The organism is Aestuariivirga sp. (assembly GCF_046093005.1).
Lineage (GTDB): Bacteria > Pseudomonadota > Alphaproteobacteria > Rhizobiales > Aestuariivirgaceae > Aestuariivirga.
Map to the genome: position 1 here is coordinate 1 of NZ_JBJTER010000028.1, position 53478 is coordinate 53478.

At 65.6% G+C, this 53478-nt stretch carries 62 protein-coding genes, 2 tRNA genes and 1 pseudogene (1 of these 65 only partly in view); 36 read left to right on the top strand and 29 right to left on the bottom strand.

What is annotated here, in order from left to right:
* The 3 genes from ACKOED_RS01750 to ACKOED_RS01760 form a co-directional block, all read right to left on the bottom strand.
* On the bottom strand, window positions 1-755 hold a 755-nt coding region (locus ACKOED_RS01750), incomplete at its 3' end, for an SDR family NAD(P)-dependent oxidoreductase (RefSeq protein ID WP_408914851.1).
* Between the two features lie 18 nt (window positions 756-773).
* Window positions 774-849 (bottom strand) — tRNA-Ala (locus ACKOED_RS01755).
* An 83-nt stretch (window positions 850-932) separates the two neighbouring features.
* Window positions 933-1346, bottom strand: coding sequence for a TIGR02300 family protein (locus ACKOED_RS01760; RefSeq protein ID WP_408914852.1), 414 nt, complete (start codon window positions 1344-1346; stop codon window positions 933-935).
* 125 nt (window positions 1347-1471) lie between these two features.
* On the opposite strand from ACKOED_RS01760, the gene aroA reads away from it, so the two are divergent.
* The 13 genes from aroA to ACKOED_RS01825 all read left to right on the top strand — a co-directional run bounded on the left by aroA (window position 1472) and on the right by ACKOED_RS01825 (window position 14142).
* Window positions 1472-2812, top strand: coding sequence for a 3-phosphoshikimate 1-carboxyvinyltransferase (aroA, locus tag ACKOED_RS01765; RefSeq protein ID WP_408914854.1), 1341 nt, complete (start codon window positions 1472-1474; stop codon window positions 2810-2812).
* On the top strand, window positions 2809-3426 hold the full coding sequence (gene cmk / locus ACKOED_RS01770; protein WP_408914855.1) for a (d)CMP kinase: 618 nt from the start codon (window positions 2809-2811) through the stop codon (window positions 3424-3426). Before aroA ends, cmk begins: the two co-directional genes overlap by 4 nt.
* Before the next feature lie 285 nt (window positions 3427-3711).
* A complete protein-coding gene (gene rpsA, locus ACKOED_RS01775; protein WP_408914856.1) occupies window positions 3712-5424 on the top strand; it encodes a 30S ribosomal protein S1 in 1713 nt (570 codons plus the stop codon).
* A 78-nt stretch (window positions 5425-5502) separates the two neighbouring features.
* A complete protein-coding gene (sppA, locus tag ACKOED_RS01780; RefSeq protein WP_408914857.1) occupies window positions 5503-6435 on the top strand; it encodes a signal peptide peptidase SppA in 933 nt (310 codons plus the stop codon).
* Between the two features lie 40 nt (window positions 6436-6475).
* Window positions 6476-6733: an integration host factor subunit beta gene (locus ACKOED_RS01785; RefSeq protein WP_408914976.1), complete on the top strand. Its 258-nt coding sequence runs from the start codon at window positions 6476-6478 to the stop codon at window positions 6731-6733.
* A gap of 35 nt (window positions 6734-6768) precedes the next feature.
* Complete coding sequence (locus ACKOED_RS01790) at window positions 6769-7113, top strand: DUF1049 domain-containing protein (protein ID WP_408914858.1); 345 nt, start codon at window positions 6769-6771, stop codon at window positions 7111-7113.
* Window positions 7110-8033 (top strand): ornithine cyclodeaminase family protein, encoded by a 924-nt coding sequence (locus ACKOED_RS01795; RefSeq protein ID WP_408914859.1) that lies wholly within the window; start codon window positions 7110-7112, stop codon window positions 8031-8033. Before ACKOED_RS01790 ends, ACKOED_RS01795 begins: the two co-directional genes overlap by 4 nt.
* An 18-nt stretch (window positions 8034-8051) precedes the next feature.
* Entirely contained in the window at window positions 8052-8753 is a 702-nt protein-coding gene (pyrF, locus tag ACKOED_RS01800) for an orotidine-5'-phosphate decarboxylase (protein ID WP_408914860.1), read from the top strand.
* Window positions 8746-9390 (top strand): phosphoribosylanthranilate isomerase, encoded by a 645-nt coding sequence (locus ACKOED_RS01805; protein ID WP_408914861.1) that lies wholly within the window; start codon window positions 8746-8748, stop codon window positions 9388-9390. Before pyrF ends, ACKOED_RS01805 begins: the two co-directional genes overlap by 8 nt.
* A gap of 38 nt (window positions 9391-9428) precedes the next feature.
* Window positions 9429-10649, top strand: coding sequence for a tryptophan synthase subunit beta (trpB, locus tag ACKOED_RS01810; RefSeq protein ID WP_408914862.1), 1221 nt, complete (start codon window positions 9429-9431; stop codon window positions 10647-10649).
* Window positions 10646-11464, top strand: coding sequence for a tryptophan synthase subunit alpha (trpA, locus tag ACKOED_RS01815; RefSeq protein WP_408914863.1), 819 nt, complete (start codon window positions 10646-10648; stop codon window positions 11462-11464). The genes trpB and trpA overlap by 4 nt, the downstream gene beginning before the upstream one ends.
* A gap of 449 nt (window positions 11465-11913) precedes the next feature.
* The gene (gene accD / locus ACKOED_RS01820) at window positions 11914-12810 is read left to right on the top strand and encodes an acetyl-CoA carboxylase, carboxyltransferase subunit beta (protein WP_408914864.1); all 897 of its coding nucleotides are present in this window, start codon (window positions 11914-11916) and stop codon (window positions 12808-12810) included.
* 3 nt (window positions 12811-12813) lie between these two features.
* Window positions 12814-14142: a bifunctional folylpolyglutamate synthase/dihydrofolate synthase gene (locus tag ACKOED_RS01825; protein ID WP_408914865.1), complete on the top strand. Its 1329-nt coding sequence runs from the start codon at window positions 12814-12816 to the stop codon at window positions 14140-14142.
* A gap of 1 nt (window position 14143) precedes the next feature.
* Here the strand turns inward: ACKOED_RS01825 and ACKOED_RS01830 are convergent, their stop codons facing one another.
* The 12 genes from ACKOED_RS01830 to ACKOED_RS01885 all read right to left on the bottom strand — a co-directional run bounded on the left by ACKOED_RS01830 (window position 14144) and on the right by ACKOED_RS01885 (window position 23885).
* The gene (locus tag ACKOED_RS01830) at window positions 14144-15241 is read right to left on the bottom strand and encodes a M24 family metallopeptidase (RefSeq protein WP_408914866.1); all 1098 of its coding nucleotides are present in this window, start codon (window positions 15239-15241) and stop codon (window positions 14144-14146) included.
* A 73-nt stretch (window positions 15242-15314) separates the two neighbouring features.
* Window positions 15315-15563, bottom strand: coding sequence for a hypothetical protein (locus ACKOED_RS01835; RefSeq protein WP_408914867.1), 249 nt, complete (start codon window positions 15561-15563; stop codon window positions 15315-15317).
* Between the two features lie 159 nt (window positions 15564-15722).
* Window positions 15723-17765: an ASKHA domain-containing protein gene (locus tag ACKOED_RS01840; protein ID WP_408914868.1), complete on the bottom strand. Its 2043-nt coding sequence runs from the start codon at window positions 17763-17765 to the stop codon at window positions 15723-15725.
* A 3-nt stretch (window positions 17766-17768) separates the two neighbouring features.
* Complete coding sequence (locus tag ACKOED_RS01845; protein WP_408914869.1) at window positions 17769-18728, bottom strand: methyltetrahydrofolate cobalamin methyltransferase; 960 nt, start codon at window positions 18726-18728, stop codon at window positions 17769-17771.
* On the bottom strand, window positions 18725-19024 hold the full coding sequence (locus ACKOED_RS01850) for a virulence factor (RefSeq protein WP_408914870.1): 300 nt from the start codon (window positions 19022-19024) through the stop codon (window positions 18725-18727). Before ACKOED_RS01850 ends, ACKOED_RS01845 begins: the two co-directional genes overlap by 4 nt.
* Before the next feature lie 83 nt (window positions 19025-19107).
* Window positions 19108-20331, bottom strand: a complete 1224-nt coding sequence (locus ACKOED_RS01855; protein WP_408914871.1) for a CaiB/BaiF CoA transferase family protein — start codon at window positions 20329-20331, stop codon at window positions 19108-19110.
* Window positions 20332-20364: 33 nt separating this feature from the next.
* A complete protein-coding gene (locus ACKOED_RS01860) occupies window positions 20365-20811 on the bottom strand; it encodes a hypothetical protein (RefSeq protein WP_408914872.1) in 447 nt (148 codons plus the stop codon).
* 52 nt (window positions 20812-20863) lie between these two features.
* Window positions 20864-21310, bottom strand: coding sequence for a low molecular weight phosphatase family protein (locus ACKOED_RS01865; protein WP_408914873.1), 447 nt, complete (start codon window positions 21308-21310; stop codon window positions 20864-20866).
* 10 nt (window positions 21311-21320) lie between these two features.
* Window positions 21321-21800, bottom strand: a complete 480-nt coding sequence (locus ACKOED_RS01870; protein WP_408914874.1) for a UPF0262 family protein — start codon at window positions 21798-21800, stop codon at window positions 21321-21323.
* Between the two features lie 33 nt (window positions 21801-21833).
* On the bottom strand, window positions 21834-22265 hold the full coding sequence (locus ACKOED_RS01875) for a DUF2948 family protein (RefSeq protein WP_408914875.1): 432 nt from the start codon (window positions 22263-22265) through the stop codon (window positions 21834-21836).
* A 6-nt stretch (window positions 22266-22271) separates the two neighbouring features.
* Window positions 22272-23561, bottom strand: coding sequence for a UDP-N-acetylglucosamine 1-carboxyvinyltransferase (gene murA / locus ACKOED_RS01880; protein WP_408914876.1), 1290 nt, complete (start codon window positions 23559-23561; stop codon window positions 22272-22274).
* A gap of 96 nt (window positions 23562-23657) precedes the next feature.
* Window positions 23658-23885, bottom strand: a complete 228-nt coding sequence (locus ACKOED_RS01885; protein WP_408914877.1) for a hypothetical protein — start codon at window positions 23883-23885, stop codon at window positions 23658-23660.
* 26 nt (window positions 23886-23911) lie between these two features.
* Here ACKOED_RS01885 and ACKOED_RS01890 point away from each other — a divergent pair.
* Window positions 23912-23986: transfer RNA gene (locus ACKOED_RS01890), tRNA-Thr, on the top strand.
* Between the two features lie 88 nt (window positions 23987-24074).
* Here ACKOED_RS01890 and ACKOED_RS01895 read toward each other — a convergent pair.
* The 3 genes from ACKOED_RS01895 to ACKOED_RS01905 all read right to left on the bottom strand — a co-directional run bounded on the left by ACKOED_RS01895 (window position 24075) and on the right by ACKOED_RS01905 (window position 26046).
* Window positions 24075-24278, bottom strand: a complete 204-nt coding sequence (locus tag ACKOED_RS01895) for a hypothetical protein (protein ID WP_408914878.1) — start codon at window positions 24276-24278, stop codon at window positions 24075-24077.
* Window positions 24279-24472: 194 nt separating this feature from the next.
* Window positions 24473-24907, bottom strand: coding sequence for a cupin domain-containing protein (locus tag ACKOED_RS01900; RefSeq protein WP_408914879.1), 435 nt, complete (start codon window positions 24905-24907; stop codon window positions 24473-24475).
* A complete protein-coding gene (locus tag ACKOED_RS01905) occupies window positions 24904-26046 on the bottom strand; it encodes a RuBisCO large subunit C-terminal-like domain-containing protein (protein WP_408914880.1) in 1143 nt (380 codons plus the stop codon). The genes ACKOED_RS01900 and ACKOED_RS01905 overlap by 4 nt, the downstream gene beginning before the upstream one ends.
* A gap of 183 nt (window positions 26047-26229) precedes the next feature.
* On the opposite strand from ACKOED_RS01905, the gene ACKOED_RS01910 reads away from it, so the two are divergent.
* Genes ACKOED_RS01910 through hemN form a run of 3 tightly spaced genes read left to right on the top strand, consistent with a single transcriptional unit; the run spans window position 26230 to window position 29630 of the window.
* Window positions 26230-27612, top strand: coding sequence for an aminotransferase (locus ACKOED_RS01910; RefSeq protein ID WP_408914881.1), 1383 nt, complete (start codon window positions 26230-26232; stop codon window positions 27610-27612).
* On the top strand, window positions 27609-28232 hold the full coding sequence (locus ACKOED_RS01915) for a pyridoxamine 5'-phosphate oxidase family protein (protein WP_408914882.1): 624 nt from the start codon (window positions 27609-27611) through the stop codon (window positions 28230-28232). The genes ACKOED_RS01910 and ACKOED_RS01915 overlap by 4 nt, the downstream gene beginning before the upstream one ends.
* A gap of 51 nt (window positions 28233-28283) precedes the next feature.
* A complete protein-coding gene (gene hemN, locus ACKOED_RS01920) occupies window positions 28284-29630 on the top strand; it encodes an oxygen-independent coproporphyrinogen III oxidase (protein WP_408914883.1) in 1347 nt (448 codons plus the stop codon).
* Here hemN and ACKOED_RS01925 read toward each other — a convergent pair.
* Genes ACKOED_RS01925 through pdxH form a run of 3 tightly spaced genes read right to left on the bottom strand, consistent with a single transcriptional unit; the run spans window position 29627 to window position 32149 of the window.
* Window positions 29627-30772 carry a trans-sulfuration enzyme family protein gene (locus ACKOED_RS01925; protein ID WP_408914884.1) on the bottom strand — a complete coding sequence of 382 codons (1146 nt, stop codon included), beginning with the start codon at window positions 30770-30772 and terminating at the stop codon, window positions 29627-29629. The two genes, hemN and ACKOED_RS01925, sit on opposite strands and share 4 nt — an antisense overlap.
* A complete protein-coding gene (locus tag ACKOED_RS01930) occupies window positions 30765-31520 on the bottom strand; it encodes an SDR family NAD(P)-dependent oxidoreductase (RefSeq protein WP_408914885.1) in 756 nt (251 codons plus the stop codon). Before ACKOED_RS01930 ends, ACKOED_RS01925 begins: the two co-directional genes overlap by 8 nt.
* The gene (gene pdxH, locus ACKOED_RS01935) at window positions 31517-32149 is read right to left on the bottom strand and encodes a pyridoxamine 5'-phosphate oxidase (RefSeq protein WP_408914886.1); all 633 of its coding nucleotides are present in this window, start codon (window positions 32147-32149) and stop codon (window positions 31517-31519) included. Before pdxH ends, ACKOED_RS01930 begins: the two co-directional genes overlap by 4 nt.
* A 184-nt stretch (window positions 32150-32333) precedes the next feature.
* Between pdxH and fabI the strand changes: the two genes are divergently transcribed.
* Complete coding sequence (gene fabI / locus ACKOED_RS01940) at window positions 32334-33158, top strand: enoyl-ACP reductase FabI (protein ID WP_408914887.1); 825 nt, start codon at window positions 32334-32336, stop codon at window positions 33156-33158.
* A gap of 24 nt (window positions 33159-33182) precedes the next feature.
* Complete coding sequence (aroC, locus tag ACKOED_RS01945) at window positions 33183-34271, top strand: chorismate synthase (RefSeq protein ID WP_408914888.1); 1089 nt, start codon at window positions 33183-33185, stop codon at window positions 34269-34271.
* On the opposite strand, the gene ACKOED_RS01950 is transcribed toward aroC, so the two are convergent.
* Genes ACKOED_RS01950 through ACKOED_RS01960 form a run of 3 tightly spaced genes read right to left on the bottom strand, consistent with a single transcriptional unit; the run spans window position 34268 to window position 36205 of the window.
* Entirely contained in the window at window positions 34268-34996 is a 729-nt protein-coding gene (locus tag ACKOED_RS01950; protein ID WP_408914889.1) for a TlyA family RNA methyltransferase, read from the bottom strand. The genes aroC and ACKOED_RS01950 overlap by 4 nt on opposite strands.
* Window positions 34986-35231, bottom strand: a complete 246-nt coding sequence (locus ACKOED_RS01955) for an exodeoxyribonuclease VII small subunit (protein ID WP_408914890.1) — start codon at window positions 35229-35231, stop codon at window positions 34986-34988. The genes ACKOED_RS01950 and ACKOED_RS01955 overlap by 11 nt, the downstream gene beginning before the upstream one ends.
* Window positions 35231-36205 (bottom strand): histone deacetylase family protein, encoded by a 975-nt coding sequence (locus tag ACKOED_RS01960; RefSeq protein WP_408914891.1) that lies wholly within the window; start codon window positions 36203-36205, stop codon window positions 35231-35233. Before ACKOED_RS01960 ends, ACKOED_RS01955 begins: the two co-directional genes overlap by 1 nt.
* A gap of 45 nt (window positions 36206-36250) precedes the next feature.
* Between ACKOED_RS01960 and ACKOED_RS01965 the strand changes: the two genes are divergently transcribed.
* Together ACKOED_RS01965 and ACKOED_RS01970 are read left to right on the top strand one after the other, a co-directional pair.
* On the top strand, window positions 36251-37189 hold the full coding sequence (locus ACKOED_RS01965) for an L-threonylcarbamoyladenylate synthase (RefSeq protein WP_408914892.1): 939 nt from the start codon (window positions 36251-36253) through the stop codon (window positions 37187-37189).
* Window positions 37186-38601: an FAD-binding oxidoreductase gene (locus ACKOED_RS01970; protein ID WP_408914893.1), complete on the top strand. Its 1416-nt coding sequence runs from the start codon at window positions 37186-37188 to the stop codon at window positions 38599-38601. The genes ACKOED_RS01965 and ACKOED_RS01970 overlap by 4 nt, the downstream gene beginning before the upstream one ends.
* Here the strand turns inward: ACKOED_RS01970 and ACKOED_RS01975 are convergent.
* Window positions 38596-39261 carry an SOS response-associated peptidase gene (locus ACKOED_RS01975; RefSeq protein ID WP_408914894.1) on the bottom strand — a complete coding sequence of 222 codons (666 nt, stop codon included), beginning with the start codon at window positions 39259-39261 and terminating at the stop codon, window positions 38596-38598. The two genes, ACKOED_RS01970 and ACKOED_RS01975, sit on opposite strands and share 6 nt — an antisense overlap.
* A 19-nt stretch (window positions 39262-39280) precedes the next feature.
* Here ACKOED_RS01975 and ACKOED_RS01980 point away from each other — a divergent pair, with 19 nt between their 5' ends.
* Window positions 39281-39724 carry an NUDIX hydrolase gene (locus ACKOED_RS01980; protein ID WP_408914895.1) on the top strand — a complete coding sequence of 148 codons (444 nt, stop codon included), beginning with the start codon at window positions 39281-39283 and terminating at the stop codon, window positions 39722-39724.
* 10 nt (window positions 39725-39734) lie between these two features.
* Here the strand turns inward: ACKOED_RS01980 and ACKOED_RS01985 are convergent, their stop codons facing one another.
* The 4 genes from ACKOED_RS01985 to ACKOED_RS02000 form a co-directional block, all read right to left on the bottom strand.
* Window positions 39735-39938, bottom strand: a complete 204-nt coding sequence (locus ACKOED_RS01985) for a hypothetical protein (protein WP_408914896.1) — start codon at window positions 39936-39938, stop codon at window positions 39735-39737.
* A gap of 15 nt (window positions 39939-39953) precedes the next feature.
* Window positions 39954-40574, bottom strand: coding sequence for a transglutaminase-like cysteine peptidase (locus ACKOED_RS01990; protein WP_408914897.1), 621 nt, complete (start codon window positions 40572-40574; stop codon window positions 39954-39956).
* A 135-nt stretch (window positions 40575-40709) separates the two neighbouring features.
* Window positions 40710-41654 (bottom strand): lipase family protein, encoded by a 945-nt coding sequence (locus ACKOED_RS01995; protein ID WP_408914898.1) that lies wholly within the window; start codon window positions 41652-41654, stop codon window positions 40710-40712.
* Window positions 41655-41739: 85 nt separating this feature from the next.
* Window positions 41740-42114 carry a hypothetical protein gene (locus ACKOED_RS02000; RefSeq protein WP_408914899.1) on the bottom strand — a complete coding sequence of 125 codons (375 nt, stop codon included), beginning with the start codon at window positions 42112-42114 and terminating at the stop codon, window positions 41740-41742.
* A 223-nt stretch (window positions 42115-42337) separates the two neighbouring features.
* Here ACKOED_RS02000 and ACKOED_RS02005 point away from each other — a divergent pair, with 223 nt between their 5' ends.
* The 14 genes and pseudogenes from ACKOED_RS02005 to ACKOED_RS02070 all read left to right on the top strand — a co-directional run.
* On the top strand, window positions 42338-43129 hold the full coding sequence (locus tag ACKOED_RS02005; protein ID WP_408914900.1) for a hypothetical protein: 792 nt from the start codon (window positions 42338-42340) through the stop codon (window positions 43127-43129).
* A gap of 44 nt (window positions 43130-43173) precedes the next feature.
* Window positions 43174-44364: a hypothetical protein gene (locus ACKOED_RS02010; RefSeq protein WP_408914901.1), complete on the top strand. Its 1191-nt coding sequence runs from the start codon at window positions 43174-43176 to the stop codon at window positions 44362-44364.
* 288 nt (window positions 44365-44652) lie between these two features.
* A complete protein-coding gene (locus ACKOED_RS02015; protein WP_408914902.1) occupies window positions 44653-45444 on the top strand; it encodes an ATP-binding cassette domain-containing protein in 792 nt (263 codons plus the stop codon).
* Window positions 45445-45471: 27 nt separating this feature from the next.
* The gene (locus ACKOED_RS02020; RefSeq protein WP_408914903.1) at window positions 45472-46515 is read left to right on the top strand and encodes a sugar ABC transporter substrate-binding protein; all 1044 of its coding nucleotides are present in this window, start codon (window positions 45472-45474) and stop codon (window positions 46513-46515) included.
* Between the two features lie 85 nt (window positions 46516-46600).
* Window positions 46601-47599: an ABC transporter permease gene (locus ACKOED_RS02025; RefSeq protein ID WP_408914904.1), complete on the top strand. Its 999-nt coding sequence runs from the start codon at window positions 46601-46603 to the stop codon at window positions 47597-47599.
* Complete coding sequence (locus ACKOED_RS02030) at window positions 47596-48372, top strand: SDR family NAD(P)-dependent oxidoreductase (protein WP_408914905.1); 777 nt, start codon at window positions 47596-47598, stop codon at window positions 48370-48372. The genes ACKOED_RS02025 and ACKOED_RS02030 overlap by 4 nt, the downstream gene beginning before the upstream one ends.
* A 61-nt stretch (window positions 48373-48433) precedes the next feature.
* Complete coding sequence (leuC, locus tag ACKOED_RS02035) at window positions 48434-49843, top strand: 3-isopropylmalate dehydratase large subunit (protein ID WP_408914906.1); 1410 nt, start codon at window positions 48434-48436, stop codon at window positions 49841-49843.
* 75 nt (window positions 49844-49918) lie between these two features.
* Window positions 49919-50107 carry a hypothetical protein gene (locus ACKOED_RS02040; protein ID WP_408914907.1) on the top strand — a complete coding sequence of 63 codons (189 nt, stop codon included), beginning with the start codon at window positions 49919-49921 and terminating at the stop codon, window positions 50105-50107.
* Between the two features lie 11 nt (window positions 50108-50118).
* Window positions 50119-50529 (top strand): metallopeptidase family protein, encoded by a 411-nt coding sequence (locus tag ACKOED_RS02045; protein WP_408914908.1) that lies wholly within the window; start codon window positions 50119-50121, stop codon window positions 50527-50529.
* Between the two features lie 49 nt (window positions 50530-50578).
* A pseudogene (gene argC, locus ACKOED_RS02050) lies at window positions 50579-51536 on the top strand (N-acetyl-gamma-glutamyl-phosphate reductase).
* A 10-nt stretch (window positions 51537-51546) separates the two neighbouring features.
* Complete coding sequence (leuD, locus tag ACKOED_RS02055; RefSeq protein WP_408914909.1) at window positions 51547-52152, top strand: 3-isopropylmalate dehydratase small subunit; 606 nt, start codon at window positions 51547-51549, stop codon at window positions 52150-52152.
* A 19-nt stretch (window positions 52153-52171) separates the two neighbouring features.
* Entirely contained in the window at window positions 52172-53119 is a 948-nt protein-coding gene (locus tag ACKOED_RS02060) for an AEC family transporter (protein ID WP_408914910.1), read from the top strand.
* Between the two features lie 77 nt (window positions 53120-53196).
* Window positions 53197-53415 (top strand): translation initiation factor IF-1, encoded by a 219-nt coding sequence (gene infA, locus ACKOED_RS02065; RefSeq protein ID WP_111197504.1) that lies wholly within the window; start codon window positions 53197-53199, stop codon window positions 53413-53415.
* A 22-nt stretch (window positions 53416-53437) separates the two neighbouring features.
* On the top strand, window positions 53438-53478 hold the beginning of the coding sequence (locus ACKOED_RS02070) for a Maf family nucleotide pyrophosphatase (RefSeq protein WP_408914911.1). It continues 583 nt past the right edge of the window; the window shows 41 of its 624 coding nt (coding positions 1-41); its start codon is at window positions 53438-53440; its stop codon lies off the right edge, out of view.

Here is a 53478-nt window from a genome sequence, read left to right on the forward strand (position 1 = left end):
ACCCAGCCGCCGTCCACCACATATTGCTGGTTGGTGCAGGCCGAGGCTTCCTCGGAGGCGAGGAAGACCGTGAAGCGGGCGATCTCGTCCGGCATGATCTTGCGCTTCAGGCACTGGCGCTGCTCCAGCTCCTTCAGCGCCTCGGGCGTGAGCCACTTGTCGATCTGGCGCTGGGTCATGATCCAGCCGGGCGCTATGGCGTTGACCCGGATGTTGTAGGGGCCATAGTCGCGCGCCAGCGAGCGGGTGAGGCCGAGGATCGCTGATTTCGACGCCGTGTAGGCGGCCATGCCGCCCTGGCCGATCATCCAGGAAATCGATCCGAAATTGACGATCACGCCCTGGCGCGCCGCCTGCATGTCCGGCAGCACCGCCTGGGCGGCGAAGAACTGCTGCTTGAGGTTCACGGCGATGCGGTCGTCCCAGTATTCGGGCGTCACGTCCGGGGTGGGGTGGCGCTCGTCATTGGCGGCGTTGTTGATCAGCACCTCGACCGGCCCCCAGCCGGCCCGCACCGCGGCGATGGTTTCGCGCAGGGCCGCAATGTCCTTGAGGTCGGTATGGTTGAAGCGCACCTGGTGGCCCTTGGCCGTGAGTTCGGCCTCCAGCGCCTCGGACGCCTCGCGGGCGATGTCGATGAAGGCCACCTTGCATTTCTGGCCGGCGAAGCGCCGGACGATGGATTCGCCGATGCCGGAGCCGCCGCCGGTCACCAGCACGCATTTGCCTTCAAGATCGGGATAGATCGCCGCCACGATGCCTCACTTCCGGGATGGTGGAGCCAGGCGGAATCGAACCGCCGACCTCTTGAATGCCATTCAAGCGCTCTCCCAACTGAGCTATGACCCCTTGACCGTGATCGCCTTCGCCGCTTGGGGGCGGCGGAGCGGGGCGGAACCTAGTTCCGCCGCCCTGTTCAGGCAAGCGATATTTTAGCTCTCTTCGTCCTCTTCCTTGCCGCCGGTGTCGAGCAGGCCCGACACATTGTCGCCCTCCTCTTCCTCTTCGACCAGGAAGGTGTCGTCCTCGGCCTCGGCATCCGCCGCCTCCTCGCCGAGATCGACGTCCTCGATGCCCGCGGTCTCGTCGTCCTCGGCCACGTCCGGCGCTTCGGCGTCCTCGAGGCTGACGAGCTCCACATCGGCGGTCTCCATGTCCTCGGACACGACCTCGCGCGGCTTGGGCGCGGGCGCCATGGCCGGCATGTCGCCCTTGGACGGCAGGATGGCGGCAGCCACGAAATTGGCCCCGCATTTCGGGCAGACGATGGGGTTCTTCAGAAGATCGTAGAAACGGGCGGCGCAGGACGGGCACGTCCGCTTGGTTCCGAGTTCAGCCTTGACCACGGTTGATCCTTTCGACGGCAGAAATTCGCATGATTGGCGCGCTCCATGGCATTTCCCGGCGCCGTTGTCAAAAGCCAATCGGCGGGGGTGGCAGAGACCCGGCCGATCGTGTATCGGAGCAGCCTATGAGCCAGTCTTCCGCCCCCCTGCCACCGCTTCCCCTCATCTCCCGCCAGGCCTCGGCCCTCAAGGGCCGCATCCGGGTGCCGGGGGACAAGTCGATGTCCCACCGGTCGCTGATGTTCGGCGCCGTGGCGATCGGCGAGACGGTGATCCGCGGCCTGCTGGAAGCCGAGGACGTGATCAACACGGCGAAGGCCATGACGGCGCTGGGGGCCAGCGCGGCGCGCGGGGCAGACGGCGTGTGGCGGGTCCAGGGTGTCGGAGTCTCCGGCCTGCAATCGCCCGCCGCACCGCTTGATTTCGGCAATTCCGGCACCGGGGTCCGCCTCGCCATGGGGCTGATGGCGACAACCCCGCTGACGGCCACCTGCGTGGGCGATGCCTCGCTGTCGCGGCGGCCCATGGGCCGGGTCACCGGTCCGCTCGCCCAGTTCGGCGCCCGGTTCGAGACGGCGGAAGGAAACCGCCTGCCGATCACGCTCCACGGCGCCCGGGAGCCGGTGCCCATCACCTACCGCCTGCCGGTGGCCTCCGCGCAGGTCAAATCGGCGGTGCTGCTGGCCGGCCTCAACACCCCGGGCCGCACCACGGTGATCGAACCCACCTCCACGCGGGATCACACCGAGCGCATGCTCAAGGGCTTCGGCGCCCGGATCGCCGTGGAGCAGAAGGACGACGGCCGCCACATCGCCATCGAAGGCCAGCACGAACTCACCGCCCAGACGCTCGACATTCCCGGCGATCCGTCCTCGGCCGCCTTCCCGATGGTGGCGGCGCTGATCACGGCGGGCTCGGACATCGTGATCGAGAACATCATGCTGAACCCGACCCGCACCGGGCTCATCCAGACGCTGATCGAAATGGGCGGCGACATTGTCATCGAAAACCGCAGGCTGGCCGGCGGCGAGGAGGTGGGCGATCTCCACGTCAGGGCCTCGCAGCTCAGCGGCATCGCCGTGCCCGCCGCACGGGCACCCTCGATGATCGACGAATACCCTATTCTGGCGGTGGCCGCTTCCTTCGCGCGCGGCGTCACCCGCATGGAGGGGCTGGAGGAACTCCGCGTCAAGGAAAGTGACCGGCTGGCCGCCGTCGAAGCCGGCCTCGCGGCCAATGGCGTTGCCACCCGCTCCGGGCGCGACTGGCTGGAAGTCGACGGCGGCGGCGCTGCCGGCGGCGGCACGGTCACCACCCATATGGACCACCGCATCGCCATGTCCTTCCTGGTCATGGGCCTCGCCGCGGCGCGCGAAACCCGGGTCGATGACAGCCGCTTCATCGCCACAAGCTTTCCTGATTTCACCGGGCTCATGAACGCGATGGGCGCGAAGATTTCGGCATGATCGTCGCCGTCGACGGTCCGGCGGCGGCCGGCAAGGGCACCATCGCCCGCGCCCTGGCCAAACATCTGGGCTATCACTTCCTCGATACCGGCGCGCTCTACCGCATGGTGGGGCTGGCGGCGCTCAGGGCGGGCGGCGCCCCCATTTCCGCAGCGGCCGCCATTGCCGCTGCCAGGACGCTCGATCCCGGCGCTTTCGCGGATTCGGACCTGCGCAACGAGATGGTGGCCGCCGCCGCCTCCGAGGTGGCGGCCATCCCGGAAGTGCGCGCCGCCCTGCTGGCGCTTCAGCGCGCCTTCGCCCGCCAGAAGCCCGGCGCCGTGCTGGATGGCCGCGACATCGGCACGGTGGTCTGCCCCGATGCCGATGTGAAGCTGTTCGTCACCGCCAGCCAGGAGGTGCGCGCCCGCCGACGCCAGCAGGAGCTTGGCGCAGCCGATTATGAATCCGTCCTCGCCGAAATCCTCACCCGTGATGCGCGCGACTCGCAGCGCCCGGTATCGCCGCTGATCCCCGCCGCCGACGCGGTGATCATCGACACCTCGGATTTGGACCGTGACCAGGCGGTGGCGGCGGCGCTGAGGGCGGTCATGGCCAATCGGGTGGGCCGCTAGCCCTTGCCCCCCGCCGGGTTTTCTCCTATGTACGCGGCCGTTACAGGACATGCCTGCCCCCAGGGGCGGCGTGAACATGAACCGGGGTGCCGCAAAGCACCCCATATTGTTTCAGGGCTTCGGAGACGTCTGGCCGCCTGCCTGGGCGGGGTCTCCGGGGGTTTGGAACGCCAGGTCGCGGTTTGTCCGTCTGGCGCCCCATTTCAGCAACCGGGGCCAGGCGGGACGTCCTAGCGGGTTTTGCCGCCGGGCCAGCCTCGATTTTCGAACAGGAACACACCACCCATGGCGAAATCCGCCGTCTCGCTCAACCCCACCCGTGAAGATTTCGAATTCCTCCTCGCCGAAAGCTATTCCGACCATCCCGCCACCGAAGGCAGCGTGGTCAAGGGCCGCATCGTCAGCATCGAGAATGATTTCGCGATCATCGACGTCGGCCTCAAGACCGAGGGCAAGATCGCCATCAAGGAATTCGCGCAGCCGGGCAAGGCGCCCGAGGTGAAGCCCGGCGACACGGTCGAGGTCTATCTGGAGCGCATCGAGAACGCGCTGGGCGAGGCCGTGCTGTCGCGCGACAAGGCCCGCCGCGAGGAGGCCTGGACCAGGCTCGAGCAGATGTCCAACAAGAACGAGCGCGTCGAGGGCGTGATCTTCGGCCGCGTCAAGGGCGGCTTCACCGTCGATCTCGGCGGCGCCGTGGCCTTCCTGCCGGGCAGCCAGGTGGACGTGCGCCCGATCCGCGACGTGGGCCCGCTGATGAATGTGCCGCAGCCGTTCCAGATTCTGAAGATGGACCGCCGCCGCGGCAACATCGTGGTGTCGCGCCGCGCCATCATGGAAGAAACCCGCGCCGAGCAGCGTTCCGAGCTCGTCCAGAATCTGGCCGAGGGCCAGGTGGTGGAAGGCGTGGTCAAGAACATCACCGATTACGGCGCCTTCGTGGACCTCGGCGGCATCGACGGCCTCCTCCATGTCACGGACATCGCCTGGAAGCGCGTCAACCATCCGTCTGATGTGCTGCATGTCGGCCAGACGGTGAAGGTGCAGATCATCCGCATCAACCCCGAGACCCAGCGCATCTCGCTCGGCATGAAGCAGCTGGACAAGGACCCGTGGGAAGTCGTCACCGAGCGCTATCCGATCGGCGCCAGGGTCAAGGGCAAGGTCACCAACATCACCGATTACGGCGCCTTCGTGGAGCTGGAAGACGGCATCGAGGGCCTGATCCACGTCTCGGAAATGAGCTGGACCAAGAAGAACGTCCACCCCGGCAAGATTCTCTCCACCTCGGAAGCGGTGGAAGTGCAGGTGCTGGACATCGACTCGGCCAAGCGCCGCATTTCGCTCGGCCTCAAGCAGACCCAGCGCAACCCCTGGGAAGCGTTCGCCGACAAGCATCCGCCGGGCTCCAATGTCGAGGGCGAGATCAAGAATATCACCGAATTCGGCCTGTTCATCGGGCTCGACGGCGATGTCGACGGCATGGTGCATCTCTCCGACATCGACTGGAAGCGGGCGGGCGAGGAAGCCATCAAGGACTTCAAGAAGGGCGACCGGGTGAAGGCCCGCGTGCTCGACGTGGACCGCGAGAAGGAGCGCATCTCGCTCGGCATCAAGCAGCTGGGCTCCGATCCGATGGCCTCCGCCTCGGGCCTCAAGAAGGGCGACACCGTCACCTGCGAAGTGCTGAAGGTGGAAGACAACGGCCTCGAGGTGAAGGTGGCCGGCACCGACATGACGGCCTATGTGAAGCGCGCCGACCTGGCGCGTGACCGCGGCGAGCAGCGGCCAGACCGCTTCGCGGTGGGCGAGAAGTTCGACGCCAAGATCACGCTCTTCGACCAGAAGGCGCGCAAGATGAACGTGTCGATCAAGGCCCTCGAGATCGCCGAGGAGAAGGAAGCCGTGGCGCAATACGGCTCATCCGACTCGGGCGCCTCGCTGGGCGATATTCTCGGCGCCGCGCTCAAGAAGAAGGACGAGACCAAGCCTGACTGAGACCGGAATGGCCGGGTCCGCCCGGCCATTTCACTCTGAGTGCTTGCAGCCATTGCGTTGCGGAGAAGCGCCTTGTCGATGTCCGAAGCCGAACTCATCGTCGAACGCCGGCGGCTGAAACGCCGGGTTACGTTCTGGCGGGTCGTGGCGGTGCTGCTGGCGGTGGCGGGGCTGGCCGCCCTGCTGTGGACCAGCGATGCCCGCCGCTTCGAGGATCATGTGGCCCGCGTCCGGATCGACGGGCTGATCACCGGCGATCAGAAGACCCTCGATCTCCTCAAGCAGGTGACCGAGGCCGATCAGGTCAAGGGCGTGCTGCTGCGCATCGACAGCCCGGGCGGCACAACGGCAGGCTCCGAGGCGGTCTATGAGGCGGTGCGCAAGCTGTCCGAAAAGAAACCGGTGGTGGCGGTGATGGATACGGTGGCCGCTTCCGGCGGCTACATCACGGCGCTCGCCGCCGACCACATCGTGGCGCGCGGCAACACGATCACCGGTTCGATCGGCGTGATCTTCAGCTTCCCCGAAGTCTCGAAGCTGCTCGACACGGTGGGCATCAGGATGGAGGAGCTGAAGTCCGGCGACCTCAAGGCTGAGCCCTCGCCCTACAAGCCGGTATCGGAAAAGGCCCGCGCCGTCTCCATGGAAATGGTCGATGACGGGTTCCAGTGGTTCATGGGCCTGGTGGCCGAGCGCCGCCAGCTGCCGATGGAGCGGGTGCGCGAACTTTCCGATGGCCGGGTCTATACCGGCCGCCAGGCGCTGAACGTCAAGCTCATCGACGCGATCGGCGGCGAGGAGATAGGCATGGCCTGGCTCGAAACCGACAAGAAGCTCACGCCGAAGCTGCCGATCCTCGACTGGGAGCCCCCGGCCGACAGCCGGTTTTCCGGTCTGGGTTTCTCCGCCGCCGATGCGCTGCTGGGCGGTCTGGGCCTGGACGGGCTGCGGGACGCCGCCCGGCGGGCCAAGCTTGACGGACTTCTAGCACTTTGGCACCCTGCCCAGTAACCGGGGAAACGTCATGATCAAGTCCTAGCTCGTCCAGAAGATCGCGGAGAAAAACCCGCATCTCTATCACCGCGACATCGAACGCATCGTCAACACGGTGCTCGATGAGATCATCAATGCGCTGAAGGACGGCGACCGGGTGGAACTGCGCGGCTTTGGCGCCTTCTCGGCCAAGTCGCGCGGGGCCCGCACCGGTCGCAATCCGCGCACCGGCGTCGCCGTCGAGGTGGTGGCCAAGCGGGTGCCGTTCTTCAAGACCGGCAAGGAACTGCGCGAGCGTCTGAACGGCAAGGGCTGATTGCGCCTCGGCCGTCTCCGGCGTAGAACGCGAGCATGACGGTTAAAGGTATTTTCAACTGGGTCATCGGGCTGCCAATCGCGGTGGCGGCGATTGGCTTTGCGGTCGCCAACCGGCAGTGGGTCACCGTGTCCTTCGACCCGATCAACCGCACGCACCCCTTCGCCACCATCACAGTGCCGCTGTGGGGCCTGCTGTTCGCCGGCATCCTGATCGGCATCTTCGCCGGCTGGCTGGTGGCCTGGCGCGGCAATGCCAAGTACCGCCGCGCCGCCAAGGAGGCCAGGATCGAGCTGATCCGCACCCAGCAGGCCCATGAGCGTGAACGCCGTGACTGGCAGCATAACCTGCCCGCGACGCGCCCGGATAAGGCGCCGTGAAACTGCTCTCCGCCGCCGATGTGGCGCGGCTCGGCGCCTACCGCGATATCGTGGAAGCGCTGCGCGAGGGCTTTCGCGCGCCCATCGAAACCCCGGTGCGCCATCACCATGAAGTTTCCCCGGTCTCGACGCTGCTGCTGATGCCCGCTTGGTCGCGGCAATGGGCGGGGCTCAAGACGGTGGTGGTCAAGACCGACAACCCGGCCAGGGGCCTGCCCACCGTGCAGGCGAGCTATCTGCTGATCGACCAGGCAACGGGCGCCACGGTGGCGCTGATGGATGGCACCGAAATCACCAGGCGGCGCACCGCGGCGGCCTCCGCACTCGCCGCCGATTATCTGGCGCGCCCGGATGCTGATAGCATGACCGTGGTGGGCGCCGGGGCGCTGGCCCCGCATTTCGTCGCCGCGCATGCCGCGGTCAGGCCGATCCGGCGGGTGTTCGTCTACAACCGCACGCCGTCGCGATCCGAGACGCTGGCGGCGGAATTGGCCCAGCAGGGCTTCGAGGCCCATGCGGTGACCGACCTCGAACATGCGGTGCGGCAGTCCGGCATCGTCAGCTGTGTGACCTCGTCCACGGTTCCGATCCTGCGGGGCGCCTGGCTGCAGCCCGGCACCCATGTCGATCTCGCCGGGGCGTTCAAACCCAGCATGCGCGAGACCGATGCGGAAACGGTGGCGCGCGCCGCGGTCTATGTCGATACCCGTGAGGGCGCGCTGGCCGAGGCCGGGGACCTGTTGCAGGCCCGTGACGAGGGCCGCTTCGATTTCGCCAGTATCTGCGGCGATCTGTTCGATCTGTGCCAGGGTACGGCGAAGGGCCGCAGGGCCTTGGATGAGATCACCCTGTTCAAGTCCGCCGGCACGGCGATCGAAGACCTTGCTACCGCCATCATGCTGTATCAAAAGGCCGGCTGATCAGCCGGAGCCTTGCCGATGCCCGCCAATCCGATCTGCGTTGCCCTTGATACGCCCGACCTCGCGCAGGCGGTGGCGCTGGCGCGCGCCCTGAAGCCGCATGTGGGCTGGGCCAAGATCGGCATGGAGTTCTTCTATGCCCATGGCATCGCAGGCTATGCGCGGGTGGCGGACACCGGCCTGCCGGTGTTCCTCGATCTGAAGCTCCACGACATTCCCAACACCGTCGCCTCGGCCATGGCGGCCCTGATGCGGATCGCGCCGCGGCCGGCCATCGTCAATCTCCACGCCACCGGCGGCCTCGACATGATGAAGGCGGCAGCCGAGGCGGTGGCGGGGCGCTCGAAGCTGATCGCCGTCACCATTCTCACCAGCCTCTCGGATGACGATATCTGGGCCGCCGGCTTCGAGACCGCCAAGAATACCGAGGCCCATGTACGCAGCCTCGCCGCGCTGACCAGGGCCGCCGGGCTCGACGGTGTCGTCTGCAGCCCGCATGACCTCATTGGCATCCGCCATGATCTGGGGCGTGATTTTCTCACCGTGGTGCCGGGAATCCGCCCGGCCGATGCCGCAACCCAGGATCAGAAACGGGTGGCCACCCCCGCCGCGGCACGCGCCGCCGGTGCTGATATTCTGGTGATCGGCCGCGCCATCACCGGGGCCGCCGACCCCGCCCGCGCGGCGCAGATGATCCTGGAGGGGCTCGATCGTGGCTGAGGTCAAGATCTGCGGCCTGTCGACGCCGGAGACGGTCGAGGCGGCCATCGCCGCCGGAGCGGACCTGATCGGGTTTGTCTTCTATCCCAAAAGCCCGCGCTACGTGACCATTGACCAGGCGGCGGCGCTGGCCGCCCAGGCCCGTGGCCGGGTGAAGACGGTCGCGCTCGTGGTTGATGCCGATGACGCGCTGCTCGCGGAGATCACGGCCAGGGTCAGGCCCGATTTCATCCAGGTCCATGGCTCTGAGACTCCGGAGCGGGTCGCGGACGTCGCGCGGCGCAGCGGCAGGCCGGTAATCAAGGCCATCCGGGTGAAGGATGAGGCGGACATTGCCGCCGCCGCGCCCTATGCGGCGGTGGCGAGCCTCATCATGTATGACGCCAAGGCGCCCGAAACGCTCGGGACCGCGCTGCCCGGCGGCAATGGCCATGCCTTCGACTGGGGTTTGCTGGACGGCGGCAGCCGGCCGGCCTTCATGCTGGCTGGCGGGCTCACCCCCGCCAATGTCGCGGAGGCCATCCGGGTTACCGGCGCACCCATCGTGGACGTATCCTCCGGTGTTGAATCTGCCCCCGGCGTCAAGGATCCCGGGCTGATCCGGAAATTCATTGAGGCGGCGAAGCGCCCCCGCTAGAACCAGTCCAACAGTCGAGAAAAGGCAGCAGACGCCACATGAACGTGACCAACCCCAATTCCTTCCGCATGGGACCGGACGAGAACGGCCTGTTCGGCATCTATGGCGGCCGTTTCGTCGCCGAAACCCTCATGCCGCTGATCCTCGAGCTTGAACAGGCCTATAGGGACGCCAAGGCCGATCCCGGCTTCCAGGCGGAGCTTGACGGCTTCCTCGAGCATTATGTTGGCCGCCCCAGCCCGCTCTATTTCGCCGAGCGCATGACCGAGCACCTGGGCGGCGCCAAGATCTATTTCAAGCGAGACGAGCTCAACCACACCGGCGCCCACAAGATCAACAATGTGATGGGCCAGATCCTGCTCGCCCGCCGCATGGGCAAGAAGCGCATCATCGCCGAGACCGGCGCTGGCCAGCATGGCGTGGCCACCGCCACCGCCTGCGCCCGCTTTGGGCTGGAATGCATCGTCTACATGGGCGAGGTCGATATCGAGCGCCAGAAGCCCAATGTGTTCCGCATGAAGCTGCTGGGCGCCGAGGTGGTTCCGGCCAAGTCCGGCTCGCGCACCCTCAAGGATGCGCTGAACGAGGCGCTGCGCGACTGGGTGGCGAACGTGGAAGACACCTTCTACTGCATCGGCACGGTGGCGGGGCCGCATCCCTATCCGGAAATGGTGCGCGATTTCCAGTCGGTGATCGGGCGCGAGACCAAGGCCCAGATGCTGAAGCGCGAAGGCCGCCTGCCGGATTCGCTGGTCGCGGCCATCGGCGGCGGCTCCAATGCCATGGGCCTGTTCCATCCTTTCCTCGATGACAAGGATGTCGAGATCATCGGCGTCGAGGCGGCGGGCCTCGGCCTCAAGACTAGGACCAAGCATGCGGCCTCGATCGCCGGCGGCAAGCCGGGCGTGCTGCACGGCAACCGCACCTATCTGCTGATGGATGATGACGGGCAGATCATCGAAGGCCATTCGATCTCGGCGGGCCTCGATTATCCGGGCATCGGGCCGGAGCATGCCTGGCTCCATGACATGGGCCGCGTCGACTATGTCTCGGCCACCGACAAGGAGGCGCTGGAGGCGTTCCAGCTGTGCTGCAAGCTTGAAGGCATCATTCCCGCGCTGGAGCCAAGCCACGCGCTGGCGCATGTCATGAAGATCGCGCCCGAGAGGCCGAAGGATCACCTGATGGTGATGAATCTCTGCGGCCGCGGCGACAAGGACATCTTCACGGTGGCGGATATTCTGGGAACGAAGCTGTGAGCACGCGCATCGACCGCCGGTTTGCCGCCCTGAAGGAGGAAGGCCGCGCCGCGCTCGTGACTTTCGTGACGGCGGGCGATCCCGACTATGACACCTCGCTCAAGATTCTCAGTGGACTGCCGAAAGCGGGTGCTGACGTGATCGAGATCGGCATGCCATTCACCGATCCGATGGCCGATGGCCCGGCGATCCAGGCGGCGGGCTTGCGCGCGCTGGCTTCCGGCCAGACCATGAAGAAGACGCTGAAGCTGGTGAAGGAATTCCGCAAGGCCGACAAGGATACGCCGATCGTGCTGATGGGCTATTACAACCCCGTCTATGTCTATGGCGTGGACAAGTTCCTGAAGGACGCCAAGGCAGCCGGGGCCGATGGCTTCATCATCGTCGATCTGCCGCCGGAGGAAGACGGCGAGTTCTGCCTGCCCGCCCTGGCGGCGGGCATGAATTTCATCCGCCTCGCCACGCCCACCACCGATGACAAGCGCGCGCCCAAGGTGTTCCGCAATACCTCCGGCTTTGTGTACTATGTTTCGGTGCTGGGTATCACCGGCACCAAGGCGCCGGACCTGACAAGCGTCAAGGCCAATGTCAACCGGCTGCGTAAGCATACGAAACTGCCGATTTGCGTGGGCTTCGGCGTCAAGACGGCGGATCAGGCGCGCGCCATCGCCAGGGACGCCGATGGCGTCGTCGTGGGCTCGGCGCTGGTGAGCGCCGTTGAAAAGAGCCTGACCAAGGCTGGCAAGGCGACGGCGAAAACCGCGAAGGCGGTGCATGCGCTGGTCGCCGGCATCGCCCAGGGCGTAAGGAGCTAGGACGCCCGATGCCGCGCAAGACGCTCACATCACTTTTTCTTCCTCGCCCCCACGCCAGTGGGGGAGAGGGCAGGGTGAGGGGGTGGATGATGCCGGGAACAGCGGCTGAGCTCTCCATGGCATCGGTTGGTCAACTGAGGTCACTGTTCTGCCACTTATGGTGCTTGTGTCTTCTCCCGCTTCTTCTGCGGGAGAAGACGGGACCCGTTGCGGCACGCAACGGGGAGATGAGGGGACGACGAATTGCAACACCCTCCGGCGCCCTTCGATTCCCTCACCTCCCCCAACTTCGTTGGGGCCCCTTCCTCTCCCGCTTCGCGGGCGAGGACAAAGGCGGGCGCGTTCAACTGATCTCTCTATGCATGAGCCCCCTTACCCTCCCCTCCTCTCCGATGGGGGAGAGGAATGAATTTGTTCAAGCTGTCTGAGAAAGCGCGCGGGGACCGGCCATGAACTGGATCAAGAATTTCGTCCGCCCGAAAATCCGCTCCATCCTCGGCACCGACAAGCGCGAGACGCCGGAGAACATGTGGGTGAAAGACCCCGACTCCGGGCAGATGGTGTTCTACAAGGATCTCGAGGCTAACCAATATGTGATGCCGCCATCGGGTTATCACATGCGCATGCCGCCGGATGTGCGGCTCACGACCATGTTCGACGACGGCGCCTATGAAAAGATCGCGCTGCCGCAGGCGCCGGCCGATCCGCTCAAGTTCCGCGACGAGCGCAAATATGCCGACCGCCTGAAGGAAGCCCGCGCCAAGAACGCCGCCGATGACTGTATCCAGGCTGGCCTTGGCGAGCTGGGCGGCCTCGCCGTCACCATCGCGGTGCAGGATTTCGCTTTCATGGGCGGCTCGCTGGGCATGGCCGCCGGCGAGGCCATCGTCACCGCCATGCGCAAGGCGGCGGAAAAGAAGACACCGTTCATCTTCTTCATCTCCTCCGGCGGCGCGCGCATGCAGGAGGGCGTGCTGTCGCTGATGCAGATGCCGCGCACCACCGTGGCCGTGCAGGAGCTGCGGGCCGCCAGGCTGCCCTATGTGGTGGTGCTCACCCACCCGACCACGGGAGGCGTCACCGCGTCCTATGCCATGCTGGGCGATGTGCATGTGGCCGAGCCCGGCGCGCTCATCGGCTTTGCCGGCCAGCGGGTGATCGAGCAGACGATCCGCGAGAAGCTGCCCGAGGGTTTCCAGCGCGCCGAATATCTCGAGGCCCATGGCATGGTGGACATGGTGGTGCACCGCCACCAGATGCGCGACACGCTGGGCCGTCTCGTCCGCCTGCTCGGCCGGGCGCCGTCGCGCGAAGTGCCGTCGACGGCGCTGGTTCCGGCAGGCTGATCCTTGGCGCTCAGCGACGCCATCCTGACGCGGCTTCTGTCGCTTCACCCGAAGATCATCGACCTCAGCCTTGGCCGCATGCAGGGCCTGCTGGCGAAGCTTGGAAACCCGGAGCGCAAGCTGCCGCCGGTCATCCATGTCGCGGGCACCAACGGCAAGGGCTCGACGGTGGCCTATCTCCGCCACATCATGGCGGCGGCGGGGCTTGGCGCCCATGCCTATACCTCGCCGCATCTGGTGAAGTTTCATGAGCGTATCCGGGTGGCGGGCGATTTGATCCCCGAACAGGCGCTCACCGTGCTGCTTGAGGAATGCGAACAGGTGAATGGTGGCGAGCCCGTCACCTTCTTCGAGATCACCACCGCGGCGGCCTTTCTCGCCTTCAGCCGTACCCCGGCGGATTACCTGATCCTCGAGGTGGGTCTCGGTGGCCGCCTCGACGCCACCAATGTGATCCCTGACCCGCTGGTGTCGGTGATCACCACCATCGATTATGACCACCAGCAATATCTGGGCGATACGCTGACTCTCATCGCCCATGAGAAGGCGGGCATCCTGAAGCGGGGCGTTCCCGCCGTCATCGGCGTGCAGACCGATGAGGCGCGCGCCGAGATCGAGCGGGTGGCCGCCAGGCTGCGGTCCGCCCTGCATATCGCGGGGCAGGACTGGCAGGCCTATGAACAGCATGGCCGTCTGGTATTTCAGGACGAGCACGGCCTGCTCGATCTGCCGCTGCCGCAGCTGCGTGGCCGCCACCAGATCGACAATGCCAGCAATGCGGTGGCCGCCATCCGGGTGATCGGCGATCCGCGCATCGCGGAAAGCCACATCGCGGAGGGCCTCAGGTCCACGAGCTGGCCCGCCCGCATGCAGCGCCTGGGCCCTGGAGCGCTTTCAGCGCTGGTGCCCGCCGACGCCGAGCTGTGGCTTGACGGCGGCCACAATCCTTCCGCCGGCCGGGTGCTGGCGCAGGCCTTTTCCGAACTGAACGAGCGCCGTTCGCGCCCGCTGGTGCTGGTCTGGGGCATGCTCAACACCAAGGACGCGGGAAGCTTCATCGGCTGCTTTGCGGGGATCGCCAGCCGCGTCGTGACACTGACCATTCCGGATGAGGAGAACGCGGTTGCCGCCGAGGCCCTGGCGGATACCGCGCGCGCCCATGGTCTTTCAGCGGAATCCGCCGCGAGCCTTGAGGACGCGCTGCGCCAGGCCTCGCTCGGCGTGCCGGCGCCACGCATCCTGATCTGCGGCTCGCTTTATCTGGCGGGGCGCGTGCTGGCCCAGCATGGCAATGAAGAGATGAGCAAGGTCTCGGGCGCCGGACGCCGCTGATCTATCCCACCAGGCGAAGCGCGCGCGGGAAGGAGGTGAGGCATTCGATGCCTGACTCCGTCACCACCACATTGTCTTCGATCCGCACGCCGGCTTCCCCGTCACGGTAAAGGCCGGGCTCGATGGTGAAGACCATGCCGGGCTCAAGGCGCTGATCATTGCCGCGCATGATCTGTGGCGCCTCATGCACGTCAAGCCCGAGACCATGCCCGGTCTTGTGGCGGCAGAAGGCGGCGAATTGCGAGCGTTCGAGCACGTTCAGCACCGCGTCATCGAGCTCGGAGGCCGCGATGCCCGGACGCGAGGCAGCGCGGCCCGTTTCATTGGCCCTGAGCACCGCGTCGTAGAAAGCGCGGTCATAGTCCGAGACTTCCTTCACAAAGAATGTGCGGGTGATATCGGCGCTGAAGCCCTGGTAGGTGCCGCCAAAATCAAACAGCAAGGCATCGCCCGGCTTGATGCGGTAGCCGGGCCTGGCATGGGCATGGGGCTTTGCCGCATTGTCGCCCGCCGCCACGATCGGCGCGAAGGACAGCCCGTCGGCGCCATGCGCGAAAAGGTTGCGGAGCAGGATCGACTCGATCTCGGTCTCGGTCATGCCAACCTTGATTTCGCCGAGTGTGGCCTCAAGCGCTGCTTCCGAGAGACGAATGGCCTGCCGCAGACGGGCGATTTCATCGGCGGTCTTGTGCAGGCGTATCCGAGAGATATCCGCGTGAGCGTCCATGAACGCGGCGCCGGGAAAAGCCTTCTGCAAGGCCAGCAAGTCGAACACCCGCATGCGCTGGCCCTCGACGCCGATGCGGGCGCCATTGCGCAGCTGCGGCAGCGCCTCGCCCGCCGCCATGACGGCGCCCTGATAGCCAGCCTCGTCGCGCCAGTCGAAAACCCGTCCTGGAAAGCCGATCGCCTGGAACGAGCCCATTTCGAGATTGGGCACCACCGCGACCGCCTCGCCCGCCCGCGGCACGATCACCGCCAGCGGACGTTCCATCTGGTGGAAGTCCTTGTTGAAGACACGGCGGAAATTGGCGCCGGGCACCAAGACCAGCGCGTCGAGACCGGTTCTGGACAGGACCTGCGTCAGTGGCGAAAGCATAACCATGTGCGGCCGCGGGAAGAGACGAAGACTCTTCCCGGCGGGGGAAGAGCAGGTCAGCCGCGATCTGACGCTACTTGATCATATAAATATAAGCGGTGGTCACGCCGTACTTATCGGCGAGTTTGGTTGCGGGCACGCCCTTGGCCCGCTTGGCGAGGATCTCGGCCCGCATCTTTTCGGCCTCGGCCGAGGAACGGCGGCGGCGGCGCGGCGCGCCGTCGCGCGCGGCGGCTTCCTCCAACTTTGCGGTCTCCAGCACTTTCTGCGCGGTGGAGATGATCTTGTTCAGGCGGGCGATCTGTCTTTTGGATAATGACATGAGGTTTCCATTTACCTTGCTATTTGACGCTGAGTTACAAATATATCTCTTTTAAGTTTGTCAGCAACAGGTTCCTACATCGCAGAGACAGCGATTGCAACCCTTCGTTTGCGTTACGTAAACATAAGCAGAGTGGATCAGGTGATTGAGCTTTGCCGGTCAGCCGCGCCGCCGCCGCCGGCGTTCGCCGCCGTCCTGGCCAGCGGGCGCGACATCCTTTGGCGCCGGCAGCGTTACCGCGGCGGCAAGATGCGGGAATGGCGCGGTCTTGTGCGGGATCGCCATCGCCTCCACGAAATGCTGCTGAAACATGGGCTCAACCGCGGTTTCGATTTTCTCGATCCGGCGCACGACAGCCTCGATCTCATCGCGCGCCTTTACGTTAACGAGAGCGATGCGCGCTCCCGTTCCCGCTGCATTGCCGGCGCTCTGTACTTTCGATAGCTCGCAATCGGGAATGAGTCCGAGGATCATGGCATATTTGACATCGATGTGGCTGCCAAACGCGCCGGCCAGCCGGATCTTGCCAACCTGATTGATTCCAAGCTTGTCCATCAGCAGCCTGATGCCGGCATAGAGCGCGGCTTTTGCAAGCTGAATGGCGCGCACATCGTTCTGGGTGATGCGGATCACCGGCTCATTGCCGCCGGACCCCGGCGACCGGATCACATAGTTGAAGGTGCGGTTCGCGGCCTCAATGCGCGGGCTGGAGGCGGCGAGCGATCCGTCGATCAGCCCGTCCTGGTTGATGATGCCGGCGAGATACATTTCAGCCACCGCCTCGATGATGCCCGAGCCGCAGATTCCGGTAACGCCGGTGTTGGCGATCGCCTCCTCGAAACCGTCCTCGTCGGACCATTTGTCGGAGCCGATCACCTTGTAGCGCGGTTCGAGCGTCACGGGATCGATGCGGATGCGCTCGATGGCGCCGGGCGCCGCGCGCTGGCCGGATGAAATCTGCGCGCCCTCGAAGGCCGGGCCGGTGGGCGAGGAGCAAGCCAGCAGACGGGCCCGCGAGCCCAGCACGATTTCGGCATTGGTGCCAACGTCCACCGCCAGCATGATTTCGTCCTGCTCATGCGGCGCTTCCGACAGTACGACGCCCGCCGTGTCAGCGCCCACATGCCCGGCGATGCAGGGCAGCACATAGGCCCAGGCGCCGGGATTGAGCGTGAGGCCCAGTTCGCGCGCCGGGCAGGTGACGGCAAGCCCGGTGGCCAGCGCAAAGGGCGCGCCGCCCAGCTCCGTCGGGTCAATGCCGAGAAACAGATGATGCATCACCGGATTGCCGACCAGCACCACCTCGAGAATATCGGCTGTATCGATGCCAGCCTGCCGCGCCACTTCCGCCGCCAGCGTGTTGAGCGCCTGGCGTATGGCGTCGGTCATTTCCCTTTCGCCGCCCGGATTCATCATCACATAGGACACGCGGCTCATCAGGTCCTCGCCGAAGCGGATCTGCGGGTTCATCACCCCAGCCGACGCGGCAACCTGGCCGGTCGAAAGATCGGTCAGATGCGCGGCGATGGTGGTGGACCCCACATCGATGGCGACGCCGAAGGCGCGGTCATGGAAGCCCGGCCAGATGGCGACAAGCCGGTTGCCGCCGCCCGGCGCGCGCGAGAACACCGCCGCGGTGATCTTCCACGCGCCCTTGCGCAGTGTCTTCTGCAGGTTGGTGACGATGGCAAGATCGCAGGAGAGATTGTCGATGCCCCATTGCTCTTTCAGGGCCTTGTAGACACGCTCGAGATCCGAGGACGGCTTGTGCATATCGGGCTCTTCGACCTCGATGAAGCACAGCCTGGTCGCCGGATCGACCTCGATCGCCCGGGTGTCCGCCTCCTTGCGGACGACCTGCTTGTGCACCTGCGACTCGGGCGGCACGTCGATGACCAGATCGCCCGTGATCCTGGTCTGGCAGGACAGGCGGCGGCCGGCCGCCAGCCCCTTGATGCGGTCATAGCGCCGTTCGACGTCCGAGAAGGCCGAGACATGCGCGGCCCGCGAAGCGATGCCGTGCTTGGCGAATTCGCCCTCGCCCACCGTCACCTGGCAGCGGCCGCAGATGGCGCGCCCGCCGCACACCGAGTCGATGTCGACGCCCAGCGCGCGGGCCGCCTGCAGCACCGGCGTTCCCACCGGGAAACGGCCGCGCTTGCCGGAGGGGGTAAAGACGATGAGCGGGTTAGCGTCGGTCATGGGTCAGCGCCGCCGCCTGGCCTCGCGCGCCGCCCGCCGCGCGGCGATTTCCTCGGCGGTGGGCGCGACCTCGCCGGGCGCCAGCGCCGCGGCGGCGGGCGCGGGCGCCATGTCGCGGAATTTGTTGTTCCAGAACTTGCAATGCGCGTCCGTGCCGTTCAGCACATTGGCGCCGTAGATGGCGTGCATGTCCTCGTCATGGAGCGGGTTCATGATCGCCGAGGTCATGCCGTGGCTTGCCGCCATGGCGAGGAAATAGCCGGTCAGCGCCCGGCGGTTCGGCATGCCGAAGGAAATGTTGGAGGCCCCGCAGGTGGTGTTGACCTTCAGCTCCTCGCGCAGCCGCCGCACCAGGCGGAACACCTGCTGCCCGGCCGTGCCCATGGCGCCGATCGGCATGACCAGCGGATCGACGACGATGTCATGCGGCTTGATGCCATGGTCGGCGGCGCGCTCGACGATCTTCCTGGCGACCGCGAAGCGCACGTCGGGGTCTTCGGAAATGCCGGTCTCATCGTTCGAGATCGCCACCACCGCGACATTGTATTTGGCGACCAGCGGCAGGATGGCTTCAAGCTTCTCCTCCTCGCCAGTCACCGAGTTGACCAGCGGCCGGCCCCTGGCGGTTTCGAGCCCCACCTTCAGCGCCGATGTCACCGAGGAATCGATGCACAGCGGCAGGTCGGTGACCGACTGCACGATCTCAAGCGTCTGGCGCAGCAGCGGCGGTTCCGACTCATTTGGATTGACGGCGGTGACCCCGGCGTTGACATCGAGGATATGCGCGCCCGCCTGCATCTGGGCCAGCGCGTCCTTGATCACCGTATCGAAATTGCCGGCCTGCATCTCGGCGGCGAGTTTCTTGCGCCCCGTGGGGTTGATGCGCTCGCCGATCACCGTAAAGGGCCGGTCGAAGCCAATGATGTGCTCGCGGGTGGCGGAGGCGACGAGGGTGTGGGTCATGGGGCCTTGCCTCCATTGGCGATGAGGGTCTTGAGCTTGTCCTGGGTGAATTCGGCTTCGAGGCTGGCCCTGGCCTTTTCGACTTCGGCCGCCAGATCATCACCCACCGGCACGGGCTCGGCGCGCCGCCAGTCTGCGAGATAGCTGTCGGTATCGGAGGCGCCGCCACGCATGGCGGCCATGTCGATCGCCTCCTGGAAGCGGTCGGCGAGCATACGCTTTTCCTCGCGGCGGCCGGCCTTCACCGAAACCGCCGAGGGGATGTCGCGCCAGTAAGTTATCACGAGGTTGGCCATGGTGCTGCGCTATATGCCCTGCTGTTCCGGCTGGCGATAGCCTGAAAACGACATGGAACAAGGGCGGTACGAAGCCGCAGGGACTAGCCGATTGTGCCCTCGCGGCGGAGCCGTTCAATATCGCCCCCGGAAAGGCCCAGCACCTCGCTCAGGATTTTCACGGTGCCGTCGCCAAGCTGCGGCGGCGCCTTGTCATATTCCACCGGCGTTTCGGAAAACACCACGGGGTTGGCGACACCCGGCACCTGCACGCCGTCCTCGCGGGTAAGCCCGATCTGCAGCCCGCGCGCCAGAACCTGTTCATTGGCGAACACCTGGTCGATGGTGTTGATCGGCCCGCAGGGAATGGCCGCGCCCTCGAAGGCGGCCACCCACGCCGCCGTGGTGCGGGTTTTCATCGGTTCCACAAGCAGCGGGATCAGTTCGCCACGGTTGACGACACGGCCGCGGTTGAGCCGGAAGCGTTCGTCCTCGGCGAGCTGCGGCAGGCCGATGATCGCGCAATACTCCTTGAACTGACGGTCATTGGCCACCGCCATGATGATGTGGCCGTCTTTCGTGGCGAAGGTCTGGTAGGGCACGATATTAGGATGGGCGTTGCCGAGCCGGGTCGGCGGCTTGCCGCCTACGAGGTAGTTGAGCGCCTGGTTGGCCAGCACGCCCACTTGCGAATCGAGCAGCGCCACGTCGATGTACTGGCCCTGGCCGGTGCGGGCGCGGTGAAACAGCGCCGCTTCGATGGCGATCACGCAATAAAGCCCGGTGAAGATATCCGCGAAAGCGACTCCCACCTTCATCGGTTCCGCGCCCGGCGCGCCATCGGGCTGGCCGGTCACTGACATGATGCCGCCCATGCCCTGGATCATGAAATCATAGCCAGCCCGCTGGGCATAGGGCCCGGTCTGCCCGAAGCCGGTGAGCGAACAATAGATCAGTTGCGGGTTGACGGCCCTGAGGCTGTCGTAATCGAGGCCATATTTCCTGAGGCCGCCAACCTTGAAGTTCTCCATCACGATGTCTGACTTCGCGGCCAGATCGCGGATCAGCCGTTGGCCCTCGGCGGTGGCCATGTCGATCGTCACCGACCATTTGCCGCGGTTGGCCGAAAGGAAATAGGCGGCATCGCCCTTTGACCCATCGGCATTGGTGAGGAAGGGCGGCCCCCAGCCGCGCGTGTCATCGCCCTCGCCCGGCTTCTCGATCTTGATCACCTCGGCGCCGAAATCAGCGAGAATCTGCGTGGCCCATGGCCCCGCGAGAACGCGGCTCAAGTCCAGAACGCGAAGTCCGGTGAGCGGCCCTGCCATGTGATGGTGTCTCCGGTTTGATTGTGGTCTGGTTCAGGCCTGGGCTCCGGCCCAGGCAGTCTCGTCGATGTCGAGGCCCTCGGCTTCCGCGAGCGCCAGTTTTTCGGCGTATGGGTTCTTGAGCCGCTCGCCGCCTACCGCGAAGGACGGGTCAATCGGACAGCCAAGTCCGATATTGTCGCGCACCGTGAAGGGCAGCATGAACAGCCCGTGCCGCACATTGCGCAGGAAGACACGGCCATTGGCCTTCACATCGCGCATGATGGCCGGCGCCAGGAATGCGCAGGATATGTTCTGCAGGTCGATCCCCAGCGCATCGCGGGCCAGGTCATGGCTGCGGGCGCCGTCCGTCAGGGCATCGGCCAGAAGCTTGATGCCGCCATAGCCGCAGGCCTCCAGCCAGACGGCAGCCCAGGCGATGTCCTGCGCATCGGGAATGCCCGCGAGCCTGGCCGCCAGTTCCGTTTCCGCCGTTTTCATGTTGATCCGCATGACGGCTAGATAAGCGGTTTCGGGCAGCTTGGCCAAGCCCTCAAACACCGCGCGCCGCCATGCTGCCGAAACGCTGGCGGATACGGCGTACCAGCTGGTCCCTCACCTCGCGATAGCTGTCGAGGATCTGCTCGCGGCTGCCCGCCGTGATGGACGGGTCCATGGTCGGCCAGTATTCCGCCTCGATCGCCATGGTGCGGGTCATTTCCAGCGCCCGGTGATGGGCCTCGGGCGACAGCGAGATCACCAGGTCGAAGCTCGAATCCTCGAGGTCCTCGAAGCCCTGCGGCCGGTGCTTGCCGAGGTCGATGCCAATTTCATCCATCACCGCTGCGACGAAGGGGTCGGGCGTTCCGGGCCTCACCCCGCAGGAGGCTACGTAAGTGCGCTGGCCGTAGAAGTGCTTCATGATGGCGGCCGCCATCACCGAACGGATGACGTTCTGGGTGCAGGCGAACAGGACCGCGCTCGGAAGCTCTCCCGGCATTGTCCCCGCGCTAGCCCCGCCAGTGCAGGACGCAGACGAGCGTGAACAGGCGGCGGGCGGTATCGAAATCGACCTCAACCTTGCCGTTGAGGCGCTCGCGCAGAAGTTCGCTGCCCTCATTGTGCAGGCCGCGGCGGGCCATGTCGATGGTTTCGATCTGGCTCGGCGTGGCGGTGCGGATTGCCTCGTAATAGCTTTCGCAGATCATGAAATAGTCTTTGACGATACGCCGGAACGGCGACATCGACAGCCCGATGACGGTGAGCCGCTCGGCCGCCTCGTTCAGCACGTCGAAAATCAGGCGGCCATCGGCGGTCGAGAGCTTGAGCTGGTAAGGCCCGGTGGGCTGGGAAAGCAGCGTGAAGCTGTTGTCCTCGACGAGGTCATAGATCGCCACGCGGCGCTCATGCTCGGCCTCTGGCGAGGGGCCGGGGCCGATGCTCTGGTCGAGCTCGACCGCGCTGAGGCGGTTGATGGGCTTCTCTGTCATGGTCCAAGCTTAGCCGCAGCCGGGGCTGGCAGGCTAGAGCGGGTCCTCGCCGTCCGTGGGATGCTGCGGCGTGCTCCTGGCGCCCCAGGCGGGCCCGAGATCGGCAATCTGGCATTCCAGGCACTCGACGATCAGCCGCACCGTGACGCCGCCGGAGAAGCTCAGCAGCACTTCCCCGCCGGGGGCGTCGATTTCGGCGAAGGTGACGGAGAGCAGCGACAGAACTTCGTCCTTCTCCAGCCCGCCCATGTTGAGGGTCTTCACCGCCAGCACACGGTCAAAATGGAGCCCGGTGCGGCGGCGCTGCGGCGCCTGGGCTTCATCCCAGGCGAAGCGGTTGGCGAGCAGCACGAACTGCTTGCGCCGGCGATCATAGCTCATGTCGCCGGCCAGCAGCACGGCATCCTGCATGTGGGCGGAGATGACGGCCAGGTCTTCAATGTCGAGGGCCGAGAGCCGCAGCATGGCGGGTCAGCCCGAAATGCGGGTCACGTCGGCGCCGCAGGCCGAGAGCTTTTCCTCCAGCGTCTCGAAGCCGCGGTCGAGGTGATAGACGCGGTTGATCATGGTCTCGCCCGCCGCCGCAAGCCCCGCGATGACCAGCGAGACCGAGGCCCTGAGGTCAGTCGCCATCACCTGTGCGCCGGTAAGCTTGCGAACGCCGCGCACTTCCGCCGTATCGCCGTGAAGGTGGATGTCGGCGCCGAGCCTGGCCAGCTCCTGCACATGCATGAAGCGGTTCTCGAAGATCGTCTCGCGGATCGTGCTGGTGCCTGTGGCCATGGTCATCAGCGCCATGAGCTGCGCCTGGCAATCGGTGGGAAAGCCGGGGAAGGGCGCGGTATCGACCGTGACGGGCCGCAGCGCCGCGCCGTTGCGGTGGATGCGCACGCCTTCATTCACGACATCGACGTCAATGCCGGCCTGGCGCATCACATCGATCACCGCGCCGAGGTGCCCGGCATTGGCGTCCTTGAGCAGCACATCGCCGCCGGCCATGCCGGCGCACATGGCATAGGTGCCGGTTTCGATCCGGTCGGGGATCACGCTGTGGGTGGCGCCGGAGAGGCTGGTCACCCCCCGGATGCGGAGTTCCGTGCTGTGGATGCCCTCGATCCGGGCGCCCATCTTGACCAGGCATTCGGCGACATCGCCGATCTCGGGTTCGGCGGCGGCATTCTCGATCACCGTGTCGCCATCGGCCAGCACCGCGGCCATCAGCGCCGCGTGGGTGGCGCCAACCGACACCTTGTCGAAACGGATATGGGCGCCCTTCAGGCCTTTCCTCGCTCTGGCAATGACATAGCCGCCCTCGATGGCGATCTCGGCGCCCAGCTGCTCCATGGCCGTGAGGTGCATGTCGACGGGCCTGGTGCCGATGGCGCAACCGCCCGGAAGCGAAACCCTGGCCTCGCCGCAGCGGGCCAGCAGCGGCCCCAGCACCCAGAAGCTGGCCCGCATCTTGGACACGAGCTCATAGGGTGCGGTGGTATCGGCGATCTCACGGGCCGTCAGATGCATGACATCGCCGGCCGCCCCGTTCTGGCCGGGGCGCTTTCCGGCCACCATGATGTCGATGCCATGGTTCTGCAGGATGCGCTGCAACAGCCGCACATCCGCGAGCCGCGGCACGTTGGACAGGGTGAGGGTTTCCGGCGTCAGCAGCGAGACGATCATCAGCGGCAGGGCGGCGTTCTTGGCGCCCGAGATCGGAATGGTTCCGTTCAGGCGGTTGCCGCCGCGGATGCGGATACGATCCATGCTGTCAAATCCCCCATTGGCCCGGCGCCCGGCCGCGAATCGGCCTGGCCGCACCGCCTCTCTTACCGGAAAACGGCGCTAACAAGCACAGATGGCTCAATTGCGGCAATCGCCTTCCGCGGGGGGCCGGTCGGGGGCCTCCGGCTCCGCCGCGCGGGTTTTTGCCTGCTCCTTGCGGCGGGCGATATTGGCCTTGAGCGCCTTGGCCAGCCTGGCCTTGCGCGGGTCCGAACCTGACGCTTTTTCTGCCATGGCGGGCTTTTCGGCCATCCCGGCCTGGCCCGTCAAGGGATCAGGGTTGCGCTGGCCCGCCGCCTGTGGCATGTGTCCGCCCGCTTCAAAGTCGGCGCGCTGCCGTAGCTCAGTGGTAGAGCACTCCCTTGGTAAGGGAGAGGTCGAGGGTTCGATTCCCTCTGGCAGCACCAGTTTTCGCGCAAATTTTTTGACAGAACAGAGAGTTCGCCCCGCTGCTCGCGGGGGAGGTAATGTTTTACCGGATGATTTCCGGACTCGTCAGATCACATTCCGGAACACGCTGCGCTGCTCATGCTGGCCGAGCAACGCCCTGCACAGCTGGTGGCCTTCCTCGGTCGGCCGGCCGTCACGGTCGAGCCAGCCGCGGAGCTGGGCAGCTGACCGGGCTTCGGCGCCAAAGCCATGCCCCGAAAGGAAATTCTCAAAACTCAGGATGGTTTGCGCGAGCAAAGGTTCAGACATGATTTGGTCCTCCGATCAGTTTACGCAGCGGCGCCCGGAACGGATTAAGGCGTCTTGAGAATCCTCTGGAATTGAAGGGTGAAGGCCCACGCAGCCTGTTTTCAAGGCAAGAGAGGCGGCAATGCTTGCCGGGTGAAGGCGCCGGAAAGGAGCGGCGTGAAGGCAATCCGGTCCGGTTTGGCCCCGACCCAGGGTCAGGGCCGGATGAACGCCGCGACTTCTGGCTTTTGCCGGAGCGCCGCGAGTTCCGCGGGGCCTGGCAGCTGCGGCTTGTCCCGGCTGGCCGACACCAGGCAAAGAAAGCCCAGCGGCGCATCGCCGGCGGCGCGGAACTGATGCCAGGCAAGGCTCGGCACCTCAACGAGATCATGTTCGCCAATGACGGAGACGGTTTCGCCCACCAGGCAGCGCCCCCGGCCTTTGAGGATCAGCACGTAATGAAGGTGCTCATGCCGCTCGAGCGTCGAATGCCCGCCCGGCGCGACCTCGAAATAGCGCCACTGCACGGGCAGCGAAGCGTCGCCCTCGAACAGCACCTGCCGCGTGACGCCCTTATAGGGGCCGCCGTCCTTATAGGCCAGCAGCGGCACGTCTTCCCAGCGGAAGCCCTCGAACCGGCGCACGCTCATGGCCTGGCCTTCCCCGCGGCGGCGGCCTCGAGAGCGGTGAGGAAGGCGCGCGCGCTCACCTCCGGGTCCGGCGAATACTTCAGCAACGCGCCGCCGATCAGCAGCGCCGTATCCTCGCCATAGCTATCCACCATGGCGCCCACTTTCTCAATGGTCATGCCTCCCGCCGGACTTGGAAAGCCGGGCTTTAGCCCGCCCAGCTCTCCGCGCATGGCGGCGGCAAGGTCATGGCATTCCTGGCCGGTGAAGGTGAAGCGCCCGCCGGCGTTGGGGAATACCGAGATATCGGCGCCGAAGATGCGGAATAGCCGGCCCAGCAGCATGGCAGGCGTCATGCCATGGCGGGGATCATGAAAGTGGGTTCCGGTAAAGGTGGGATGCGTCATCACCGCAAGCCCGTATTTGCGCGCCAGGTGGAAGCCGGTATCGGGTCCGATCAGCAGCGGCGGTATCAGCACGCCATAGCAGCCCTGGGCGCGGGCGAATGCCATCTGCGCCTCGACCTGGTCGAACCGCCCGGCGATCATCGGATAGTAGTGGGTGACGCGGCCTGTCCTGGCATTGGCGGCGTTGATCGCCTCCTGAATGCGCGCCACGCGTTCCTCGAAGGGGTGGAAGTGCTGGTCGATCAAGCCATGATCGTCCTTGATGACATCCAGCCCGCCCAGCGAATAGCCGCCGCAGAGGCGCGCGAGTTCCCTGGCGTGCAGCCCCAGCGGCTTGATGGCTGTGGTGGCCAGCGGCCGGCCATGAACCTTAAGATCGCGCCTGATTCCGGCAATGCCGAAGCGCGGGCCGCCAAAGGCTTTCAGCTGGTCCGGGGTCAGCTGGATATCGACGATCTTGATGCCCCGGCGGATCGAGATGTTCCCGAACAGCACATTGAGCAGGTTCGGTATGGCGTCATTGGCGATGTCGGTGCGATAGCTGATATTGACATCATAGTCCCCAGGGCTGCCGCCGCGCGGCGTGATCGATTCGATCCGCCCGACGATCCCCGCTTCCCAATGGCCTTTGGGGACACAGTCTTCGGGGATCTCGACGGTCTCCTCGATGCAGATGTCCTTGGCATGCGCCTCGATGGGGCGCGGATCGTCCGGCGTAATGCGATAGGTGACATGAAAACGGGGAGCGCTCATGCAAGCCAAGGAACAATATGCCGCGATGCGCGTCAACATGATTGATCCCCGGGAAGCAGAGATCCGCCTGGAAATGCTTCAGGACAGTGATCTTCCCGGGGCATAGCCTGGGCTGAGCGGCTGGCGGCACCCCTTCACCTTGCCGTAGCGGCTGATATAGTGGCGCGATCTGGAGGTACTCCCATGCCCTTGTCGAACATGGCCGTCCGCGACATCGAGACGGTGATCCACCCCTATACCAATCTGGCCCGCCACCGCGAGGTGGGGCCGCTGATCCTCAACGAGGGCCGCGGCATCTATCTCTATGACGACCAGGGCAAGCGCTATATCGAGGGCATGGCCGGCCTGTGGTGCACGGCGCTTGGCTATGGCAACCGGGAAATCGCCGAGGCGGGGGCTGAAGCGCTGCGCAAGATCTCCTTCACCCATGCCTTCAGCGGCAAGTCGCATGACGGGGTGATCGCGCTCTCCGAGAAGCTGAAGGAGATCGCCCCCTGCCCCGCCTCCAAGGTGCTGTTCGGCACCTCGGGCTCGGAAGCCAACGACATGCAGATCAAGCTCAGCTGGTATTACAACAATGCCCGCGGCAAGCGCGAAAAAAAGAAGATCATCAGCCGGGTGCGCGCCTATCACGGCGTCACCATCGCCTCGGCCTCGCTCACCGGGCTTCCCTGGGTTCACAATGACTTTGACCTGCCGATTGCCAGTGTGCTGCACACCTCCTGCCCGCACTACTACCGCTTCGGCCGCGACGGCGAGACCGAGGACGAGTTCTCCCAGCGCATGGCCGACGATCTCGAGCAGCTCATTCTCAGGGAAGGGCCTGACACCGTCGCCGCCTTCATCGGCGAGCCTTTGATGGGTGCCGGCGGCGTGCTGATGCCGCCGAAAGGCTATTGGGAAAAGGTCAACGCCATTCTTGCGCGTTACGATATCCGCTTCATCGCCGACGAGGTGATCTGCGGTTTCGGGCGCACCGGCAACTGGTTCGGCTCCACCACCATGGGCATGAAGCCGCACTCGATCTCAATGGCCAAGGCCATCACCTCGGCCTATTTCCCGCTCTCGGCGCTGACCATCGAGGAAGACCTCTACCAGGCCATGCTGGACGAGAGCCGCAAGCTCGGCACCTTCGGGCACGGCTTCACCTACACGGCGCACCCCGTGGGCTGCGCCATCTCGCTCAAGACCATCGAAATCTATGAGCGCGACAAGATCATGGAGCATGCCGCCAGGATGAGCCCGGTGTTCCAGATGCGGCTCAGGAAGCTGGCCGAGCATCCGCTGGTGGGCGAGGCGCGCGGCGTTGGCCTCATCGGCGCCGTCGAGCTGGTTGCCGACAAGGCGACCAAGCGGCCCTTCGACCCCAAGAAGATGGTGGGCGCCAGCACCGTCAACGCCATGCAGGAGCTGGGCCTGATCGTGCGCAACATCCAGGATTCGGTGGCGCTCTGCCCGCCGCTGATCATCACCACCGACGAGATCCACGAGATGTTCGACCTCTTCGAGAAGGGCCTCGACCGGATGGAGGCCTGGGCCAGGACGGAAAACGCGAGGGCGGCGTGAGCATCGCCAGCGAAGACGATCTGCGGGCGCGGTTCGGCGATGTCCACCCGCTGGCCATCGCCAAGACCCGCCCGGGGCTTGACGTCTATTCGCGGCAGTTCATCGCCATGTCGCCCTTCCTCGTGATTTCGACGGCGGATGGCGCGGGCAAGGCCGATCTCAGCCCCCGCGGCGACCCGCCGGGCTTCGTCCATGTGGTGGACGATCACACCATCCTGATTCCCGACCGGCCGGGCAACAACCGCCTCGACACCATGGCGAACATCGTCGCCAACCCCAATGCCGGCTGCCTGTTCTTCATTCCCGGCTTCGAGGATACGCTGCGGCTGAACGGCAAGGCGCGGATCACCGACGATGCGGCGCTGCTGCGGCACTGCGCGGTCAACGGCAAGACCCCGAAGGTGGGCATCCTGATTGCTGTCGAGGAAGTGTTCCTGCACTGCGCCAAGGCGTTGAAGCGTTCGAAGCTGTGGCAGCCCGACTACCGCCAGGACCGCGCACAGCTGCCCTCGATCGCCCGGATCATCATGGCCCAGACCTGCGAAACGGGCGTGGACGAGCACGAGGCCGCCAGGGCCGACGAGAGCGTCGAAGGCGACTACAAGACCGGCCTCTATTGATCGAGGTCAAGGAGGGCTTTGTCCTCGGCGCTAGTGTCGGCTGCCATGGACATGCAACTCATTCCCTTCGCCACCCAGGACGTGCCGCGCTACACCAGCTACCCAACGGCGGTGCAGTTCCAACCGGATTTCCCCGGCGCTTACGCTGATCAATGGCTGGCGGCGCTGCCGCCTGAGGCAACGCTATCGGTTTATGTCCACATCCCGTTCTGCCGTCAGCTGTGCTGGTATTGCGGCTGCCACACCACGGTGCCGAACAGCTATGAGCGGGCGGCGCGCTATGTCGGCCATCTGGTGCGGGACATCATGCGTTCGGCCGCGATTTTCGAAGGGCGCAAAGGCCGCGTCACGCATCTGCATTTCGGCGGCGGCACGCCCACCTATCTCGACGATTTCCATATCGGCGAGATCGTGGCGGCCATCGACAAGGCTTTCGGGCTGGCGCCGGGCGGGGAAATCGCACTCGAATCCGACCCCCGCACGCTGACGCGCGAGCGCGCCAGGGTGCTGGCCCGCATGGGCTTCAACCGCATCAGCTTTGGGGTCCAGGATTTCGCGACCCCGGTGCAGATGAGGATCAACCGGCTGCAGACCTACGGGCTGGTGGCCGCCGCCAATGACTATCTGCGCGATGCCGGTTTCGCTTCGGTCAATTTCGACCTGATGTATGGACTTCCCGGCCAGACGGTTGAGAGCGTGGCCCGCACCGCGCAGCAGGCGGCAGGGCTGAAGCCCGACCGCATCTCGGTGTTCGGCTATGCCCATGTGCCGTGGTTCAAGAAGCACCAGCGCATGATCGACGAGGCCGAGCTTCCCGGCGTGCACGCGCGCTATGCGCAGGCCACCAGGATCGAGGCCGAGCTCAATGGCCTGGGCTATGCCTCGATCGGGCTCGACCATTTCGCGCTGGAACAGGATATGCTCACCAAAGCGGCGCGGAGCGGCACCATGCGCCGTAATTTTCAGGGCTATACCACCGATGTATCCGATGCGCTGCTCGCCTTCGGCGCTTCGGCGATCGGCGAATTCGCAGAGGGTTTCGTGCAATCGGCCCGCGACACGCTGGAATGGTCGCAACGGATCGAGCGTGACGAAAGCCCGGTCATACGCGGCATCGCCACCACGGCCGAAGACCGGCTGCGCGCCGCGGTGATCGAGAGGCTGATGTGCGACCTCGCCGTTGACCCCGCGGCCATCGCCGCGCGCCAGGGCTTTCCGGATGATGTGTTCGCAGACCTGCCGGAGAAGCTTGACCCCCTGATTGCCGCCGGCATCGCGGAGCTGGACGGAAACCGCATCACGGTTCCGGCGCGGCGCCGGCTGTTCCTGCGCAATGTGGCGGCGGCCTTCGATGCGCATTTCGTGGCAGCAGCAAACCGCCACGCCAGGGCGGTCTAGAGCCGCGCCAGCGCCTGCTCCAGATCGGCGACCAGATCGCCGACATGCTCGATGCCGATCGACAGCCGCACCAGATTATCAGGCAGCGGACTATCCGGGCCCTCGACCGATTTGCGATGTTCCGCAAGGCTTTCCACGCCGCCCAGTGAGGTTGCGGGGACGATCACCCTGAGGCTGGTGCAGAACCTTTGTGCATCCGCGAAGCCGCCGCGCAGCAGAAGCGACATCATACCTCCGAACCCATCGCGCATCTGCCGTGCGGCCACTGCATGGCCGGGATGGCTGGCGAGACCCGGATAGAGCACGCGCTCCAGCTTCGGATGGCGTTCGAAATGCCGGGCAATCGCCAGGGCATTGGCCGAAGCCTGGCGATAGCGCAGGAACAGGGTGCGCAGGCCCCGCATCAGGAGGTAGCAATCGAAGGGCGCCAGCGGCGCCTGCGACTTGGTGCGCAACATCTGAAGCTCCGCCCAGCGCGCATCTTCCGTCGCGGTGACCAGCGCGCCGGCCAGAACATCGGAATGGCCGTTCAGATATTTGGTGGCCGAGTGAAACACGATGTCGGCGCCGAGCCGCAGGGGCTGCGTCGTCACCGCGGCGGTGGCGGTGGCGTCAACCGCGAGGATGGCGCCCGCGGCATGCGCGGCGGCGGCGGCGGCGGCAATGTCGATCACATCCCAGCTCGGGTTGAGCGGCGTTTCGATCCATACGAGGTCGGTTTCACCCGGCCGCAGCGCCGCTTCGAGCGCGCCCGGCATTGCGGCATCGAACAGGGTGAGGCGGATGCGGCCCAGCTTCTCGAGCCGCTTCAGCCAGTCGCGCGTGCCGTAATACATGACATTGGGCGCCACCACATGCCGGCCCTGCGGCACGGTTTCAAACACCGTGGTGAGCGCCGCCATGCCGGACGGAAACAGCAGGGCGGCGGAGCCTTGCTCCAGCGCGGCAATCGCCTGTTCCGCCTGCCACAGGGTCGGGTTGCCGTTCCGGACGTAATTTTCCCTGAGCTTCGGGCGATAGTCCCCGTCGCGCGCATAGGTGGTGGCGAGATAGAGCGGCGGCGCCACCGCGCCCGTCGCCTCGTCCACTGCTTTCAGGGCATGCGCCGCGACGGTTTCGGGCTTGAGGCCCCGCTCAGACATGCTGGCCGCCGTTGATGTGAAGCTCGGCGCCGTTCACATAGCTCGAACTGTCCGTACACAGAAAATAAATCGCCTTGGCCACTTCCTCAGGCTGGCCGAGGCGGCGCTGCGGAATCTGCGCCACCAGCTTCTCGGTGCCGGGTGAGAGGATCGAGGTTTCGATCTCACCCGGAGAAATGGCGTTGACGCGCACGCCATGCGGGCCGAAATCGCCCGCCATCTCGCGCGTCAGCGCGGCGAGCGCCGCCTTGGATGTGGAATAAGCGGCGCCGGCGAAAGGATGCATGCGCGACCCGGCGATGGAAGTAACATTGACGACCGCGCCCTTGGCGGCCACCAGCTCATCCATCAGGCCGCGCGCCAGCATGATCGGCGCGAAAAAATTGATCTGGAACACGCGCTTCCAGTCATCTTCCGAGGTCTCGATGGTGTTGAGGCGCGCGCCACCCGGCTTCTTCGGGCTGATCGCCGCGTTGTTGACGAGCGCGTGCAGCTTGGAGCCCTGTGCCTTGAGGCGCTGCTTCATCTGGGCGATGGCCACATGCGTGTCTGACGAGGAAGCCAGATCGACCACGATATGATCGTCGGGGCCCGCGTCCCACGGGCAATCCTCCGGGAAGGGCTGGCGCGAACAGGTGATGACCCGCCAGCCGGCGGTGGAGAAACGCTTCACCGTGGCGTGGCCGATGCCGCGCGAGGCGCCGGTGAGAATGAGGGTTTTCCGCTCGGAATCAGGCGTAGCGTTCATGGATAAAGCCTCGCCTTGGACCAGCCGCTGCCCTCGTCCGGGCGGCTGAACACCACGCGGTCATGCAGCCGGAAGGGCCGGTCATGCCAGAATTCGATCGCCAGCGGCTTCACCCGGAAGCCCGACCAATAGGGCGGCCGCGGGACCTCGCCGATCGCATATTTCGCGGTGGTGAGCGCCACCGCCGTTTCCAGCGCGAAACGGCTTTCCAGCGGGCGCGACTGTTGCGAAGCCCAGGCGCCGATGCGGCTGTCACGCGGGCGGGAGGCGAAATAGGCGTCCGCCTCCTGCGCCGAGACTTCCTCGACGATACCGCGCACCCGCACCTGGCGGCGCAGCGATTTCCAGTGGAAGCACAGTGCGGCCTTCATGGCGGCGAGGACTTCCTGGCCCTTCTGGCTCTGGAAATTCGTATAGAACACGAAGCCCCGCTCATCGAAGCCCTTGAGCAAGACCATGCGCACATTTGGCAGCCCCTCTTCGTCCACGGTGGCCAGCGCCATGGCGTTGGGGTCGTTGGGTTCGGAAGTTTCCGCCTCCTTCAACCATTCGCCGAACAGGGTGAAGGGGTCGGAGCGCTCGGTGAAGCCCGCCGCCGCGGTCAGCTTGGATATGTCGGATAAGGCCATGTGTTCTGCCAGGGGCACCCGGCCCCGATTGTCTCTGCGGGCGCTTATGCCACCCGCATGCCTTACGGATCAAGCGCGGTCACAGACCAGCATGGGGCGCGGCGGCCCCTGCTCCCTTTTCTGTGGACCTGTGGCCGGACTTATGCCAATTAACGTCCGACCACTGGGTTTCGGACACATAATCATGAGCGATAACAAAGGGTTGATGGCAGGTAAGCGCGGCCTTGTGATGGGCGTGGCCAACAACCGCTCGATTGCCTGGGGCATTGCCAAATCCTGCGCCCAGCACGGCGCCGAACTCGCCTTCACCTATCAGGGGGAGGCGCTCAAGAAGCGGGTGGAGCCGCTGGCCGCCGAACTCGGTTCGCGCATCGTGATCCCCTGCGACGTCTCCGACATGGCCTCCGTCGATGCAGCCTTCGCGGCCATCGCCAGGCAATGGGACTCGCTCGATTTCCTCGTCCACGCCATCGCCTTCTCGGACAAGGACGAACTCACCGGCCGCTACGTGGACACCACGGCCGAGAATTTCACCAAGACGATGTTCATCAGCGTCTATTCCTTCACGGCGGTGGCCCAGCGCGCCGAGAAGCTGATGACCAATGGCGGCTCATTGCTCACGCTCACCTATTATGGCGCCGAGAAGTGGATGCCGCACTACAACGTGATGGGCGTGGCCAAGGCCGGGCTCGAGGCCTCGGTGCGCTACATGGCGGCCGACCTCGGCCCCAAGGCGATCCGCGTCAACGCCATCTCGGCCGGGCCGATCAAGACGCTCGCCGCTTCCGGCATCGGCGACTTCCGCTACATATTGCGCTGGAACGAATATAATTCCCCGCTGCGCCGCACCGTGACCATTGATGAGGTCGGCGACTCCGGCCTCTACCTGCTCTCCGATCTGGGCCGCGGCGTCACCGGGGAAATTCTCCATGTCGATGCCGGCTACCACATCGTCGGCATGAAGAACCCGGACGCACCGGACATCACCGTGAACGGAAATGGCGAATAGGCCGGGAAAGCGGCGTTAGCGCGGATGTCGCACAACAGCTTCGGCCACCTCTTCCGGATGACGAGCTTCGGCGAAAGCCACGGGCCCGCCATCGGCTGCGTGGTTGATGGCTGCCCGCCCAACATTCCGCTGAAGCCCGAGGATATCCAGGTCTTTCTTGATAAACGCCGCCCCGGCCAATCGCGCTTCACCACCCAGCGCCAGGAGCCGGACCAGGTGCGGATCATGTCAGGCGTGTTCGAAGACGAGCGCACCGGCGGTCCGGTCACCACAGGCACGCCGCTCATGCTGCTGATCGAGAATGTCGACCAGCGCTCCAAGGATTATGCCGACATCCGCGACAAGTTCCGCCCCGGTCACGCCGACTACACCTATCAGGCCAAATATGGCATTCGCGATTACAAAGGCGGCGGACGCTCATCCGCGCGCGAGACAGCGGCGCGGGTCGCGGCCGGCGCGGTCGCCCGCAAGGTCATTCCGGGTGTCACGATCCGCGGCGCGCTGATCCAGATGGGCCCACACAGGATCGACCGTGACCGCTGGGACTGGGCGGAGGTTGACCGCAACCCCTTCTTCACGCCCGATGCAAAGGCGGCCGAACGTTTCGCGGACTATCTGGACGGTGTGCGCAAGGCTGGTTCCTCGGCGGGCGCCGTGATCGAAGTGGTGGCCAGCGGTGTACCGGCGGGCTGGGGCGCGCCGCTCTATGGCAAGCTCGACCAGGACCTCGCCGCGGCGATGATGAGCATCAATGCGGTGAAGGGCGTCGAGATCGGCGACGGTTTCGCGTCGGCGGCACTCTCGGGCGAGGAAAACGCCGATGAAATGCGCATGGCGGGCGGCAAACCGGAGTTTCTCTCCAACCACGCCGGCGGTATTCTGGGCGGCATCTCGACCGGGCAGGACGTCGTGGCGCGCTTCGCGGTGAAGCCAACCTCCTCGATCCTCAGCCCACGGAAGACCATCACGGCGGCGGGCGCCGAAACCGATATCTTCACCAGGGGCCGCCATGACCCCTGCGTCGGTATCCGCGCCGTGCCGGTGGGTGAAGCGATGATGGCCCTGGTGCTGGCCGATCATTTTCTCCGCCACCGCGGGCAGATGGGCGGTTAGGCTCTCCGCGCCGCGACCAGAAATTCCTGGTTTCCGTCACCACCCAGGAGCGGCGAGTCCGTCACGCCTTGAACCAGCCAGCCCCCGTTCATCAGGAACGTGACGACCTCACGGCATACACGCGCCTGTTCGGCTTGCGACGTGACCACGCCGCCCTTGCCGAGCGCGTCACGGCCCACCTCGAACTGCGGCTTGATGAGCGCCACCAGCACCGCTCCGGGCGCGGCGAGCGCCAGTGCCGGCGGCAGCGCCAGCTTGAGCGAAATGAAGCTCACGTCGCAAACGATCAGGTCTGGCTTTTGTTCCAGGTGGCCGGCGGACAGATCGCGCGCGTTCAGGCCTTCGATGAGGGTGATCCGCGGGTCGCTGAGCTTCATCTGCGCATGGCCCACGTCAATGGCCGTCACATGGGCAGCGCCCTCCTCGAGCAGTACCTGGGTGAAGCCGCCGGCCGAGGCGCCGATATCGAGGCAATGGCGGCCCTTCGCCTCAATGCCGAAGAAGGCCAGCGCGTGCTTGAGCTTCAGCGCGGCGCGCGAGACATAGGCCCGGGCTTCGTCGCTGGTGGTGAGCGCGCTCTCCGCGGCCACCGGTTGCGATGGCCTGGCGGCCGGCTTACCATCGACCTGTACGGCGCCACGCAACACCGCGTCGCGGGCGCGGGCGCGCGAGGGATAAAGCCCCCGCGCCACCAGCGCCTCGTCAAGCCGTCGCCTACTCGACATCCAGCGGTTCTGTGCCGGCGGGCGTGCCGTCCGGCTTCAGGGTGATCTTCTCGATCCGCGCCTCGGCGTCCTTGAGCAGCTTCTCGCAATGCTTCTTCAAGGCCTCGCCCCGCTCATAGATGGCGATCGATTGCTCCAGATCGACCTTGCCCGACTCGAGCCGCGTCACGATCTGCTCCAGTTCGGCCAGCGCCTTCTCGAAGGGAAGGCTGGCGATATCCACGTGATTGGTCATCAGAAGTCGTCCTCGTCGTCGTTCGTGAAGTCGTTCGCCTCGCCGGCATTGCCATGCATCAGGGCCTGCACATGAGTGCCCACCGACGCCGCAAGCCCTTGCAGATCATAGCCGCCTTCCAGCACCGAGACGAGGCGGCCGCCGCAATGGACTTCCGCCGCCTCCATGAGCTTCAGCGTCACCCAGGCGAAATCCTCCTCGGTGAGACGCAGACTGCCCAGCGGATCGCGGTGATGGGCGTCGAAGCCCGCCGAAACCACCACCAGGTCCGGCATGAAGCCGTCAAGCGCCGGGAGAATGACTGAACTCATCGCCTCGCGGAACTCCGCGCCGCCGTCACCCGCCCGCAGCGGCGCGTTGACGATGTTGCCCACACCGGTTTCCTGAACGGAACCGGTGCCGGGGTAGAGCGGCATCTGGTGTGTCGAACCATAGAACATGCCGGCGTCGGACCAGAAGATGTCCTGCGTGCCATTGCCGTGATGGACGTCGAAATCAATCACCGCCACCCGCTCGGCGCCATGGCGGTGGCGGGCATGATGGGCGGCGATGGCCGCCTGGTTGAACAGGCAAAAGCCCATGGCGCGGCGGGTCTCTGCATGGTGGCCCGGCGGGCGCAGCGCGCAGAAGGCATTGTCCGCTTCGCCCCCGAACACGGCATCGACGGCGGCGGTGGCCGCCCCCACGGCCCGCAGCGCGGCCTCGAGCGAGCCCGGCGACATCACCGTATCGGGATCGAGATATTCATAGCCCTCCGCCGGAGCCACGGCGCGGATGCGCTCCAGATGCTCCACGGCATGGGCGTGGAGAATGTCCTCATCCCGCCCCAGCGGCGCCGCGCGGCGGGTGAGCGCTGCGAAATGCTCGCTCGACAGGATCTGGTTGATGGCCCGGATGCGGTCAATGCGCTCCGGGTGGCCATCGGGCGTGACATGGCCGAGCGAGGCCGGATGCGTGAACAGCAAGGTCGTCATGCGGTCTTTCTAGCCGCTCCGCCGGGGGACTGCTATAGAGCCGGAATGGCTGCCCACAATGACATCGCCGCCGCCGCACAGGCCCTGCGTGAGGGCGGGCTGGTGGCCTTCCCGACCGAAACGGTCTACGGGCTGGGGGCAGACGCCACCAATAACGCGGCGGTCGCCAGCGTCTACGCGGTGAAGGGGCGGCCGTCCTTCAATCCGCTGATCGTGCATGTGGACAGTGCCGAAGCGGCCTTCCGGCTGGGCCAGTTCAGCGCGGAGGCCAGGACATTGGCCGAGAGGTTCTGGCCGGGTCCGCTGAGCATCGTGGTGCCACGCGCACCGGATTGCCCGGTGTCGCTGCTGGCCAGCGCCGGGCTGGACAGCATCGCGCTGCGGGTTCCGGCGCATCCCATGGCGCTCGATCTTCTCAAGGCGGTGGAGCGCCCCGTCGTGGCGCCAAGCGCCAACCCCTCCGGACGGATCAGCCCGACCTCGCCCGACCATGTGCGCCGCCACCTCAGGGACAAAGTGGCGATGGTGCTGGATGGCGGACGCTGCAAGGTGGGGGTGGAATCGAGTGTCGTGAGCTTTCTCGAAGATGGGCCCAGGCTGATCCGTCACGGCGGCATCCCGCGCGCCGAGATCGAGAAGGCGCTGGGCCATGCGGTGGCGGTTGAAACCCATGCGGTGCGCCCGCATGCGCCGGGGCAGCTCACCAGCCATTATGCGCCGCGCGCCGAACTCCGCCTCAATGCCGAAGGCCCGCGCGCGGGCGAGGCCTATCTCGGTTTCGGGCCGCTTCACAGCCATGGGCCGTGGACTTTGTCACGGACCGGCGAGCTTGTGGAGGCCGCGGCCAATCTGTTCCGGCTTCTGCACGAGATCGATGCGACGGGCGTGGCGCGGATCGCCGTCGCGCCGGTTCCGCACCACGGGCTCGGCGAGGCGATCAATGACCGGCTGATGCGCGCGGCGGCGCCGCGGGAGCCGGCATGAGACCATCGCCGGCAACGCTTGACCGGCTCGCCGCCGTGGTGGGCGAGGCCCATGCCATCCGCGATCCCGCCGGCATGGACGGCTACATGCGCGAATGGCGGCAAATCTGGGTGGGCCGCTCGCCCCTGGTGCTGCGCCCGTCGTCCACCGAAGAGGTGAGCCGCATCCTGGCCATCGCCGATGAAACCCGCACGGCCATCGTGCCGCAGGCGGGCAACACCGGCCTGTGCGGCGGCCAGACCGCCACCGAGGCCGGCAACGAAGTGGTGCTGTCGCTCGACCGCATGAACCGCATTCTCAGCGTCGACCCCGCCAACAACACCATCACCGCCGAGGCCGGCGTGATCCTGAAATCGCTGCAGGAGGCTGCCGATGCCGTGGACCGGCTGTTTCCCTTAAGCCTCGCGTCCGAGGGCTCCTGCCGGATTGGCGGCAATCTTTCGACCAATGCCGGCGGGCTCAATGTGATCGCCTATGGCAATGCGCGCGATCTCTGCCTCGGGCTTGAAGTGGTGCTGGCCGATGGCCGGGTGTGGAACGGGCTGCGGCGGCTCCGGAAAGACAATACCGGCTATGACCTGCGCGACATTTTCATCGGCGCGGAAGGAACGCTCGGCATCATCACGGGGGCGGTGCTCAAGCTGTTTCCAAAACCGCGCAGCCGCGAGACCGCCTTTATCGCCGTGCCCTCGCCGCAGGCCGCCGTCGATCTCCTGTCATTGATGAAGGACATGAGCGGCAACCGGGTGGTGGCCTTCGAACTGATCGCCGATCTGGCACTTCAGTTCTCTGTCAGGCATGCAGGGGTACGCCATCCGCTGGCGGCGGCCGCGCCCTGGTATGTGCTGGCTGAACTCGCCGATCCCGCGCCGGATGCAATGGCGGGCGTTCTCGAAGCCGCCATGGAGCGTGGCATTGTGAGCGATGCCGCCATCGCCCAGTCAGAAGGCCAGCGCGCCTCCTTCTGGTCAGCGCGCGAACTCATCTCGGAATCTCAGAAGCCTGAAGGCGGATCGATCAAGCACGACGTGGCCGTGCCAGTCTCGCAGGTGCCGCGTTTCCTCGCGGAAGCCGATGCCGCTGTCTCGGCATTCCTGCCGGGCGCGCGCTTCGTGAGCTTCGGTCATCTCGGTGACGGCAACATCCACTACAACATTTCCCAGCCTGTCGGCATGGACAAGCAGGCGTTTCTCGATCTCTGGAACGGCATGAACGACGTGGTTTTCGCGGTGGTCCAGCGCTTTGGCGGCTCGATCAGCGCCGAACACGGCATCGGGCGGCTCAAGGCGCACCGCATGACGGCGATCAAGCCGCCGGTCGAACTGGCGATGATGCGGCAGTTGAAGAGCGCCTTTGACCCCAACAACATTCTCAATCCCGGGCGGGTCCTGCCCCCTGAGTACCTGTCATAGCAGCGTCAACTGGCCTTGCGGCGCGCGATCATCGCCAGCGGGCGGCGCCTTGCGCGGAATGACCGCAGGGGCGAAGACCAGGCTTCCCTCCGGCGCCGGACGGATAAGCGTGGCGGCCGTCTCCGCCGCGCCGGTGAGCCAGGTTTCATAGTCCTCGGGCGCGATGATCACCGGCATGCGGTCATGGATCGCGGCCAGCTCGGCGTTGGGCGCGATGGTCATCAGCGCCGCGGTTTCCAGCTCGGACCCATCGGCCCCCATCCAATGTTCCCACAAGCCCGCGAAGGCAAACAGGCCGTTGTCCCGGCGGGTCACAAAATAGGGCGTCTTGCGCCCCGCCTCGCCGGACCATTCATAGTAACCGTCAGCGGGCACCAGGCAGCGGCGGCGGCGCATGGCGGCGCGGAAGGCGGGCTTCTCCAGCACCGTCTCGCCACGCGCGTTGATCAGTTGGCGGCCTGGCTTCACCTCCTTGGCCCAGGAGGGCACGAAGCCCCAGCGCACCAAAGCGAAACGGCGCGCGCCATTCTCCATCCGCACCACGCCGATGGGCTGGCCCGGCGCCACGTGAGCGCGCGGCGGAAAATCCGGCTCATCGGTGAAACGGAACCACGCCCGGGTTTCCCCGGGGCTTCGCTTGAGGCTATAGAGGCCGCACATGGGCGGAGATTAGCCAGCAATGACGGATGCGCAACACCTGCCGAAACTGGGGGTTTCGGCCTCGGTTTGGAGAGACGGCCGGGTGCTGCTGGTGCAGCGTGCGAAGCCACCCGTGGGGATCTGGGCGTTTCCCGGCGGGCACGTGGAACCGGGCGAGCGGCTGGAGGAGGCGGCGGCCAGGGAACTGCATGAGGAAACCGGCCTGACGGCGCGGTTCCAGGGGCTCGCCGGGCTCTATGACGTGATCCGGCGGGATGCCGCGGGGCTGGTGACGGTGCATTATGTGATTGCCTGTTTCGCCGGGCTCGCGGGCCCCGGCGAGCCGGAGGCCGCAAGCGATGCGATGGCGGTCAGCTGGGCCGATCCGGACAGTCTCGGCGGCTATGCGCTCGCCCCGAACATGCCCGCGGCCATCGCCGCCGCGCGGGCGCTTGTCGCGGACGCCGGATGCGCCGGGCTCTGACGGCCCCGCGCTATTCCCCGGCCAGCAAAGACAGGGCGTTGAGAATCGCGGATCGATCGGACTGCGCGGCGGAGGCTTCCAGCAGCCCCGGGTTCTGCGCGGCGACGAAAATTGCCGAGACGATCACCGCCGCCACCGTCCGGCGCACCCATTTGCTGTAGCAGAACAGGGCCAGGAAGAGCATCGCGAGAAGGCGGAAGGGGAACGTCAGCATGATCGCACCCGCCCCTTACTTGCTTGCCGTGCCGCGCACGTCCGAACCGTCCCGGACCGGTTCCAGCGACACCCACTTGCGCGGGTCCTTCGCCGACTGGCGCTTGAGCAGCGTGTAGCCGGCGGCCGCCCAGTTGCGGATTTCGTTGCGCCGGTTGTCCAGAATGAAGTCGCCCCGGGTGGTGACCAGCGTCAGCACGGCGTGGCCTTCGGCGTGTTCGTCGAGCACCACGGTGATGCGCAGCGCCTCCTCGGGGATTCCCTTCGAAACGAGAATCTTCTTCTTGAGGAGGACCACATCCTCGCAATCGCCGGCATCGGCGGGAAGCGTCCAGTATTCCGCCGTGCCATAGAGCGTTTCGTCGGTGACCGGGGCGATGGAGCCGTTCACAAAGGCATTGACCATGCGCACCAGCAGCCACTTTTCCTCGGTCATGGCGGCACGGCGCTGCTTGCCCTCGCCCGGCAGGCAGCTGTCAGGATTGCGCTGGCAGAATTCGACGAAGCCGATCGGCGGCAGGGTTTCGGCATATTCCTTGGCGAAAGGCTTGTCGTTGGAGGCTGCGTCGGCGGCAGGCCCGCCCATGGTCAGCGCGGCCAGCAAACCCAGCGCCACTGCCACCCCCTTACCCCACATACCCATTTTACGCCCCAAACGCTTATCGTTAATGTGGCGTAAACATGCCGCGCGGGGGCGCGGGGGGCAATCGTAAACGAAAAGTTAAGTTAACGCCCGCGGCGGAAAAGAGGCGAATTTAACCTTAGATTGTGGTCAGGGCTGCTGCGCTGCAACCTTTTGTTGTTTCTTTTCGGGAACGTATTTCTGGCGATCATTGTAGGCGACAGCCTGGGCGCCATCGAGCTTGGTCGCGATGCGGGAAATATAGTTCTGCATCTTGTGGTCCTTGAGGTCCGCGACGGCCAGGTCCCGGCCAAGTTCGCCCTTGCTCAGGGTTTCGGCGGCAGGGGCGTCCAGATAGACGTAGTTAGACCCATCCAGGAGGATCACTTCGGCCCCCACCTGTGCATAGGGCGCGACAAGCCCTGGGGGCAGCAGCGGCACGATATCGTTTTCGTCCACCACTCTCAGCACGGGAAGGAAGGAGAGTTGCGCCGCGCCGTCCTGGGTTGTGAAGCGTGGCTGGCCATAGGTGTGGATGGTCTGGACCTTGTAGCCATCCTCAATGGCATAAACGCCGAGAATCGCCGCGACCGCACCGCCCAGCGAATGCCCGACCAGCCTGATCTGGTAGTCTTTCTTCAAATAGGGCTGAGCGTCCGTCCAGATGGCCTTGGCATCCTCGTCAAAACCGGTGTGGACCGGAACCTTGATCTGGCGATCCTTGCGGAGGCGGGCGGCAAAATCCTCTTTCATATTGATATCATTGGCGCTGCCCCGCACCACCACATATTGAATCTTGGCCTTGTCGTCGCGCTCGATGAAATACTGCACGTCCTGCTTCGCCGGGGTCGCCACCCGCACGGTCTTCGGGTAGGCAGCCTGAATCTCGGCTGGTGGGCGATAGGCCGTCCTGGCGCGCTGGGCATCGGCCTCAAGCACCGCGAAATCGACCTTCTGTGTCGAAACCTGCGAACCCAGGCTGTCCAGGTCCTGACGGGGAATGCCCGAACAGGCGGAAACCAGTGCCAGGCACAGGGCCATGACCGTCACATGGGCGGCACGCCGCCGCCCGGTCGAAACACATCCCGCCATCATGGCCTTCCTTTTCGCCGGGCAACTTGGCGCGAAGCGGTGGGCGCGTCAACCAGGCGTTGCCGCACCGTCCCGCGTATCGGGAAGGTCAGTTCTGCGCCACGTCGGTGCGGCGAAACTTGAGCATCTCACCCTTGCCATCATGGGCGACATACCAGCCGCCCTGCTGGCTGACCTCGCCGCAACGCGGCTTGCCGTCGGTCCACTTCGTCCACACGACGCACAGTTCCGCGCCCTTCATGTACCAATGGCCCTGATCCTGCTGGCCATAGGCCTCGCCTGACAGGGCACCGTTGCGCTCCCCGGAAAAGGCGACGCGGTAGCCCTTCACCTTGGCTTCGAACTGGCCCGGAAACAGCTTCGCGACCTCACCCTTGCCGAGCGATCCGGCCTCGGCGGCGACCGATGCCCCCATCGCCGATGCCGCGATCAAGAGAGAGGCAAGCAGCTTGCTCTTCGTCATGTCGGTCAATCCCCTGTTTGGCCGCCGCAGGCCCCCTTGCCTCAGCGCGGTGTCATTGGATGGCCGCCCGTTTGGCAGCCGCCTGTGTTCGAAATATGGGGAGGAGATGGCCGAGATACCCCTTGATCTGCCGCAATTCTGATGAGGTTAATTCAATCTTAAATAGTATTCTGAGCAATTTTCTCTCCGAACCATGCCCGCGCAGCCGTGCTATGGAAGAAGCATGGAGCTCTTCGCGCAATTGCTGGAAACGGGACTCCTGCGGTTTCCGGCGGACCCGGAGATGCGGGCCTGGGCAGACCATGCCGGTCCCGTGGCGCTGGCCGCGACGCGCGATCCTGCAAATGCCCACTGGCTGCGCTGCGGCGGCACCTGGTTCGTCGGCGTCGATGCCCTGCCCAACGATGAAACTGGCAGGGTCGCCGGCGGTCCACCGCTGGCCGGCGCCGCCATGGACTTCCTGCGGGTGATACCGCGCCTGGACCTGCCGCTGCACCGCGCCCAGCTGTCGGTGTGCTATCCGGGTTATCCGCAGCCCTCGCCCCAGGAAAGCGAGGCGGCCTTCCGCTTCCGCCGCGATCGCGATGCCGCGCATGTCGATGGGCTCCTGGCGGAGGGGCCGGCCAAGCGCCGGTTTCTCAGGGAGCCCCACGCCTATATTCTCGGAATAGCGCTCACCGCGCAATCGCCCGACGCCGCCCCGCTGGTGGCCTGGGAAGGCTCGCACCGCATCATGGGCGAGGCCCTTTCCGGTGTTCTCGGCGGCCATCCCGCCAAGAGCTGGCCGGACATTGACCTGACCGAGGCCTATCAGGCGGCGCGGCGGCAGGTGTTCGCCTCCTGCCGGCGGATTGTGCTGCCCGCCATGCCGGGCGAGGCGGTGCTGCTGCACCGCCATATGCTGCATGGCGTGGCGCCCTGGGGCCATTCCGCCACCGCCACGCCTGCCGGGCGGATGGTCGCCTATTTCCGGCCGCAGTTCGAGAACCTTGCGGATTGGCTTGATCAGCCGTGAGGCAGCGGGCGATAACCGGAACCTGAAAGCAGGAGGGCGAAGTCATGTCGGTCTATGGCGATCTCGGGGTCAAGACCCTGATCAACGCGAAAGGCCCGGCGACCCGGCTGTCGGGCGGCATCATGCGGACCGAGGTGGCGGCCGCGATGGCCGAAGCCTCGCAAGCCTGTGTCGACATCGCGGCCCTGCAGCAGGCGGCATCACAGGTGATTGCGGAGATGACGGGAGCAGAGGCGGGCTATGTCGCCTCCGGCGCCTCGGCCTGCCTGCTGATCGGGGCGGCGGCCTGCGTCACCGGGCTCGATCCCGGCCGCATGGCCCGGCTCCCCGACACCACGGGCATGAAGAATGAATGCGTGATGGTGCGCAGCCAGCGCAATTTCTACGACCACGCCATCCGGGCCGCCGGGCTCACCATCGTCGAGGTGGGCCTGCCTGACCGCTACGCCGGCGCCGGGGTGCGCGATGCCGAGGCCTGGGAAATCGACGATGCCATCAACGAACGGACCGCCGCGGTATTCTATGTCGCCGACCCGCAGGCGCGGCCGCTGCTTCCCGAGGTGACCCGCGCCGCCCATGCCCGCGGCGTGCCGGTGATCGTCGACGCCGCGGCGCAATTGCCGCCACAGGACAATCTCCGCCGCTTCATCGCCGAGGGCGCCGACCTCGTGGCCTTCTCCGGCGGCAAGGCAATCGGCGGCCCGCAGGCGAGCGGCATCCTGGCCGGGCGCCGCGACCTGATCATGGCGGCGGCGCTGCAGCACCTCGACCTCGACATCTACTGGGATATGTGGGAGCCGCCCTATCCGCTGATCGACAAGAACCGCCTCAAGGGCGCGCCGCAACACGGCATCGGACGGAGCTGCAAGGCCGGCAAGGAAGAAATCGTCGGGCTTGTGACCGCGCTGCGGCTGTTCGTGGCGGAAGGCGATGCCGCCCGCCACGGACGCTGGCTCAAGGACTGCGAAACGGTGGCGGCGGCGCTTGAGGGCCATCTGGTGACCGTCACCGGCGGCAATGACATCTCCGCGGTTCCCACCGTTGAGATCGTGCTCGATCCGGGCCGAATTGGGGTGCGCGAACTGTGCCTCCGCCTGCAGCGGGGCGAGCCGGCGATCGCGCTCGATCCCGCCCAGCGCGACAAGGGCATGGCCATCGTCAACCCCATGTGCCTGAAGCCCGGCGAGGCCGAGACGGTGGGCCGCGAGATCGCCCGGGCCTTGCGGAGCGCCTGAGCCAGGGAAAAGAAAAAATTCCTCTTGACTTTTTTCCTAAATCTGGATAGCAACGGCGCCGTTCGCGGACGTGCCTGCTGCTGATTGACATTGTAAAAACTCTCCCCCGGGAGCCTGGCGGCGGAAGCGCCCCGGGCTTTGCCCCCGGCCCCTGGTCCGGGTCCGGAAAATCCGGGATTTCGCGTCCCCGCGCTTTGCGCTAGGCTGGTCTGGTTCGTGAACGCCGCCGGAGGTTCGCTTGAGGGGAAGATCGCAGGTTTGGGCCGCGCCGGCCAGGAGCCGCGGCGCATGAGTGTTCCCGCCCTCCTCGAGCTTGACGGCATCCGCATGAACTTTGGCGCGATCGAAGCGCTGAAGGGTGTTTCCTTCGCGGTCGGCAAGGGCGAGGTGGTGGCCCTGCTGGGCGACAATGGGGCCGGCAAATCGACCCTCGTCAAAATCATTTCCGGCGGCCTGAAGCCGTCCGGCGGGCGGATGGTGTTCGACGGCGCGGAGCGCCTGTTCGCCACCCCCGCCGAAGCCAAGGCGCATGGCATCGAGACCGTCTATCAGGACCTGTCGCTGTGCACCAATGTCGATGTGGTCGCCAATTTCTTCATGGGCCGGGAGATCGTGAAGCGCCGGCTCGGCTTCATTCCAGTGCTGCAGGAGCGGCAGATGGAAGAGGTTGTGTCGCAGGCGCTGGCCAATGCCGGAACCCGCATTCCGTCGCTGCGCACCAATGTCGAGTATCTTTCGGGCGGCCAGCGCCAGGCGATCGAGCTCAACCGCTTCGCCCACTGGGGCGGCAAGCTGGTGCTGCTGGACGAGCCGTTCGCGGCGCTCGGCGTCGAGCAGACGCGGCGCGGCCTCGATCTTATCAAGCGCATCGCCGCCCAGGGCATCGGGGTGGTCATCATCACCCACATCATGACCCAGGCCTTCCAGGTGGCTGACCGCATCGTGGTCATCCGCCAGGGCCGCTTGGCGGGCGATGTCGCCGCCCGGCAAACCAGCCCCGACGAGGTGGTGGCGATGATCACCGGCGAGGCGATTGGCGGTCACGCCCAAGAAAGGAGGCCGAATGGCCCGCAACCCTGAACCAGAACAGCAAAAGAGGAAACGAACATGAACCGTTTGCGCCGGCTATTGACGGCATCCATCGCCCTGGCGGCGGTGGCGGCCGTACCCCCCGCCTTCGCGGAATCGAAGGGCAAAATCTTCTACATGGTGCCGACCCTGCTCGACGAATTCCAGACCGAGTCGGTGTCCTCGATCACCAAGTTCATGGCCGATGTCGGCTATGAGGTGGTCACGCTCAACGCCGACAACAAGACCGACCTGCAGCAAAGCCAGATGAACGACACCATCCTCCAGAAGCCGGCCGCCATCATTCTCGCCGCGGTGGATTTCAACGCGCTCGCGCCGTCGATCGAGAAGGCCCGCGCCGCCGGAATTCCGGTGATGATCTTCGACCGCCAGATCACCTCAACGCCCTCCGACTTCACCTCGGTGGCCGGCACGGTGGAAATCGGCCGGGTCGCGGCGGGCGAAATCCAGCGCCTGCTCACCGAACGCAAGGGCGGCGTCAAGGGCAAGATCCTGCAGGTGCTGGGCGATCCGGCAGACCCCTATACCCTCGATATCCAGAAGGGCTTCGAGGAGCAGATGAAGGCTTTCCCGGAGGCACAGATCATCACCCTGCCGGCGATGCAGTGGGAGGCGTCCAACGCCGGCACCATCGTGTCGGACCAGATGGTGGCCAATCCCGATATCGACCTGATCTTCCTCCACGCCGCGCATCTGTCGGTGGCGGCGGTGGCGGCTCTCGAAGCCAAGGGCAAGAAGCCGGGCGACGTGATGCTGATCTCGTCGAACGGCGCGCCGGTCGGGCTTGATCTGATCCGCAAGGGCTGGCTCAACGTCGAAGTGGAGCAGCCGCTCTATGCCCAGGCCGCGGCGCTGGCGATGTTCGCCGACAAGGTGGTGAACAAGCAGGAGATCAAGCCGGGCCGCTACAACGTGCTGGGGCTCGATTCCGAGCTCACCATCGAGGCTTGGGGCCCCAACATCAAGATACCGGGCGCCGCCATCACCAAGGACAATGTCGACGAGCCGCGCTTCTGGGGCAATCTCAAGGCGCCCGCCGACAAGATCACGCCGGTGCAGTGACCAGCCATACGCGCGCCCGCCACGCCGGCTCAGGCCGGCGTGGCCGGGCAGCGCGCAATCGCGGCTTTCGCCGAATGAGCCATCCATGACATCCTCCCGCCAGCGGGCCATTGCCGAATTCGTCCTCGACCACCTCGTCTGGTTCATGCTGGCCGCGGTGCTGGCGGCGTTTTCGCTGTTCGTGCCTAACTTCTTCCAGATCGGCATTTTCGCGAACATCATCGAGCAATCGACCTTCGTCGGCGTCATGGCCATCGGGCTCGCCATCGTGATCATCGCGGGCCACATGGACCTGTCCGTCGAATCGACGGCGGCGCTGGCCGCCATGATCACCGGCATGCTGTTCTGCGCGCGGGGAATAGGCCTCGGCATCGCGTTCACGCCAGAATGGCTGGTGGTGCCGGTGTCGCTGGCGCTGGCCCTCGCGGTGGGCGCCGCCGTTGGCCTTCTCAACGGCTTTTTCACCATCAAGCTGAAGATGAACGCCTTCATCGTGACGCTCGCCTCCTATATCTGGGTGCGCGGGCTGGTGGTGGCCATTTCGGGCGGACGCTCGGCGCAGGACCTTTCGCCATCGCTGCGCGTCATCGGCATCGAGCAATTGCTTTACGTGCCGCTGATCGCCTGGATCGCCATTCTGTGCTACGTGGCGTTTTCCTTCATCATGGGCCGCACGCCGTTCGGCCGCCACATCACGCTGATCGGCGGCAACGCCGTGGCTGCTTTCCGGGCCGGCATCAAGGTTGACCGGCTGATGTTCATCTCCTTCGTTCTGGCCGGCGCCATCGCCGGTCTGGCGGGCTGGCTGCTCGCCATCCGCACCAGCGGCGCTACCGCCAATCTTGGAACCGGCATGCTGTTCAACGCTTTCGCGGCGGTGGTGATCGGCGGGGTTTCCCTGAAGGGGGGCGTGGGCAAGCTGCCTGGCGTCTATGCCGGCGTGCTGCTGCTGTCTTCCATTCACACCGCGATCAACCTGATGGGGCTGCCCGCCCACTACACGCAGGTGATCCTCGGATTGCTGGTGCTGGCCGCCGTGCTTCTCGATACGCTGAAACTGCAAATTCGCCAGAGGTTCGCATGAGCGGAAGACTTGAAGGCAAGGTGGCGCTGGTGATCGGCGCGGCGCGCGGCATCGGCGAGGGCATCGCCGAACGCTTCGTGGAGGAGGGTGCGCGCGTGGTGATCGCCGATACCGAAGCCGAGGCCGGGCGCGCCACGGCGGCCAGGCTCGGGGGGATTTTCGCCGAAACCGACATTTCGCGGCAGGACCATGCCGAGCGTGCGGTGCAAACCGCGCTCGAGGGGTTCGGCGGCCTCGATATTCTGGTGCAGAACGCCGGCATCTATCCCTGGACGCTGATCGAAAACATCTCGACCGGGGAATGGGACAAGGTTCTGGCGGTGAACCTCAGGGGCACCTTCCTCGCCGCCCGCGCCGCGCTGCCGCACATGAAGGCCAAGGCCTATGGCCGCATGGTGTTCACCTCCTCGATCACCGGCCCCCGGGTGACCAGCCCCGGCCATGGCCATTATTCGGCCAGCAAGGCGGGCATCAACGGCTTCATCAAGGCGGCGGCGCTGGAGTTCTCGGGCTACGGCATCACGGTGAACGGCATCGAGCCCGGCAACATCATGACGGCGGGCATGAAGGCTGAGCGCTCCGAGGCCTTCATCAGGTCGATGGAGGCGGCGATTCCGCTGAGCCGGCTGGGCAGCCCCCGTGATGTCGCCAATTGCGCGCTGTTCCTCGCGTCCGACGAGGCCTCCTACATCACCGGCACGACCATCGTGGTCGACGGCGGCCAGACCCTGCCGGAGGGCGCGGATTTCCGGATCAACCCCAGTTCGGTTTGACTTCAAGCCGCAAGCCGGTAAATAGCCCCGGAATTCAAGACATCCAAAGGCACAGTTTCCGATGGCCAAGCCGCGCACGCTCTATGACAAGATCTGGGATGACCACCTCGTGCATGAGGCCGAGGACGGCACAGCGCTCCTCTACATCGACCGCCACCTCGTTCATGAGGTGACGAGCCCGCAGGCCTTCGAAGGCCTGCGCATGACTGGCCGCAAGGTGCGCCACCCGGAGCGCACCCTGGCGGTTGTCGACCATAACGTGCCCACCACCGACCGCTCGCACGGCATCGCCGAGGAGGAAAGCCGGGTGCAGGTGGAGACGCTGGCCAAGAACGCCGCCGAATTCGGTATCAGATATTTCAACGAGCTCGACAAGCGCCAGGGTATCGTCCACGTGGTGGGCCCCGAGCAGGGCTTCACGCTGCCGGGCACGACCATCGTCTGCGGCGACAGCCACACCTCCACCCATGGCGCCTTCGGGGCGCTGGCGCACGGCATCGGCACCTCGGAAGTTGAGCATGTGCTGGCCACCCAGACGCTGATCCAGAAGAAAGCCAAGAACATGCTGGTCCAGGTCGATGGCAAGCTGCCGCGGCACGCGACGGCGAAGGACATCATCCTCGCCATCATCGGCCAGATCGGCACGGCGGGCGGCACCGGTTCGGTGATCGAGTTCGCCGGCGAGGCGATCCGCGGCCTCTCCATGGAAGGCCGCATGACGGTGTGCAACATGACCATCGAGGGCGGCGCCCGCGCCGGCATGATCGCCCCCGACGATAAGGCCTTCGACTATCTGAAGGGCAAGCCGATGGCGCCAAACGGCGAAGCCTGGGACAAGGCGCGCCGTTACTGGGACACGCTGGTGACCGACGAGGGCGCGCATTTCGACCGGATCGTCACGCTCGATGCCGCCAATCTGCCGCCCATCGTCTCCTGGGGAACGAGCCCCGAGGATGTGGTGTCGATCGAGGGGGTGGTGCCGAACCCCGATGACATCGCCGATGAAGGCAAGCGCCAGTCCAAGTGGCGGGCGCTGGATTACATGGGCCTCAAGCCTGGCACCCGGATGACCGACATCGAACTCGACGTGGTTTGGATCGGCTCCTGCACCAACGGCCGCATCGAGGACCTGCGCAACGTGGCCCGGGTCGTCGAAGGCAAGAAGATCTCGGGCCGGCTCGCCTATGCGATGATCGTGCCGGGATCGGGGCTGGTGAAGCAGCAGGCCGAGGCCGAGGGGCTGGACCGGATCTTCAAGGCGGCCGGCTTCGAATGGCGCGAGCCCGGCTGCTCCATGTGCCTTGGCATGAATCCCGATCAGCTGAAGCCTGGCCAGCGCTGCGCCTCCACCTCGAACCGCAATTTCGAGGGCCGTCAGGGCTACAAGGGCCGCACCCATCTGCTGTCGCCGGAAATGGCCGCAGCGGCGGCGCTCGCCGGGCGTTTTGTGGATGTCCGCAAGACCGGCTGAGCCGGTGCGTTAACGGTTGCTGAAGAATTTGTTAAGCCTTATGTCACCTTCGCGGCGTTAAGGTGACTTGGAGGGGTGGCCATCGCCACCGGTGGTTTTGGGGGTTCTCGCGTGGGTAGTTCGGTTCAGGCGGACGCTAAGTTTCTGCGCCGCATTTTCTTCGGTCTGGTGCTTCTGACCCTGGCGACGGGCGTCATGGCGGGTGTGGCGACGGTGCAGGCGATGACCGGCGCACCGGGCGTCTGCAGCTTGTTCTGCGGCTGATTTCTTCGCGCATGGCGGAGCACCGGCTGGCCGGGCTTTCCGCCCCTTCGATCAGCGATATCGACGAACTCGCGGCCGCCGCCTTCGCGGAACTGCCGGAGGATTTCCGCGCCATGTGCGGCGATGTGATCATCAAGGTCGCCGATTTTCCGTCCGAGGACGTCCAGAAGGATATGGCGGCGGGACCCTTTGATCTCTTGGGACTGTTTCAGGGCGTCGGCCTGGCGCAGGATGCCGCCGTGCCGGAGACCGGGCGCCTTCCCAATATGGTGTTTCTCTACCGGCGCGCCATTCTCGACTACTGGGCCGAGCACGAGGAGACGCTGGGAGCGGTCGTCACCCATGTGCTGGTGCATGAAATCGGCCATCACTTCGGCCTCTCCGACGAGGACATGTACGCGATCGAAGACCGCGCCGGCTGATCTTGCCGGCTGTTGCAGCGGCTCCACCTTGGCTCTATAGGAGCCGCCCATGACCACGCTCTTCATCGACGGCGAAGCCGGCACCACCGGCCTGCAGATCCGCGACCGGCTGAAGCACCGGGCGGACGTGACGCTGCTGTCGATCGCGCCCGAGCGCCGCAAGGACCCCGCGGCGCGGCGCGAGCTGCTCAATTCCGCCGATGTCGCCATCCTCTGCCTCCCCGATGACGCGGCGAAGGAGGCCGTGGCGATGATTGATGCGGGCGCCCGGACAAGGGTGCTCGACGCCTCGACCGCTTTCCGCACCGCGACGGGGTTGGGTCTATGGCATGCCGGAGCTTGCGAAAGATCATCGGGCGCGCATCGCCAGCGCCGCGCGCGTGGCCAACCCCGGCTGCTATCCGCAGGGGCTCATCGCATTGATCCGTCCACTGATCGATGCCGGCCTGCTGCCGGCTTCGTTCCCGGCGAGCTACAACGCGGTCTCGGGCTATTCCGGCGGCGGCAAGAAAATGATCGAGGATTATGAGGCGAAGGGCCGCGCCGCCATTCCCTATCACCCCTATGGCCTCACCTTCGCGCACAAGCATCTTCCTGAAATGCAGGTCTATGGCGGGCTTGCGGCGCCGCCGCTGTTCCAGCCGGCGGTGGGCAATTACGCGCAAGGCATGATGGGCGCGGTGCCGCTGTTCAGGGACTTCTTCCCGCGCCGGGTCACCGGCCGCGACATTCATGACTGTCTCATGGCAGCCTATGATGGCGAGCCGTTCATTTCGGTGGCGCCCTATGAGGCGGTGGAGCGCAGCCCAGCGGTGAGCCCCGAGGCGCTCAACAACACCAACCGCATGCGGCTTCACGTGTTCGCCAATGACGCCGGCGGCCAGGCGCTGCTGATGGCCATCTACGACAATCTCGGCAAGGGCGCGTCCGGCGCCGCCGTGCAGAATCTCAATCTCATGATCGGCGCGGCGGAAACGCTGGGCGCCGATCTCCCCACAGCCGCCTGAGGACAGGATCATGCAGAAATTCGAAACGCTCACCGGTGTCGCGGCACCGCTCAACATTGTCAATGTCGACACCGACATGATCATCCCGAAGCAGTTCCTGAAGACGATCAAGCGAACGGGGCTTGGCAAATCGCTGTTCTTCGAGATGCGCTACACCCAGGAGGGCAAGGAAATAGATGTTTTCGTGCTGAACCAGCCCGCCTACCGCAAGGCCGAGATCCTGGTGGCGGGGGATAATTTTGGCTGCGGCTCATCACGCGAGCACGCGCCCTGGGCGCTGCTCGATTTCGGGATCCGCTGCGTGATCTCCACGAGCTTCGCCGACATCTTCTACAATAACTGCTTCAAGAACGGCATTCTGCCGATCAAGGTGACGCCGGATGAACTGAAGAAGCTGATGGATGATGCCGGCCGCGGGTCCAACGCCACGCTCACCATCGATCTGCCGCGCCAGGAAATCCGCGGGCCCGACGGCGGCGTGATCCGCTTTGACATCGACCCGTTCCGCAAGCATTGCCTGCTCAATGGGCTCGACGACATCGGCCTGACGCTGGAGAAATCCACAGCGATCGACGCTTTCGAGAAGAAACAGTCCGCCAGCCAGCCCTGGCTCTGACCTTCTCCTCCGCGCGCCCGTGGAGTCCATTCTCACCACAGTCCTGCCGGTGTTTGGCATGATCGTGCTGGGCTATGGCTTCGCCAAGGCCCGCATCTTCGATGCGGCGGCGGGGCGCGGCATCACGCTGTTCGTGTTCAACGTCGCGATCCCGGCGCTGCTGTTCAAGACGGTGGCCACCATGGGTCCGCAACAGGGGGCGCCGTGGGCGTTGTGGCTCGCTTTCTTCGGCGGCCTTGCCATGACCTGGGTGGCCGCGGCGCTGGTATCGCGCGCCGTGCCCTCGCTCGATGTTTCGGGCGGGGCGGCCGCCTCCATGGCGGCGGGCTTCGGCAACCTCGCCTTGCTCGGAACGCCGCTGGCGCTTGCCCATTTCGGCCAGCAGGTGGCGATTCCGCTCGGCATGATCCTGTCGATCCACGCGCCGGTCTTGTGGTTCACGGCCATGCTGCACCGGGCGCTGTTCCAGGGCTCTGGCAGCTTCTCGCTCAGCCGCACGGCGAAGGACCTGTTCCGCAACCTCGCCACCAATGCCATCGTGCTGGGGCTGCTGGCGGGGAGCCTGTGGCGCTTCGCCGGGCTGGGCCTGCACCCGGTGGCTGGCAGCATGCTGGAGATGCTGGCCGATGCCTCGGTTCCCACCGCGCTGTTCGCGCTCGGCGTGTCGCTGGCCGGCTATTCGCTGAAAGGCTCATGGAGCGGCATGTTCACCCTGATCGCCCTCAAAATGGTGCTGATGCCCATCCTGGTGTTCCTGATGGTGCGCTATGTGGTGTCGATCCCGCCTCTATGGGCGCAGGTCGCCGTGCTGTTCGCCGCCATGCCGACGGGGGCCAATGCCTTCGTGTTTTCACAGCGGAACGAGGAGGCGGTAGCCGCCGTCTCCGGCGCCATCACGCTGGGCACGGCGCTGGCGGCGCTCAGCGCCTCGGTGCTGCTCTATCTGATGGATGCCGGAATGATATAGCCGCTCAGGCTTGATTTTGTGGCGGAACAAGTCCATTTTCCGCCGCGTTTTCCGCCTTTCCCCCCAACAGGAGCCACATGGCCAAGGAAGAATTGCTCGAATTCGAAGGCACCGTGACTGAACTTCTGCCCAACGCTACGTTCCGCGTGAAGCTGGACAACAATCATGAGATCATCGCCCATACCGCCGGCAAGATGCGCAAGAACCGTATCCGCGTCCTGGCGGGCGACCGCGTGATGGTCGAGATGACGCCCTATGATCTGACGAAGGGCCGCATCAATTACCGCTTCAAGTAACAAAACGGGCGCGGCAGCGCCCGTGAAGCTCGTGCTGGCCAGCGCCTCTCCGCGCCGGCTGCA

What these genes read in the sequence shown, in the direction of transcription:
- ACKOED_RS01840 (WP_408914868.1), bottom strand. Translation starts at nt 17,765, where the DNA reads ATGACCGACGCTAACCCGCTCATCGTCTTTACCCCCTCCGGCAAGCGC.
- ACKOED_RS01990 (WP_408914897.1), bottom strand. Translation starts at nt 40,574, where the DNA reads ATGTGGGGTAAGGGGGTGGCAGTGGCGCTGGGTTTGCTGGCCGCGCTG.
- ACKOED_RS02030 (WP_408914905.1), top strand. Translation starts at nt 47,596, where the DNA reads ATGAGCGGAAGACTTGAAGGCAAGGTGGCGCTGGTGATCGGCGCGGCG.
- ACKOED_RS02000 (WP_408914899.1), bottom strand. Translation starts at nt 42,114, where the DNA reads ATGACGAAGAGCAAGCTGCTTGCCTCTCTCTTGATCGCGGCATCGGCG.
- ACKOED_RS02010 (WP_408914901.1), top strand. Translation starts at nt 43,174, where the DNA reads ATGTCGGTCTATGGCGATCTCGGGGTCAAGACCCTGATCAACGCGAAA.
- ACKOED_RS01855 (WP_408914871.1), bottom strand. Translation starts at nt 20,331, where the DNA reads ATGGCAGGGCCGCTCACCGGACTTCGCGTTCTGGACTTGAGCCGCGTT.
- ACKOED_RS01845 (WP_408914869.1), bottom strand. Translation starts at nt 18,728, where the DNA reads ATGACCCACACCCTCGTCGCCTCCGCCACCCGCGAGCACATCATTGGC.
- ACKOED_RS01955 (WP_408914890.1), bottom strand. Translation starts at nt 35,231, where the DNA reads ATGACCAATCACGTGGATATCGCCAGCCTTCCCTTCGAGAAGGCGCTG.
- ACKOED_RS01965 (WP_408914892.1), top strand. Translation starts at nt 36,251, where the DNA reads ATGGCTGCCCACAATGACATCGCCGCCGCCGCACAGGCCCTGCGTGAG.
- cmk (WP_408914855.1), top strand. Translation starts at nt 2,809, where the DNA reads ATGATCGTCGCCGTCGACGGTCCGGCGGCGGCCGGCAAGGGCACCATC.
- ACKOED_RS01885 (WP_408914877.1), bottom strand. Translation starts at nt 23,885, where the DNA reads ATGCCACAGGCGGCGGGCCAGCGCAACCCTGATCCCTTGACGGGCCAG.
- rpsA (WP_408914856.1), top strand. Translation starts at nt 3,712, where the DNA reads ATGGCGAAATCCGCCGTCTCGCTCAACCCCACCCGTGAAGATTTCGAA.
- ACKOED_RS02020 (WP_408914903.1), top strand. Translation starts at nt 45,472, where the DNA reads ATGAACCGTTTGCGCCGGCTATTGACGGCATCCATCGCCCTGGCGGCG.
- ACKOED_RS01970 (WP_408914893.1), top strand. Translation starts at nt 37,186, where the DNA reads ATGAGACCATCGCCGGCAACGCTTGACCGGCTCGCCGCCGTGGTGGGC.
- ACKOED_RS01835 (WP_408914867.1), bottom strand. Translation starts at nt 15,563, where the DNA reads ATGTCATTATCCAAAAGACAGATCGCCCGCCTGAACAAGATCATCTCC.
- ACKOED_RS01910 (WP_408914881.1), top strand. Translation starts at nt 26,230, where the DNA reads ATGCCCTTGTCGAACATGGCCGTCCGCGACATCGAGACGGTGATCCAC.
- aroC (WP_408914888.1), top strand. Translation starts at nt 33,183, where the DNA reads ATGTCGCACAACAGCTTCGGCCACCTCTTCCGGATGACGAGCTTCGGC.
- ACKOED_RS01950 (WP_408914889.1), bottom strand. Translation starts at nt 34,996, where the DNA reads ATGTCGAGTAGGCGACGGCTTGACGAGGCGCTGGTGGCGCGGGGGCTT.
- fabI (WP_408914887.1), top strand. Translation starts at nt 32,334, where the DNA reads ATGAGCGATAACAAAGGGTTGATGGCAGGTAAGCGCGGCCTTGTGATG.
- ACKOED_RS01865 (WP_408914873.1), bottom strand. Translation starts at nt 21,310, where the DNA reads ATGCCGGGAGAGCTTCCGAGCGCGGTCCTGTTCGCCTGCACCCAGAAC.
- leuC (WP_408914906.1), top strand. Translation starts at nt 48,434, where the DNA reads ATGGCCAAGCCGCGCACGCTCTATGACAAGATCTGGGATGACCACCTC.
- ACKOED_RS01870 (WP_408914874.1), bottom strand. Translation starts at nt 21,800, where the DNA reads ATGACAGAGAAGCCCATCAACCGCCTCAGCGCGGTCGAGCTCGACCAG.
- ACKOED_RS01995 (WP_408914898.1), bottom strand. Translation starts at nt 41,654, where the DNA reads ATGATGGCGGGATGTGTTTCGACCGGGCGGCGGCGTGCCGCCCATGTG.
- hemN (WP_408914883.1), top strand. Translation starts at nt 28,284, where the DNA reads ATGCAACTCATTCCCTTCGCCACCCAGGACGTGCCGCGCTACACCAGC.
- leuD (WP_408914909.1), top strand. Translation starts at nt 51,547, where the DNA reads ATGCAGAAATTCGAAACGCTCACCGGTGTCGCGGCACCGCTCAACATT.
- ACKOED_RS02025 (WP_408914904.1), top strand. Translation starts at nt 46,601, where the DNA reads ATGACATCCTCCCGCCAGCGGGCCATTGCCGAATTCGTCCTCGACCAC.
- accD (WP_408914864.1), top strand. Translation starts at nt 11,914, where the DNA reads ATGAACTGGATCAAGAATTTCGTCCGCCCGAAAATCCGCTCCATCCTC.
- murA (WP_408914876.1), bottom strand. Translation starts at nt 23,561, where the DNA reads ATGGATCGTATCCGCATCCGCGGCGGCAACCGCCTGAACGGAACCATT.
- aroA (WP_408914854.1), top strand. Translation starts at nt 1,472, where the DNA reads ATGAGCCAGTCTTCCGCCCCCCTGCCACCGCTTCCCCTCATCTCCCGC.
- ACKOED_RS01980 (WP_408914895.1), top strand. Translation starts at nt 39,281, where the DNA reads ATGACGGATGCGCAACACCTGCCGAAACTGGGGGTTTCGGCCTCGGTT.
- ACKOED_RS01790 (WP_408914858.1), top strand. Translation starts at nt 6,769, where the DNA reads ATGACGGTTAAAGGTATTTTCAACTGGGTCATCGGGCTGCCAATCGCG.
- ACKOED_RS01860 (WP_408914872.1), bottom strand. Translation starts at nt 20,811, where the DNA reads ATGAAAACGGCGGAAACGGAACTGGCGGCCAGGCTCGCGGGCATTCCC.
- trpB (WP_408914862.1), top strand. Translation starts at nt 9,429, where the DNA reads ATGAACGTGACCAACCCCAATTCCTTCCGCATGGGACCGGACGAGAAC.
- sppA (WP_408914857.1), top strand. Translation starts at nt 5,503, where the DNA reads ATGTCCGAAGCCGAACTCATCGTCGAACGCCGGCGGCTGAAACGCCGG.
- ACKOED_RS01895 (WP_408914878.1), bottom strand. Translation starts at nt 24,278, where the DNA reads ATGTCTGAACCTTTGCTCGCGCAAACCATCCTGAGTTTTGAGAATTTC.
- ACKOED_RS01850 (WP_408914870.1), bottom strand. Translation starts at nt 19,024, where the DNA reads ATGGCCAACCTCGTGATAACTTACTGGCGCGACATCCCCTCGGCGGTT.
- pyrF (WP_408914860.1), top strand. Translation starts at nt 8,052, where the DNA reads ATGCCCGCCAATCCGATCTGCGTTGCCCTTGATACGCCCGACCTCGCG.
- ACKOED_RS01905 (WP_408914880.1), bottom strand. Translation starts at nt 26,046, where the DNA reads ATGAGCGCTCCCCGTTTTCATGTCACCTATCGCATTACGCCGGACGAT.
- ACKOED_RS01985 (WP_408914896.1), bottom strand. Translation starts at nt 39,938, where the DNA reads ATGCTGACGTTCCCCTTCCGCCTTCTCGCGATGCTCTTCCTGGCCCTG.
- ACKOED_RS02015 (WP_408914902.1), top strand. Translation starts at nt 44,653, where the DNA reads ATGAGTGTTCCCGCCCTCCTCGAGCTTGACGGCATCCGCATGAACTTT.
- infA (WP_111197504.1), top strand. Translation starts at nt 53,197, where the DNA reads ATGGCCAAGGAAGAATTGCTCGAATTCGAAGGCACCGTGACTGAACTT.
- ACKOED_RS02005 (WP_408914900.1), top strand. Translation starts at nt 42,338, where the DNA reads ATGGAGCTCTTCGCGCAATTGCTGGAAACGGGACTCCTGCGGTTTCCG.
- ACKOED_RS01875 (WP_408914875.1), bottom strand. Translation starts at nt 22,265, where the DNA reads ATGCTGCGGCTCTCGGCCCTCGACATTGAAGACCTGGCCGTCATCTCC.
- ACKOED_RS01975 (WP_408914894.1), bottom strand. Translation starts at nt 39,261, where the DNA reads ATGTGCGGCCTCTATAGCCTCAAGCGAAGCCCCGGGGAAACCCGGGCG.
- ACKOED_RS01960 (WP_408914891.1), bottom strand. Translation starts at nt 36,205, where the DNA reads ATGACGACCTTGCTGTTCACGCATCCGGCCTCGCTCGGCCATGTCACG.
- ACKOED_RS01925 (WP_408914884.1), bottom strand. Translation starts at nt 30,772, where the DNA reads ATGTCTGAGCGGGGCCTCAAGCCCGAAACCGTCGCGGCGCATGCCCTG.
- ACKOED_RS02045 (WP_408914908.1), top strand. Translation starts at nt 50,119, where the DNA reads ATGGCGGAGCACCGGCTGGCCGGGCTTTCCGCCCCTTCGATCAGCGAT.
- ACKOED_RS01900 (WP_408914879.1), bottom strand. Translation starts at nt 24,907, where the DNA reads ATGAGCGTGCGCCGGTTCGAGGGCTTCCGCTGGGAAGACGTGCCGCTG.
- ACKOED_RS01830 (WP_408914866.1), bottom strand. Translation starts at nt 15,241, where the DNA reads ATGCTTTCGCCACTGACGCAGGTCCTGTCCAGAACCGGTCTCGACGCG.
- ACKOED_RS01930 (WP_408914885.1), bottom strand. Translation starts at nt 31,520, where the DNA reads ATGAACGCTACGCCTGATTCCGAGCGGAAAACCCTCATTCTCACCGGC.
- pdxH (WP_408914886.1), bottom strand. Translation starts at nt 32,149, where the DNA reads ATGGCCTTATCCGACATATCCAAGCTGACCGCGGCGGCGGGCTTCACC.